Genomic DNA, 54,227 nt, shown 5'->3' with positions numbered 1-54,227 from the left:
CGCTGGTGGTGATGTCGCACGGGCGCGTGGTGGGCATCCTCACTTTTCGTGAGGTGATCCAGGCGGCCGTGAAGAACGGCGGCACGTTTGAAGGCGTTTCGGTCTACCGCGCGATGGACGCCGGCCCACTGATCTGCACGCTCGAGACCGAAATGGATGAAGTGCGCCGCATGATGCTGGACCGCCATGCGCGCTACCTGCCCGTCATCGACCGGCAGGAGCTGCAGGGCGTCATCAGCTTCTACGACGTGGCCAAGGCGGTGGTGGACAACCAGAAGTTTGAAAACCAGATGCTGAAGGCCTACATCCGCGACTGGCCCGAAGAAGACAGCAAGAACACCGAGCCGAATCTGCCCTGAGCGGCAGACCTCGCGGGCGCTTCGCGCCTGAAGCGGGGTAAGCCCCACGCCGCGCCAGCCCACCGCCGGCCACGGCGATAATTCGGGGCATGAGCGGTAATACCTTCGGCACCCTGTTTGCCGTCACCAATTTTGGCGAATCGCACGGGCCTGCGATCGGATGCGTGATCGACGGCTGCCCGCCCGGCATGGCCTTGTCTGAGGCGGACATCCAGCCCGAGCTGGATCGCCGCCGCCCCGGCACCAGCAAATTCGTCACCCAGCGCAACGAGGCGGACCAGGTCGAGATCTTGTCTGGCGTCTACCAGGGCCAGACCACCGGCACGCCGATCTGCCTGCTGATTCGCAACACCGACCAGCGCAGCAAGGACTATGGCGACATCACCCAGACCTTCCGCCCCGGTCACGCCGACTACACCTACTGGCGCAAGTTCGGCGTGCGCGACCCGCGCGGCGGCGGACGCTCTTCCGCGCGCCTGACCGCGCCCACCGTCGCCGCCGGCGCGGTGGCGCGCAAGTGGCTCCAGGAGCGCTACGGCACTACCTTTCGCGGCTGCATGACGCAGGTGGGCGAGCTGGCCATCGGCTTTGATGGCTGGGAGCATGTGGCCAACAACCCGTTTTTTGCCCCGGTGGCCGACGTCAGCGCGATCGAGGACTACATGAACGCGCTGCGCAAGGCGGGCGATTCGTGCGGCGCGCGGCTGCGCGTCACGGCCCAGCATGTGCCTGTCGGGCTGGGCGAGCCGATCTACGACCGGCTGGACGCCGACATCGCCAAGGCGATGATGGGGCTGAACGCCGTCAAGGGCGTGGAGATCGGCGACGGCTTTGCCAGCGTGGCGCACAAGGGCAGCATGCACGGCGACGCCATCCTGCCGGGCGGGCAGTTCGCCAGCAACCACGACGGTGGCGTGCTGGGCGGCATCAGTTCAGGGCAAGACCTGGAGGTGGCCGTGGCCATCAAGCCGACCAGTTCGATCCTGGTGCCCAGGCCTTCCATCAACACCGCCGGCGAGCCGGTCGAGGTGATCACCAAGGGGCGGCACGACCCGTGCGTTGGCATTCGCGCCACGCCGATCCTGGAGGCGCTGCTCGCGCTGGTGGTGATGGACCATGCACTGCGCCATCGCGCGCAGTGCGGCGACGTGGCGCACCCGGTTTGAGCATAAAAATGGCCTGCAGCGCTGGTGCCACAAGCGCTGGCAGCTATTGATTTAATAGTGTCCGCCGCGCCATGAATGCCGTCATGCCTACGCCTGGCGCTGCCGATACCGAACGCCGCCTCAAGGCAGACTGGGCCGAGTCGGCCGCCTACAACGCCTTTTACGGCGGGATGCGCACCACGCAGCTCACGGGCCTGGCACTGGCCTCGATTGTGGTGGCGCTGGCTTACCGCTACGTGCCCGACTGGCTGCTGCTCGCGTGGACGATCACAGTGCTGTGCGAGGCGCTGTGGCTCAAGCTGGTGCGCCGCCACTACGAAAAGCTGGGGCGCCGCCAGCGCGACGCCGCGCGCCAGCTGCGCTTCGCCCGGGCGCAAAGGCCACTCTGGCTGTTCAACGCCATGTTCTGGGGCCTGACGCCCCTGATGCTGTTTCACTACATGCCGACCGAGACGGCCTTGCTGGCCTGGTTGCCGGTGATCGCGGGCGGCTTGGGGCGCACGTCGTACCTCGCATCGCACCTGCACACCGCACGGATGTACCTGTCGGTGATCGCGGGGGCACTGACGCTCAGCGTGGGCGTGGGCCTGGTGAGCGAGCTGTACGTTCCGCTGGGCATGATTCGCTGGGCGATGCCCGTGGTGCTGGTCTTGTACCTGTTGCTTTTCGCCCGCCTGATCCGGGTGCACTATGCCCGCAACGCCGAGAGCATCGACGTGCTCTACCAGAACAAGCTGCTCATCCAGTCGCTGCAAGCGCAAACGCGCGCGGCCAAGGCGGCGGCTGAGTTTCGCACCAGCTTCCTGGCCGGCGCAGCGCACGATCTGAAGCAGCCGATCAGCGCCTTGGGCATCTACGCCGAATGGCTGGGCAGCGAGCCGCAGCTGGTGGACGAGCTGGCCCCCAAGATCCTGCAGGCCACCCAGGCCATCAACACCTTGTTCGACTCGATGTTTGATCTGGCCAAGCTCGACGTGCATCGCATCCAGCCCGATCTGCGCACCGTGCAGGTCAGGCATTTGCTGGAAGACCTGCACGTGCAATATCGGCCGTTGGCCGTGCAAAAGGGGCTGACGTTGCGGCTGCGCACGGTGGACGCGCAACTGGTGTCAGACCCGATCATCCTGCGCCGCATTCTGGGCAACCTGGTGTCCAACGCGATTCGCTACACCTCCAACGGCGGGGTGTTGCTGGCGGCCCGACAACGCGGCGACCACGTGCTGTTTGAAGTGTGGGACACGGGCATCGGCATCGCCGCTGACCAGCACGTCATCATCTTCGATGAGTTCTACAAGGTGCCTCAGCGCGGCACCAACGACGGTTTTGGTCTGGGTTTGGCGTTGGTGCGCCGCTTGGCAGAGTTGATGGACTACCCGCTCACGCTTCGTTCGCGCCTGGCGCGGGGCACCATGTTCCGGGTGCGTGTGCCGCTCACGCTGGGTGCGCGGCAAGGCGCAGACACCGCGGCTATTGCGTCAGCAGGCCGTGACGGCGCGCAAAGTGCAGCGTCTGCGTCCGCGACTTGACGCCAAGGCGGCGGAAAAGACGCCACAGGTGCACCTTGACGGTGTGCTCGCTGATGCCCAGCTGGTCGGCGATCTCGCGGTTGGAAAGCCCCTGATCCAGCATCACGATCAGCTGCTTCTGGCGCTTGGAAAGGCGGGCGTCAAAGCCCAGCTCGCCGGTGGTGTCGTCCAGATCGCCCAGCTGGCTGTCCACCACCATGATCGAGCGCAGCACCGAGGTCATCTCGCTCGCACCGGCGGATTTTTCGATGTACAGATCGGCGCCGGCCACGCGGCACCACTCTTCGGCGTCTTCCGCGGGCGAGGCTGAAATCACCACCAGCGGCACGTCGGGAAACTGCGCCTTCAGATATTTGACGCCAGACACCCCCACCGTGTCGGGCAGTTTCAGGTCGAGGCAGAAAAACTCGGGTTCTCCGCGCTCAGCCACCTCTCGCTCAATGCCAGAAAGCTGCGAAAGCTCTACCACTTCGACGCCGGGCCTGACGCGGCGCAGAAGCATCACGACCGCCTCACGCATCAAAGGGTGGTCGTCAATTACGTAAACAGTCAATCTCCGCGCTCCTGCACTCCCTTGTGACGGTTCTTTTATAGGGGTGAAATCGGGTTTAAATTTGGCGTCACGTGTCCATTATGTACCGTTGCACAGGCGAGGTTTCATACTCCGGGGTGGATGCTGAAAAGATATACAGGTGGGCAGTATCAAGTCGATTGAGATTCCACCAGTTGTTGCAGAGCCAGTCGCAAATCTGCGTCAACCAGGGCGTCAATCGGGGCTAGGTGAGCGGTCAACGTGGGCAGCGCGGCTTCACCTTCTTGCTGCAGCCTTTTGACGATCTGGCCCGCATCCCGCGGCGACGTGAAAGCCGTGCTCTGCAGCAAGACACGGCCGCTGGCGTCGGTCAGCTTGAAGTAGAACTGCCCGTCGGATTCACGGTACTGCTTGAACGTGGGTAGTGAGGCTTTTGCCGCCACCGGCACCTTTTGCGACGTGGCCTGGGCTGACAAGGTGCGCAGGCCGACGGCGTGGCGCAGCTCGCGCAGCATCGGCACAGCCAGCGCGCGCGCTTTCTCGGCGCCGCGCTGCAGCAAGGCTTCCACTTCTTCCGGGTGCGCCATCAGATAGGCGTAGCGCTCGCGCATCGGGCCAATTTCCTGCTCGATGCGCTCGTACAGCGCCTGCTTGGCGTCGCCCCAGGCAATGCCGTCGGCAAAGGCCTTGGCAAACTGGGCCGATTCGGCGTCGTCGGCGAAGGCGCGGTATATCTGGAACAAGGCGGAGCCGTCGGTCGGCTTGGCCTCGCCCGGCGCGCGCGAATCGGTCACGATGCTCATGATCTGCTTGCGCAGCTGCTCGCGCGGGCCAAACAGGGCAATCGTGTTGTCGTAGCTCTTGCTCATCTTGCGGCCGTCCAGGCCGGGCAGCAGCGCCACGTTGTCGTCCACCAGCGCCTCGGGCAGCACAAGGTGCTCGCCGTACAGGTGGTTGAAGCTGGAGGCGATGTCGCGCGCCATCTCGATGTGCTGGATCTGATCGCGCCCCACGGGTACCTGGTGGGCGCTGAACATCAGGATGTCCGCGGCCATCAGCACGGGGTACATGAACAGGCCCGCGCTGACGTCGGTATCCGGGTCCTGGCCAGCGGCGGCGTTCTTGTCCAGCATCGCCTTGTAGGCGTGCGCGCGGTTGAGCATGCCCTTGCCCGTCACGCAGGTCAGCATCCACATCAGCTCGGGGATTTCCGGGATGTCCGACTGGCGGTAGAACACCACGTGCTCTGGGTCTAGGCCGGAGGCCAGCCAACTGGCCGCGATCTCCAGCGTGCTGCGCTGGATGCGGGCCGGCTCATCGCACTTGATCAGCGCGTGGTAGTCCGCCAGGAAGTAAAAGCTTTGCACGCCGGGCGCACGGCTGGCACGCACCGCTGCGCGAATGGAGCCCACGTAGTTGCCCAGGTGGGGCGTGCCCGTGGTGGTGATGCCGGTCAGAACGCGGCGCGAGGAGGCTTGGCTCATGAGAAAAGACAGCTAGAAAAAATCAACGGAACAGGGCCGCCAGAGGTGAAAGCACCGCATCCAGCGCGCTGAAGGTCACGCTCATCAGGGGGCGCATCCACAGGTTGCTGATCACGCCTGCCACCACCAGGCCCATCACGATGAAAAAGCCCCAGGGCTCGATGCGGCTGTAGGCCATGGCGGCCTTGGGCGGCAGCAGCCCCGTGACGACGCGGCCGCCATCCAGCGGCGGCAGCGGGAAAAGGTTGAACACGAACATGATGACGTTCACCAGCACGCCCGCGCGGCACATGCCCGTAAAGAACGGCTCCTGCACGCCCACGCCTTGCAGCACCACAAAGCCTGCGCCCCACAGCAGGGCTTGCACCAGGTTGGAGGCGGGCCCGGCCAGCGCCACCAGAATCATGTCGCGCCGCGGGTTCTTCAGCCGCCCGAAGTTGACTGGGACAGGCTTGGCGTAGCCAAACAGGAACGCGCCCTGCGTGACGATGTACAGAAACAGCGGCATCGCGATGGTGCCGATCGGGTCGATGTGCTTGAACGGGTTCAGCGTGACCCGGCCGAGCATGGCGGCCGTGTTGTCGCCGAAGTGGCGGGCTACGTAGCCATGGGCCGCCTCGTGCACGGTGATGGCAAACAGCACCGGCAGGGCGTAGATGGCAATGGTTTGGATGATGTTGGCGATGTCCACCGCCTGATTGTCTCAGACGGGGTTTCGCCTTGCGCTCACAGCCCCAGCGATGCAGGGTCGCCGCGCCCCAGGCGCAGCACTTCGGGGGGCGAGGTGGTCAGGTCGATCACGGTGGTGGGTGCTGAGGGGCAGGCGCCCGCTTCGATCACCCCTGCCACCTGTTTTTCTAGCCGGTCGCGAATTTCCTCGGGGTCGTTCAGCGGGTCGGTCTCGCCCGGCAGGATCAGCGTGGTGGCCAGCAGCGGGCCTTCGTGCAACTCCAGCAAGTCCAGCAGCACGCCGTGCTCGGGCACGCGCAGGCCGATGGTCTTGCGCTGCGGGTGGCTGATGCGGCGCGGCACCTCCTTGCTGGCTTCCAGCACGAAGGTAAACGGCCCCGGCGTGCCCAGCTTGAGAAGGCGGTACTGCGCGTTGTCCACGCGCGCATAGCTGGCCAGCTCGCTCAGGTCGCGGCAGACCAGCGACAGCAACTGCTTGTCGTCCAGCCCGCGGATGCGGCGCAATGCGTCCACCGCGGCCTTGTCGTCCAGGTGGCAGACGAGCGCATAGCTGGAATCGGTAGGCACCGCCAGCACGCCGCCTTGTGCCAGCAAGGCGACCGCCTGCTTCAACAGGCGCGGTTGGGGGTTGTCGGGGTGTACGCTGAAAAACTGGGCCATGCGCCTATTGTGGTCGCAAACCGTACGGCAAGGCGGGCCGGGCCGTGCGGCCTGCGTCAGTGCACGCGATGGGCCAGGGCCGACCAGACCGTGCCCAGGTCGGCGGGCAGCGCGGGCAGGGTGCCCAGGTCCGTATAGCTTTCGTCCGGGCTGTGGAAGTCGCTGCCGCGCGAAGCCAGTAGATCAAATTCGCGCGCCATGTCGGCGTAGCGCACCGCCTCGGCAGCGCTGTGGCTGCCGGTGACCACTTCCACGCCACGCCCACCGTGCTGCTTGAATTCAGAGAACAGCGCGTATTCCTCGTTGGGCGTGAAGCGGTAGCGCGCAGGGTGCGCGATCACTGCCAGGCCGCCGCTTTGGGTGATCCAGCGTACCGCGTCGCCCAGGTTGGCCCAGCGGTGCTCGACATAGCCTGGTTTGCCTTCGGTCAGGAAGCGGCGAAAGACTTCAGATGTGTCGCGGCACACGCCGCTTTCCACCAGAAAGCGGGCAAAGTGCGTGCGCGACACCAGACGCGGGTTGCCCGCGTACTTCAGCGCGCCTTCGTAAGCCCCGGTGATGCCCACCTTGGCCAGCTGCGCGCCCATTTCCACCGCACGCGGGCCGCGGCCATCGCGCGTGTCGTTCAGGCCCGTGACGATGCGCGGGTCGGTGTGGTCAAACCCCAAGCCGACGATGTGCACCGTGGTGTCGATGAAGGTGACCGATATCTCCACCCCGGTGAGGTACTTCAGCCCCAGCGCCTGCGCCGCGTCGATGGCGCGTTGCTGGCCACCCACTTCGTCGTGGTCGGTCAGCGCCCACAGGTCCACCCCGTTGGCGTGGGCCCGCGCGGCCAGCGCTTCGGGGGTCAAGGTGCCGTCGGAGACGACGGAATGGCAGTGCAGGTCGGCGTTGATGGGGTGGGTCACCCGCCGATTCTACGGACGCACCCCCGCCGGCGCCTTCACCCTTGGGGTGGCGCGGGCGTCAGCGGCTGATCTGGCCACGGCCGCTGCGGGCCGCGCAGGCGCTCGAAAGCGCGCGCGAGCTGCAGCACGCCCAGGTCGTCAAAGCGCTGCCCGGCGATCTGGATGCCGATGGGCAGGCCGTCGTCGTCGTAGCCGCCGTTGAGCGAAATCGCGGGCTGCTCGCCCATGTTGAACGGCACGGTGAAGCCGATGTGTTCCAGCCCGCGCAGCGGGTCGTTGGTGGGCGAAGGCCAGTCACAGGGCGCCGGGCCGCAGGGCGCCGTGGGCGACAGCACGTAGTCCAGCCCCTGCATCGCCTGGTGCGTGGCCACGCGCACGGCGTGCGTCTGGGCGTAGGCGTTGAACACGTCGGCGCCCGACATGCCCTGCGCGCTTTCGGCCCAGGTGCGGATGCAGGGCAGCACGCTGGCGCGCGCGTCGTCGCTCAAGGCCTGCAAGTCGATCAGCGAGCGCATGCGCCAGAAGTGGTCCAGCCCGGCCAGCATCTCGGGCGTCATGAACGGGGCCATGGGCACGATGTGCGCGCCCTCGGCTTGCAGCACCTCGGCGGCGCTTTGCACCGCAGCGTGGATCGCGGGCGCGACCGGCAGGCCGCATCCCGCGTCCAGCAGCAAACCGATGCGCAGGCCGCGCAGGGGCTTCGCCTTTTTCCAGGTGGCCGTCCAGTCGATGGTTTGCGCGGGCAGGCTCATGCTGTCGCGGGCGTCGGGCGCGCTCAGCACCTGCATCAGCAAGGCGGCGTCGGCCACGGTGCGGGTGATGGGGCCGGCGGCGCGGCCCATGTAGGGCGGATCGATCGGCACGCGGCCCAGGCTGGGCTTGAAGCCGACCACGCCGCACCAGCCGGCGGGCAGGCGGATGGAGCCGCCGATGTCCGTGCCCAGGTGCAGCGGCCCGTAGCCCGCCGCCGCCGCCGCGCCCGCCCCGGCGCTGGAGCCGCCGGGCGTGCGCGACAGATCCCACGGGTTGCGCGCGATGCGATGGAAGGTGGACAGTCCGGAAGACAGCATGCCGTAGTCGGGCATGGTGGTTTTGGCGAAGAAGACGGCGCCCGCTTCCAGCACGCGGGCGGCGGGCGGCGCATCCGCCTTGGCGGGCACCAGCGGCACGGCGCGCGTGCCCAGCGGCGTGGGGTCGCCCTGGGTGGCGATGTTGTCCTTGATGGTGATGGGCACGCCGTCCAGCGCGCCGAGCGGGCGGCGTTTGAGCCAGCGCGCCTCCGACGCGCGGGCGTCGGTCAGCGCTTGGTCGGGGCGCAGGCGCCAGGTGGCGTCCAGCTCAGGCTCCCACCGCGCGACCTGCGTCAGCACGTCCCGCAGCACCTCGACGGGCGAGAAGGCGCCCTGGCGGTACCCTGCCAGCAGTTCTTGGGCGCTCAGCTGGTGCAGATGCTGGGTCATGGTCTGAAGCCTGTGGTGAATGTGAAAAGCGCGGATTCTTGGCTAAATCGGCCTCTGGCGCTGGTGCAGACTGCGCTGGCAGCTATCAAAAACATAGTCGGCCGCGCCCCGCGCCAGCGCCCGGCGTTACGCCCAGCTGAGCGCCGACAGGTCGTTGACGAACAGCGGCATGTCTTTCCACAGGCCCTGCACGCCCTTCTTGGCCACCGTCACCCACTGGGGCTGGTACAGCCAGGCCAGCACGGCGTCGTCGGCCAGCAGCTTTTGCGCGTCGCCCAGCAGTTGGTTGCGCTCGGCCACGTTCGGCGTGGTTTTGATCTTGGCGTACAGCGCGTTGAACTTCGGGTTCTGGTAGCCCCAGTAGTAGTCGGGCTTGGTGAAGTTGTCCAGGTCAAACGGCTCGACGTGGCTGATGATCGTCAGGTCGTAGTTGTGCGCGCCGCCGTAGGTGTTGGCCAGCCACTGCGCCCATTCCACGTTCTGCACCTTGGCGTTGATGCCCACCTTGGCCAACTGCGACACGATCACCTCGCCGCCCTGGCGCGCGTAGGGCGGGGGCGGCAGCACCAGGCTGAGCTCCAGCGGCGTGGCCACGCCCGCTTCTTTCAGCAGCGCGCGCGCCTTGTCGGGGTTGTAGGGGTTGATGCCCGTGGTGTCGATGTAGCCCGGCGCGCCCGGCACGTAGTGGCTGCCGATGGGCACGCCCAGCCCGTCGCCCGCGCCCGCGATGACGGCCTTGCGGTCGATGGCGGCGCTGATGGCGCGGCGCACGCGCACGTCGTTCAGGGGCTTTTTGGCGTTGTTGATGGCCAGCACGGTCTTGGCGCGCGAGCCCGCCACCACCGTCTGCAGGCGCGGGTTGGACTTGAACTGGTTCAGCCCGCGCGGCGTGACACGCACGAACGCATCCACGTCGCCCGACAGCACCGACGCCACCTGCGCCGCCGGGTCGCTGATGAAGCGGAACGTGGCGCGCTTGATCTTCAGCGCGCCCGGGGCGCGGTAGCTGGGCGACGCCTTCAGCGTGATGGACGAGCCCTTGGCCCAGCCGTCCAGCACGTAGGGGCCGGTGCCCACGGGCTTGGCGGCGTTGGTGTCGGCGCTCTTGGGCTCGACGATGATGGCCGTGCCCTGGCCCATCAGGAAGGGGAAGTCCGGGTCCGGTTCTTTGTTGACGATGACCAGCGTGTAATCGTCCACCGCGCGCACGCTTTCCATGGCGGCGAAGGTGCGCTTGTCTTTGTTGGTGCTTTTTTCGCCCGCGGCGCGGTCGAAGCTGAACTTGACCGCCTGCGCGTTGAATGGCTCGCCGTTGCTGAACTTGACGCCTTTGCGCAGGTAGAACGTGGTGGTGCGCAGGTCGGGCGAGACTTCCCAGCGCTCGGCCAGCAGCGGCGACACGCTGCCGTCGGCGTTGATCTTGGTCAGCGTCTCGAAGATGTTGTACAGCGTCACCTCGGCGATGGCCGACGCGGCGCCCGCGGTCGGGTCCAGGCCCGGCGGCTCCAGCGTCATGCCCAGCACGATGCTGTCTTTGCGCGACTGCGCCAGGGCGGGCAGCTGCAGGGTTGCAGCCAGGGCGGGCAAGGTCAGGGCGAATTCGCGGCGCTTGATCATCGTCGTGCTTCTCCGGTTGGGGCAGTGTCGCGCGCATGGTAGCGCAGGGTGGCGTTCTTCAGCACGACCGGGCGCGACGCCCATTTGCCGCACACGTCCGGCAGCCACGCAGCGGTACAACGCCTCAGAACGCGGGCGGGGGGACGAGCTCGGGCACCGACGCCAGCAGCGTGCGCGTGTAGGCGTGTTGCGGCGCGCTCAGCACCTGGCGCACCGGCCCGTGCTCGACCACCAGGCCGCCCTTCATCACCGCCACGTCGGCGCACAAGTGGCTGACCACGGCCAGGTCGTGGCTGATGAAGAGGAAGGTCACGCCGTGCGCGTCGCGCAGATCGGCCATCAGGTTCAGCACCTGGGCCTGCACGGATACGTCCAGCGCGCTCACGGCCTCGTCCGCCACGATCAGCTTGGGCCGGGTGATCAGCGCGCGGGCGATGGCGATGCGCTGGCGCTGCCCGCCCGAGAATTCGTGCGGGTACTTGTCCAGCGCGTCGGCGCCCAGGCCGACGGCGGCCAGCGCTTCGGCGGCGCGGTCGCGCTGCTGGCGGCGGCTGGCGCCTTCCAGCGCGGCGGCGGGCTCGGCCACGGTGCGCCACACCGCGCGGCGCGGGTCCAGCGAACCGTAGGGGTCTTGAAACACCATCTGAAAATCGCGCCGCGCGGCGCGCAGGTCGGCGGCGCTCAGGGCGTTCAAGTCGCGCCCCTCGAACAGCACTTGCCCGCTGGTGGGCCGCTCCAGCGCCATGGCCAGGCGCGCCAGCGTGCTCTTGCCCGATCCCGATTCGCCCACGATGCCCATGCTGCGCCCCGCCGTCACCTGCAGCGACACGCCCTTGAGCGCCTGCACCGTGCCGGGCGCGCGCAGCACCGATTCGCGCGGCAGCGGGTACGCCCGCGTGACATCGCGGATATCAAGCAAAAAAGGGCTCTGGCGCTGGCTGGTCATGCGCTGAAAGCTCCTGTTTGCATAGCATGTGGACTGCCGGCCAGCACCACGTCGGCGCGGCTGCAAAGAAAGCTGTGCGCTGGCGACAGCCGCACCTCAGGCGGCGGCCGCTGCGCGCAGCCGTCGGCGGTAAAGGCGCAGCGCCCGGCAAACGGGCAGCCTGGCGGCATCTGAAACAGGTTGGGCACGGTGCCCGCAATGGTCGGCAGGCGCTCGCTGCGGTGCGCCACCAGCCGCTGCGCCAGGCTGGGGCGGGCCGCCAGCAGCCCGCGCGTGTAGGGGTGCGCCGGGCGGGCGAACACCTCGGCCGCGGCGCCGCGCTCGACCACCTCGCCGCCGTACATCACCAGCATCTGGCGCACGTTCTGCGCGATCAGGCCCAGGTCGTGCGAAATCAGGATCAGCGCCATGCCGCGCTCGGCCACCAGTTCGGCAATCAGCGCCAGGATCTGCTTTTGCACCGTTACGTCGAGCGCGGTGGTGGGCTCGTCGGCGATCAGCACATCGGGCTCGCAGGCCAGCGCCATGGCGATCATGATGCGCTGGCGCTGCCCGCCCGAAAACTGGTGCGGGTAGCTGTCAAAGCGCTGCGCGGGCGCGGGAATGCCCACGCGTTCCAGCAGCGCCAGCGCCTTCTGGCGCGCTTCGGCGCGGCCCAGCCCGCGGTGCAGGCGCATCGGCTCCATGATCTGGTTGCCGATGGTGTGCACCGGGTTCAGCGCGGTCATCGGCTCCTGGAAGATCATGGCGATGCGGTCGCCGCGCAGGGCGCGCCAGTCGCGGTCGGCCAGGCCGATCAGCTCGCGCCCGGCCAGCTTCAGGCTGCCGCTGACGGCGGCGTTGTCGGGCGCTAGGCCCATCAGCGCCAGCGCCGTCATGGATTTGCCGCAGCCGCTTTCGCCAATCAGGCCCAGCGTGTCGCCCGGTTGCAGCGCAAAGCCCATGTCGCGCACGGCGGGCGTGGTGCCGTTGTGCGTGTGCAGGTCCACGCGCAGGTGAGAGGCTTCGAGCAGGGGTGTCATGGCAGCTTCAGCCTCGGCGATTCAGGCGCGGGTCCAGCACGTCGCGCAGGCCGTCGCCCAGCAGGTTCAGCCCCAGCACGGCCAGGGCAATGGCCAGGCCGGGCCACACGGCCAGCAGTGGCGCGTCGAACATCAGCGTTTGCGCCTCGGCCAGCATGCGGCCCCAGCTGGGCTGCGGCGGCTGGGTGCCCAGCCCCAGGTAAGACAGCGCGGCCTCGGCCAGAATCGCCACGGCAAAGCGGATGGTGGCCTGCACCACCAGCACGGCGCTGATGTTGGGCAGCACGTGCTCGAAAGTGATCGCCCAGGGGCCCTTGCCGCAGGCGCGCGCGGCCAGCACGTAGTCGCGGCTCCAGACCGCGTTGGCGGCGGCGCGGGTGATGCGCGCGAAGGTGGGAATGTTGTAGATGCCGATGGCGACGATGGCGTTGACGATGCCGGGCCCGTACACCGCCGTCAGCATGATGGCCGAAAGGATGGCTGGAAAGGCAAAGCCGAAGTCCGACACGCGCATGATGGTTTCTTCGACCCAGCCGCGCCGCGCCGCCGCCAGCAGGCCCAGCGCGGTGCCGATGACCAGGCCAATGCCCACGGCGATCACGCCCACCAGGATCGACGCGCGCGCGCCCACCAGCAGCAGCGAAACGATGTCGCGCCCATACGCATCGGTGCCCAGCCAGTGCGCGGTGCCGGGCGGCAGCAGCTTGGCGTCCATGTTCACGTCAAACACCGAGTAGGGCGTCCAGACGTACGACAGCGCCGCAGCGGCCAGCAGCAGCAAGGTGAGCAGCCCGCCGATCAAAAACCCAGGGTGGCGCCGCGCGCGCTGCCAGAAGCTGGGCGCGGCGCGCAGCGTGAGCGTGGTGGCGGGAAGGGCGGCGCTGCTCATGAAAATATGGAGGAAAAACGGATCTGGCGCTGGAGGGATAAGCGCGAGCAGCTATCAGTACGATAGCGTATGCCGTGTCCTAAGAGAGCTCGGCACCCATCGCGCCCGACTGTCGCCGTGGCCGTGGCTTGCTCCGGCCACAGGCGGCGTCCCCCTCGGGGGGGAGGCGCGAAGCGCCCCAGGGGGAAGCTCATATTTGGCTGGCCTTCACGCGCGGGTCGATCACGGCGTACAGCACGTCGACCACGAAGTTGACGATGACCACCATGGCGGCCAGCAGCAGCACGCAGTTGCGCACCACGATCACGTCGCGGTTGGCGATGCTTTGAAAGATCAGGCGACCCAGGCCAGGCAGGTAGAACACGTTCTCGACCACGATGGTGCCCGCCAGCAGCTCGGCAAACTGCAGCCCCATCACGGTGATGACCGGGATCATCGCGTTGCGCAGCACATGGCCCCACAGCGTGGCGCGCTGTGACAAGCCCTTGGCGCGCGCGGTGCGCACGAAGTCTTCGCGCAGCACCTCCAGCACGGCCGAGCGGGTAAAGCGCGCCAGGATGGCGGCCTGCACCACCGCCAGCGCCAGCGCGGGCAGCACCAGCGCCTTGAGGCCCGCCCACAGCCCGGCCCAGACGCCTTCGTCAAAGTACCAGCCGTCGAACCCGCCCGCGGCAAACCACTGCAGCTTGACGGAAAACAGCAGGATCAAAAGCATCGCAAACCAGAAGTTAGGAATGGCGATGCCGATCTGTGCCAAGGTCATCAGGCCCACGTCGCCTGCGCGGTTGTGGTTGGCCGCGGCGTACACGCCCGCCAGCAAGGCCATCACCGTGGTCAACAGCATGGCGAAGACGGCCAGCGGCACGGTGAGCGTCAGGCGTTCGGCAATCAGCTCGGTCACCGGCGTGCCGTAGGCATAGGACAAGCCCATGTCGCCGTGCAGCAGGCCGCGCATCCAATCGGCGTAGCGGGCGAGGGCAGGGCGGTCCAGGCCAAGCTCTTGCGCCTTGGCGGCCACGGCGGCCGGGTCGGCGTCGGGGCCCATCAGCACCTGCGCCGCGTTGCCGGGCAGCACTTCCAGCACGGCAAACACGATCACGCTGGTGGCCAGCAAGGTGGCGATCAGCGTGAGGGCACGTTTGAATAAGAAGTAGTTCATGCGGGAGGGCGGGCGACCGTGGCGGCATTATCAGCACAATCGGTAGCGGCATCGGCCAGGCGGTGCGCGCCGCGGCCCGCGGGCGTCGATAATCAAGGCCTTGCCCCCAGGAGTGCTGCCACCATGGCGCTGATGATCACCAGCGAGTGCATCAACTGCGACGTCTGCGAACCCGAATGCCCCAACGAAGCGATTTCGATGGGCGAAGAGATCTACGTCATCGATCCGGCCAAATGCACCGAATGCGTGGGCCACTTTGACGAGCCGCAGTGCGTGCAGGTGTGCCCGGTGGAATGCATTCCCGTCGATCCGTCGCACACGGAAAGCCAGGACGCGCTGTGGACCAAGTACCGGCGCCTGATGCTGGTCAAGGAGTGACAGGCGGCGCGCCCTAAGCGCCGAGGCGTGCGGCTGGCTGGCGTGCAGCGCTGCTTAGGACGCATCTGCCGAGCCGGGCGTCGTGCTGTCCGGCTCGTTTGATGGCGGCGCCTTGCGCGGGGGCTTGGGCCGTGGCGGCTTGCTGGTGTGAATGAGCTGGGTGGCCTTGGTCATGTCGCCCGCCGCCAGCGCTGAAGCCGCTTTGATGGATCGGTCAATGGCCTGCTCGATGCCGATCAGCTCGTCCTGCGGCGGGCGACGCAGCACCCAGCCCACAACTTCGTCCTTGCTGCCGGGGTGGCCAATGCCGATGCGCAGGCGCCAGTAGTCCGACGAACCCATTTGCGCGTGGATGTCGCGCAGGCCGTTGTGCCCCGCGTGGCCGCCGCCCTGCTTGAGCTTGGCCTCACCAGCGGGCAAGTCCAGCTCATCGTGCACGACCAGTATTTCTTCCGGCGCAATCTTGAAGAACCGCGCCAGCGCCGAGACGGATTTGCCGGACAGGTTCATGAACGTCTGGGGCTCCAACAGCCAAACGGTGTGGCCGTCGATGCTGGTGCGCGCCACCAGGCCGTGGTAGCCCCGCTCGGGCACCAGCCGCGCGCCCAAGGCGTGGGCGAGGTTGTCAATCCACCAGAAGCCCGCGTTGTGCCGCGTGGCCTCGTACTCAGGGCCTGGGTTGCCCAGGCCGACGAACAGCTTGATCATGGGGTGATTATCCGCAGGGCTTGCGCACCGCAGGGGCGGCGGCGCATTGTGAAGTGCTGGGGCAGACCAGTGACGCTTGCCAAGGTGCAAAACAAAACGGCCCGCACGAAGCGGGCCGTTGAGCTGGGGCGGTGAGCGCAGCGCGCGCCGCCCGTTGGCTGGAACTTACTTCTTCTCGCCTTCGCTGGGGGCGGCAGGCGCTTCAGCGGCCGGGGCGGCTTCGGCTTCTGCTTCAACCGCGGGCATCACCACAGACACGAGCACCATATCTTCGGCGCTGTGGCCGTGCAGCACGGCTTCAACGCCTTTGGGCAGCGCGATGTCCTTCAGCGTCAGGGTCTGGCCTTTTTCCAGCTTGGACAGGTCTACTTCGATGGCCTCGGGCAGGTCGGCCGGCAGGCAGGACACTTGCAGTTCGGTCAGGATGTGGTTGACCAGGGCCTTGTCGGTCTTCACGGCGTTGGATTCTTCCTCGCCTGTGAAGCGCAGCGGCACTTTCATCTGGATCTTCTGCTTGGCCGACACGCGTTGGAAGTCGATGTGCAGAACTTGTTGCTTGAACGGGTGGATTTGCAGGTCACGCAGCAGCACCTTGCTGGACTTGCCGTCCAGTTCCATATCGAGCACGGAAGCGTGGAACGCCTCTTTCTTGAGGGCTTGCCACAGCGCGTTGTGGTCCAGTTCAATCAGTTGAGGCTCACCCTCACCGCCGTAAACAATGCCGGGCACCTTGCCAGCATTGCGCAGACGGCGGCTCGCACCCGTACCTTGCTTGGCGCGCTCAAAAGCGACGAATTTCATTTGCTTAACTCCTGGTGGAGCCGACCGCGACCAGTGCGACTCCGATTAAAAAACCGCGCGGCCCGTGAATGGGCGGCGCGGCACTTGCCGTTCCTTAGAACAGGTTTTCCTGATCCTGGAACAAGCCCATCACCGACTCTCCACGGGCAATGCGCTGAATCGTCTGGGCGAACAGCGGGGCCACGGAAAGCTGGCGAATCTTGGGGCATTGCGACGCAGCGTCGCTCAGCGGAATGGTGTTGGTCACCACGACTTCGTCCAGGGCCGATCCCTTGGCGATGCGTTCGATGGCGGGGCCAGAGAAAATGGGGTGCGTGCAGTAGGCGTACACCTTCTTCGCGCCACGTTCCTTCAGCACTTCTGCGGCTTTGACCAGCGTGCCGGCGGTGTCGATCATGTCGTCCATGATCACGCAGTTGCGGCCTTCGATATCGCCGATCACGTGCATCACTTCCGACACGTTGGCCTTGGGGCGGCGCTTGTCGATGATGGCCAGGTCGCAGCCCAGCTGCTTGGCCAGCGCGCGCGCCCGCACCACGCCACCGACATCGGGGCTGACGACCAGCAGGTCGTCGTAATTCTTCTGGCGCAAATCGCCCAGCAGCACGGGCGAAGCGTAGATGTTGTCGACCGGGATGTCAAAGAAGCCCTGAATCTGGTCGGCGTGCAGATCCATCGTCAGCACGCTGTTCACGCCGACGGTCTGCAGCAGATTGGCCACCACTTTGGCGGAGATCGGCACCCGCGTGGAGCGCGGGCGGCGATCCTGACGGGCATAGCCGAAATACGGAACGACTGCGCAGATGCGTTCGACCGACGCACGCTTGAGCGCATCGACCATGATCAGCAATTCCATCAGGTTTTCGTTCGTGGGCGCGCAGGTGGACTGCACCACGAACACATCGCGCGCACGAACGTTCTGCTTCAGCTCGACGGTGACTTCGCCATCCGAAAAGCGGCCGACATCCGCTGCGCCCAGCCCGATTCCCAGGTTGCTGGCAATTTCCGCCGCCAGTGCCGGGTTCGCATTGCCCGTGAAAACCAGAAAGTCAGAGTGGGAATGGGGCTGCATGAGCTTTCCGGCTGGTAGCTGAAGCGATGTGGCAGAAACTGTGCCGGTATCGCGCTGCGGCTGGCGCTAGCCGCGCGCGCTGGCATATACGGTTTGGCAGGGGAGGAAGGACTCGAACCCTCGCATGCCGGAATCAAAATCCGGTGCCTTAACCAACTTGGCGACTCCCCTACGCAGGTTGCTGCTTCCAAAATACCGAAGCAACCGCCTTCAATTGTCGCTAGAAGCCCACCCGACAAGCGGATGACACTTCATACTGCTGCACACACGAACCTGCCATTCCGGTGGAACTTCGATCGCCAGGCTATGCGCCTGAACAGACCCCGGAACCACCGCAAAGACCGCGCTGCCTGAACCCGTCATTTTGCCCGAAAGACCGTACCGCTTTAACAGCGCTACCGCTTCGGCAACCTGCGGACAAAGCCGCTCGGCAACGGGTTGCAGGTCATTGCGGCCAAAGCCGTAAGCATCTGCAGCAAAGCCAGAGATTGTAGCAGGCTTTGAATCGCGATCCAGATCGCCCGCGCGAAAAATTTCTGCGGTGTTCAATCCCTGAGGCGGTTTTACCACGACGACCTGCGCTCCCGGGAGTGTCAAAGGCGTGATGCGCTCGCCCACGCCCTCTACCCAGGCGTTGTGCCCTCGCAAAAAGAAGGGTACGTCCGCGCCGAGCGTCAGCCCCAGCTGCGCCAGCGCCGAGACAGACAGCTGCAAGTCCCACAGCCGGTTGAGCGCCAGCAGCGCGCTGGCCGCGTCGGACGATCCGCCACCCATGCCCGCTTGGGCAGGAATGCGTTTGTGCACCTGGATGTGCGCGCCGGTCGTGCAGCCCGTGGCGCTCTGCAAGGCGCGCGCGGCTCGGAGGATGAGATCGTCCGCAGGCAGCGCGGTGGTGAGGTCTTCGCGCGACAGGGCACCGCCTTCGCGCCTTTCAAAGTGCAGCGTGTCGCACCAGTCGATCAGCATGAAAGCCGATTGCAGCAGGTGATAGCCGTCGTCGCGGCGGCCGGTGATGTGCAGAAAAAGGTTCAGCTTGGCCGGCGCCGGCACGTCCCACAAGGCGCGCATGCTTCAGCGGTCCAGCACGATGCGCAGCTCGGCCGTCGGCAGCGGCATCTCGCGCCGCGCGTTCAGGCGGCCGGAGGGCAGTTGCGTCAGATCCGCCTGCCAGCCTTCCACCGGCTCTGGCTGCCCACGCAGCCAGGCGAAGAGCGCGCGCACGGGAATGGGTGCGCCGGTCAACTCAGCCGCCATGGCTTCTGCCGAGGCGAACTGCCGGGTTTGATCGCCTTGCCGAAGCATGGCCTGGCCCGGTTGCCATTCAAGCACCGCCAGGATGTTGCCAAGCGGCGATGTCAGGCTCAGCTCGCCCGCGTCCGCGTGGCCCGTGAGACGAAAGCCGGCTGAGAAAGACTGCGGCGGCTCGGATGCGACAGAGAGCGCCAGGCGCCCGCTCCATTCATTGGTTTCAGTGTCAAAACTGCCTCTGGCGCCCGTGCTACTTGCGCAGCCAGCTATCAAAAGCGTAGCTGCCAGCGCGCCCAGGCTGCGTCGGGATAGACCTGCAGGACTCTCTGGCCGACCGAAACCGCTCAACGATGTGCGTGCACCTTGCCCAGTCAAGGCGTCACCCGAAAGCGCTTCAAGGTGTTGAGCAGCGTGTCGTTTTCTGGGTTCAGGCGCAGGCCATCGCGCCAGGCCTTGCGCGCGCCTTCGCGGTCGCCCAGCGTCCACAGCACTTCGCCCAGGTGGGCGGCGATCTCGGCGTCTGGCCGCGACTTGTAGGCGCCTTCCAGCAGGCGCCTGGCCTCCTGGTGGCGGCCCATCTTGAATTCGACCCAGCCCAGGCTGTCCTGGATGTAGCCGTCGTCCGGCACCAGTTGCACGGCTTTCTCGATCAGCTGCTTGGCCTCGGGCAGGCGCACACCGCGATCGGCCAGCGAATAGCCCAGCGCGTTGTAGGCGTTGGCGGCCTCGGGGTTGACCTGAATCAGCTGGCGCAGCAGGCGTTCCATCTCGTCCACTTTGCCAACGCGCTCGGCGGCCATGGCTGTGTCGTACAGCAGGCCTTCGTCGTCCGGATCTCTGGCGAGTTCATCGGCCAGCAACTGGTAGGCGGCCTCGGGTTGCTTGTGGTCGCGCAGCAGCTGCGATTCGGCCTGGATCTTCAGGCGGGCGTCGTCGGGGCCGCGCTCGGGCACCGACTGGATGGCGCGGCGTGCCGCGTCCATCTGGCCCTGGCGCGCCAGCATGTCGGCGCGGCGTGCCTGAACGGCCAGCGTCTGTTCGGGCGACTCGATGGCGTCGAGCAGCTTGGTGGCGCGCGCGTAGTCGCCGCGTTGGTCGGCGATGCGCGCCAGCATCATGCGGGCCTGATCGCGCCCCACGCGCCGGTCCACCCCGGTTTCACTGGCGGGGCGATTGGTCAAGTCGAGGTAGCGTTGCAGAGCGGTTTCCGCCTGCGGGTACTGCCGCTCGTCGGCGAACAGGGCGCCTTGCACCAGCCACGGGTCGGGCTCGTTGGGCGACTGTTGCGTCAGCCCTTGCAGCAGGGTGTGCGCCTCGGCGTTGCGGCCCAGCTCCACCAGCGCGCGGGCGTAGCCAATGCTCACCTCGGGTTTGGCGCCTGGGCTGGCCAGATAGCGCTGGATCAGCGATTCGGCCTTGGGCTCGCCTGCCGTCAACAGTTGCAATGCCAGCAACGCGGGCCATTCGGACTGGGCCCCTGCGTTCTGCCCCAGCGAGGCGGCTGACAAAGCACCGGTCTTGTCGCCTGCCTGCAGGCGCATGCGGCCGATGGTCGTCCAGGCCGAGGGCGCCAGCGCCGGGTCTTTCAACGAGTCGGCCAGGGCGCGTTCAACCACCGCGGCGGCCTCGGCCTTGTCTGGCACGCGCTGGTACATCGCCGGAATGGCGGTGAGGAAGGTCACGCGGTCTTCCGCGGGCAGGGTGGTGATGAAGCGGCGCACGGCGTCTTCGGTGTCCGCCACGCGGCCCATGACGATCAGCACCTGCAATTCGTACTGGCCCGCCGCCACTGATTTGGGATAGGCCTGGCGCCAGGCGCGCATGGCCTCCAGCGCGGCGGGGCCCGAGCGCGACTGGATCGCGAGCTCTGCCGCGCGCTTGTACAGCGCCTCGTCGCCCGTGCGGCGGGCCGCGTCCAGCATCAGCGAAACGGCGCTTTGGGCGTCGCCGCGCTGGAACGACATTTCGCTGAGCAGCAGCTCGTACATCAGCCGGGCCGTCATGGCCGACTGCGCAGGGGGCTTGGATGAGGAAGAGGCCGCGTCTGCGGGGGCCGACGCCGGGGCTTGCGGGGGCGCTGGGGGTGTCTGCGAGAGGGCCGCGCCGCCCACACTGGCCAAGGCCCACACAGCCAGAACACGCGTGAAATGCATCATCAACTCATAATAATCCATGCCATTGAAGTGTGTGGACGCGCATGCCTGAGTTGCCCGAAGTCGAAGTAACCCGCCAGACCATGGCCGACCGTGTCGTGGGCGGCCGCGTGCTGGATGTGCGCATGGGGCTGCCGCTGCGCTGGCCCTTGGGCATCGAGCCAAGTGAACTGGTGGGCCGCACGGCGCAGGACGTGGGCCGGCGCGGCAAATACCTGTTGCTGCACCTGGATGAGGGGCTCTTGCTGCTGCACCTGGGCATGTCGGGCAGCCTGAGCGTGCGTGAAAACCCGCCCGCGCCTGGCGCGCACGACCATTTCGACCTGACCACCACCCGGGGCGTGCTGCGCTTGCACGATCCGCGCCGCTTTGGCGCCGTGCTGTGGTCGCCCAGTCTGGATGCCGACCCTGCGCGCAAACTGCTCGCCAAGCTGGGGGCAGAGCCGCTGGGCGACCATTTCACGGCCGATGCCTTCTACGCGGCGCTGCAGCGGCGCAGCACCCCCATCAAGCAGGTGCTGATGGCGGGCGAAGTGGTGGTGGGCGTGGGCAACATTTATGCCTCGGAAGTGCTTTTCAAGGCGGGTATTCGCCCCACCACCCGGGCCAACAAGCTGTCACGCCCGCGTGCCAACAGCTTGCACGCCGCCATTCGCAGCGTGCTGCACCGTGCCGTGGAACGCGGGGGCACGACGTTTCGCAACTTCTCCAACGCGCTGGGCGAGACGGGCCACTTTCAGGTGGAGGCGGCGGTCTACGCGCGCGAAGGCTTGCCCTGCCGCGTGTGCGGCACGCCCATCCGGCAGGTGCGCATGGGGCAGCGGTCTACGTTCTACTGCCCCACGTGCCAGAAGCCGTGAATTGGCCAACCGGATGGCCGCTGGCGTGAAAACCTTGCTAGGGCCGCGCAAGTGCGCGGTGTAATATTCCCCGTTAACTTGCGGGGCGGCCACAGTGACGGGTTTCAACGAACACTTTGACAGGCACGGCGCTTGGCGCCGGGAAATGGGCCTGCGCGTCAAAGTGCTTGGCGACTGGCTGCGCGAGCAGGACTTGCTGGACGACGGCGCCGAAGAGCGCCTGCTGAGCCTCAGCGAGCGGCTGCAGACCGACAAGGTCATGGTTGCCTTCGTGGCCGAGTTCTCGCGCGGCAAGTCTGAGCTGATCAACGCGGTTTTCTTCGCCGCCTACGGCCGCCGCATCATGCCCGCCAGCGCCGGCCGCACCACCATGTGCCCCACCGAGCTGGGTTACGACCCGGCCCTGCCACCCTGCCTGCGCCTGCTGCCCATTGAAACCCGGCTTGAATCGAAGGCGCTGCTGGAATGGCGCCTGGTGCCCGAGCAGTGGACCCGCGTTGATCTGGACGTGGACAACCCCGACCAACTGGCCGGCGCCATGGAAAAGGTGTCGGAAGTGCGCTACGTCTCGCAAGACGAGGCGCGCGCATTGGGCTTCTGGCACGACGAACAGCCTGAAGACAACCCGCCGGTCAATGCCCAGGGGCTTGTCGAGGTGCCCCGCTGGCGCCACGCTCTGATCAACATGGCCCACCCCTTGCTGAAGCAGGGCTTGGTGGTGCTGGACACGCCGGGGCTGAACGCCATTGGCGCCGAACCTGAGCTGACCGTCAGCCTGATTCCCCAGGCCCAGGCCGTGGTGTTCGTGCTGGGCGCTGATACCGGTGTGACGCGCTCGGACATGTCGATCTGGCGTGAGCACCTGGCCACGCTGCAGTCGTCGTCGGCCACGCGTTTTGTGGTGTTGAACAAGATCGACACCTTATGGGACGAGCTGAGCACGCCCGCACAGATCCGCGCCCAGGTCGAGCGCCAGCGCCAGGAAACCGCCCGCACCCTGGATCTGCCGGTGGAGCAGGTGCTGGCGCTGTCGGCGCAAAAAGGGCTGCTGGCCAAGGTGCGCGGCGACGGCATGCTGCTCAGCGAAAGCCATCTGCCCGATTTTGAGCGCCTGCTGGGCGCCCAGGTGCTGGGCGCGCGCCAGGCGATGCTGATCTCGGCCATCGACAACGTGGTGGGCCAGCTGAACGAGCAGGCCGCCCGAACCATGAGCGTGCGCCGGCGCGAATTGACTGAACAACTGTCCGAACTGAAAGGCCTGCGCGGCAAGAACCAGACCGTGATCCGCCAGATGCGCCTGCGCGTCGAGCGGGAGAAGGCCGAGTTCGACGGCAGCGCCGCCAGTGTGCTGACCGTGCGCTCGGCGCACATGAAGCTGCTGCGCGAGGTGTTCAAGCTGCTGGGCAGCGCCTCCATCAAACAGTCGCTGGCAGAGCTCAGCGTCATGCTGCGCGAGCCGGGGCTGAAGCTGGGCGTGAAAAAGGCTTACGCCACAGGCTTTGACAACCTGCGCGGCGTCCTCGGGCAGATCCAGTCGCTGGAGACCGAGATCCACAACATGCTGACCGCGTCGTTCCGGCAACTGAACACCGAGCACGGCTTTTCGCTGCAAGCCACGCCGCCGCCCGATACCCAGCGCTTCCTCGACGATCTGGCGGCGGTTGAACGCAGTCACCTGCAGTACCTGGGCGTTGGCAACATGGTTCAGCTGGCGCGCAAGGAGTTTTCCGAGAAGCTCCTGCGCGCGCTGGTGTCGCGCGTGCGGTCCATCTTTGAAACCGCCCTCGGCGAGCTGGAGCTGTGGAACAAATCCCTGTCCAGCCAGCTGGATTCGCAACTGCGCGAGCGGCGCAAGGCTTTTGGCCGCCGCATCGAAGCCATTCGCCGCATCCAAGACGCTGCGGGCGGGCTGGACGGGCGCATTGACGAGATCAACGCGCTGGACGCCCATTGGCAGCAGGTGCAGGCGCGCCTGGATGCGCTGACGCGCGAGCTGACCGCGCACAGCGCGCTGGCCGAGCAGGGCGCCGCGCAGCCCGAGCCGGCCGAGGCCTGACCCGCCGCGTGCCCACCACCGAAACGGGCCTGGCCGACCGCGTGATCGGCTGGCAGCGCAGCGCCGGGCGCCATCACCTGCCGTGGCAGGGCACACGCGATCCGTACCGCGTGTGGCTGTCCGAAATCATGCTGCAGCAAACGCAGGTGAGCACCGTGCTCGACTACTACCCGCGCTTTCTGCAGCGCTTCCCCGACGTGCAAAGCCTGGCGGCGGCCCCGATGGACGACGTGCTGGGCCTGTGGAGCGGGCTGGGCTACTACTCGCGCGCGCGCAATCTGCATCGTTGCGCACAGGCCGTGGTTGATGAACACGGCGGCGTTTTTCCCCCATCGGCCGAGGCGCTGGCCGCGTTGCCCGGCATCGGCCGATCCACGGCGGCGGCCATCGCGGCCTTTTGCTATGGCGAGCGCGCCGCCATCCTGGACGGCAACGTCAAGCGCGTGCTGACCCGCGCCTGGGGCTTTGACCAGGATTTGAGCGTGGCGGCCAACGAACGTGCGCTGTGGCAGAGGGCCGAATCGGCGCTGCCGACGCGCGAATTGGCCATCGCCATGCCCGCCTACACGCAGGGCCTGATGGACCTGGGCGCCACGGTTTGCACCCGCTCGCGCCCCGCGTGCGCCGGGTGCCCGCTGGGCGACATCTGCGTGGCCCGGCGCGAGGGCGCGCCGGAGCGCTACCCGGTCAAGACACGGCGCGTGCGCCGCAGCCATCAAAACCTGTGGTTGCTACATTTACAGGAGCTGCCAGCGCAGGTGTGGCTTGCGCCACGGCCTTCTGAGGGAATATGGGCTGCCCTGCATTGCCTGCCCACGTTCGACAGCCGAGAAGCGCTGATGGCCGCGCTGCCCGAGGCGCTGCGCGGCGATGCGTTTGAGCACACACCCGTGCGCCATGTGCTGACGCACCGCGATCTGGATCTGCACTTCGTCTCGGTCAATGTGGGCGCCGCGCCAGCCGATTGGCCGGGTGATGGGGCCCCGGGCGCCTGGTACGCGCCGGCGCAGTGGGCGGCGCTGGGCCTGCCCGCGCCGGTGCGCCGCTTTCTGGCCGACACGCCCGCGCAGCAGGCGCCGCTGTTCAGTGGTGATCCAGCTCGCGGTGGCGGCGCAGGCTGAACCAGTCCGGGCCGAACAGGGCCGCCAGCTTTTCCACCAGATACACCGATCGGTGCTGCCCGCCGGTGCAGCCGATGGCCACCGTGACGTAGCTGCGGTGGTCGCGCGCCATGGCGGGCAGCCACTGGCGCACAAAGGCGGCGATGTCGTGCAGCATGCGTTGCGCCTCGGGCTGCGCGTCCAGGAAGTCGATGACCGGCTGGTCGCGCCCCGTCAGCGCGCGCAGGGCGGGCTCGTAATGCGGGTTGGGCAGCATGCGCACGTCAAACACGTAGTCGGCATCCAACGTGATGCCGCGCTTGAAGGCGAACGATTCGAACACCAGCGTGAGCAGGGCCGACGGCGCGGCGATCAACTCTTTCACGTAGGCGATCAGCTGCGCCGCGCGCAGGAAGCTGGAATCGATCACGTGCGAGCGATCGCGCAGGTCGGCCAGCACATCGCGTTCGCGGGCGATAGCTTGCAGCAGCGTCTGCGGGTCGCCCGCCTCGCCCGCCAGCGACAGCGGATGGCGCCGCCGCGTTTCAGAAAAGCGCCGCACCAGGGTTTGGTCGTTGGCGTCCAGAAACAGCAGGCGCAGGTGGATGCCCTTGTCCGTCAGCCCGTGCAGCAGCAGGGGCAACTGCGGCAGCGACTGGCCGCTGCGCACATCCATGGCAATGGCCAGCTTGCGGTCATTCCGGTCGGTTTCGAGGGCGAGCAGCGGCTCGAGCAGCTCGGGCGGCAGGTTGTCCACGCAGTAATAGCCCGCGTCTTCCAGGGCGTGCAGCGCAATCGATTTGCCAGAACCCGACATGCCGGTGATGACCACCAGCTCCTTGATGCTGCTCATGCGCGCGACTTTCGGCCGCGCGGCGCGGCGGGGCTGGAGGAACTGGAGGAGGGCGAAGCGGCCGCAGGCGCGGCGTCGGCCGGCGCGTCCAGCATCTCTTGCGCATGCGCCAGCGAGGTTTCAGACAGGCGCTCGCCGCCCAGCATGCGCGCCACTTCGGCGGTGCGGGCTTGCCCGGCGATGGGTGCGACGTGGCTGGTTGTGCCTTTGGCGGCCGATTGTTTGCGCACCAGCAGATGGTGGTCGGCGCACGCGGCCACCTGCGGCAGGTGGGTCACGCACAGCACCTGGCGGTCGCGCCCCAGGCGTTGCAGCAGCCGGCCCACGGTGGTGGCGACGGCACCGCCCACGCCGGAATCGACCTCGTCGAACACCAGCGTGCCGGCGCTGCCCAGCTCGCTGGTGGTGACCGCAATGGCCAGCGCCAGGCGAGACAATTCACCGCCAGATGCTACACGATCGATAGCGCGTGGCGCTGATCCAGCGTGCGCTGAGACCAGAAACTGCACCGATTCCAGGCCGTGCGCCGCAGGCCGCGCCAGGCGATCCAGCGCCACAGCGAACACGCCGCCCTGCATGCCCAGCGTTTGCATTGCCGCCGTCACGGCCGCCGCCAGCCGCGGCGCGGCTTTGGCGCGCAGGCGCGACACGGTTTGCGCTGCCGCTTCATAGGCGGCGCGGGTTTGGGCAACCTGGCTTTCAAGCTGCTGCAAGTCGCCGGACGCCTCCAGCGCGGCCAGTTCCTGCCGCCACGCTTTCAGCAGCGCGGGCAACTCCTCAGGCGGGCGACTGTAGCGCCGCGCCAGGCTGAGCCACAGGCTGACACGCTCGTCCAACGCCGCCAGGTTTTGCGGATCGGCCTCGGCGCGCCGCAGGTAGGCGTGCAGGCTGTGCGCCGCGTCTTGCGCCTGGGCGATGCTGGCTTCAAGCACATCGGCCACGGCTTGAAACTCTGGCTCGATCGCCTGCAGCGCCTGCAACTGGTTCAGCGCGCGGGTCAGGCTGGAAAGGGCTGCACCGTCGTCGTCGCCCTCCAGCGCGCTGGCGGCGGCCTCGGCGCCGTCGATCAATGTTTGCGCGTTCGACAGGCGGGTGTGGCGCTGGTTCAGCTCTTCCCATTCGTCGTCGGCCGGGGCCAGCTTGTCCAGCTCGCCGATCTGCCAAAGAAGGCGTTCGCGCTCGCGCGACAGGTTGGCCTGGTCGCCTTGCGCCTTGGCCAGCGCGCTTTGCGCCTGCTGCCACGCATCCCACGCGGCCTGTGTGGGGCGCAGGTCGGCACCGGCGTAGCCGTCGAGCAGGGCGCGCACGGCGGCGGGGCGCGTCAGGCTTTGCCAGGCGTGCTGGCCGTGGATGTCCACCAGCCACTCGCCCAGCTCGCGCAGCTGGCCCAAGGTGGCGGACGATCCGTTGATCCACGCGCGGCTCTTGCCCGCCGCATCAATCGTGCGGCGCAGCAGCAGCGCTTCGCCGTCGTGGTCAAAACCCTGCTCGACCAGCCACGGCGCGGCGGCGTCGGGCGTGTCGAACTCGGCAGCCAGATCGCACCGCGCCTGGCCTTCGCGCACCCAAAGGGCATCGCCCCGGCCGCCCAGCACGAGCTGCAGCGCGTCAATCAAGATGGATTTGCCTGCGCCGGTCTCGCCGGTCAACGCGGTGAAGCCTGCTTCAAGATCCAGCTCCAGCGCTTCGACGATCACGAAGTCGCGCAGGCTAAGGTGCCGCAATGCCATGGCGTCAGACCCCGCCTTCGTTCCAGTGCAGCTTTTCGCGCAGCGTGTCGAAATAGCTCCAGCCCTTGGGGTGCAGAAAACGCACGCGCGAATCCGAGCGCCGCACCACGATGCGGTCGCCGTGCTGCAGTGAGGTGACGGACTGCATGTCAAAACTGGCGCTGGCGTCTCGGCCCGAGACGATTTCGATGGCGATCTCCACCGGGTCGGCCAGCACGATGGGCCGGTTGGACAGCGTGTGCGGCGCAATCGGCACCAGCGTCCACGCGGGTACCAGCGGGTGCAACAGCGGCCCGCCCGCCGACAGGGCGTAGGCGGTTGATCCGGTGGGCGTGGCCACGATGATGCCGTCGGCGCGGTGGTTGGCGACGAAATGGCCATCCACCTCCACCCGCAACTCCACCATGCTGGCCGCAGCGCCGCGGTTGACCACCACGTCGTTCATGGCAAAGGCCTCAAACACCGATTCGCCTTCGCGAAACAGCGTGCCGTGCATCAGGCTGCGGTGGTCTTCCTCATACGCGCCGTGCAGCATGGGCGGCAATACGTCACGGAATTCACCCAGCGGAATGTCGGTAATGAAGCCCAGGCGCCCCTGGTTGATGCCGATCAGCGGGGTGCCGTGGCGCGCCAGCTGGCGCCCGATGCCCAGCATGGTGCCGTCGCCGCCCACGACCACGGCCAGATCGCATTCGGCGCCGATGGTGGCCACGTCCATGATGGGGTAGCTGTCCAGCCCGGTGCTGCGCGCGGTGCGCTCGGGCAGCACCACTTCACAGCCTTGGCTTTGGAGGAATTCGGCGATCTCGGCGACCACCTCGCGGGTTGATTCCACCGTGGCGCCGGGGGCCGAATCCTGGTATTTGCCGACCAGCGCGACACGGGGAAACTGAAGACTCATTGTCAAATTACATCATAATGAATTTGATGTTGGATGACCGTGCACGCCTGCTGCTGAAGACCCTGATCGAGCGCTACATCGCCGACGGTCAGCCAGTGGGCTCGCGCACGCTCTCAGGCGCGTCGGGGTTGGAGCTTTCGCCCGCCACCATCCGCAACGTGATGGCCGATCTGGAAGATCTGGGTCTGATCGTCAGCCCCCACACCTCGGCGGGGCGCGTGCCCACGCCGCGCGGCTACCGCCTGTTTGTCGACACCATGCTCACCGCGCAACCGGGCCCGCTGGACGCGCCCGCGCTGCCGCCAGACCAGCCACAAAAAGTCATCGCCAGCGCGGCGCAGTTGCTGTCCAACCTGTCCAGCTTTGTCGGCGTGGTCATGACGCAGCGGCGCACCTCGGTGTTCAGGCACATCGAATTTTTGCGGCTGTCGGAGCGGCGGCTGTTGCTCATCATCGTCACGCCCGATGGCGATGTGCAAAACCGCGTGCTGTTCACCGAAACCGACTACACCGGCACCGAGCTGCAGGAAGCGGCCAACTACCTGAACGCCAACTTTTCAGGCATGGCCATCGAACAGGTGCGCGCCCGGCTGCGCCAGGAAGTGGACAGCCTGCGCGGCGAGATCGGCACCTTGATGCACGCCGCCGTGGCCGCCGGGTCTGAAGCGATGACGCAGGCGCAGGATCAGGTGGTCATCTCGGGCGAGCGCAACCTGCTGGCAGTGAGCGACTTCGCCTCTGACATGAACCAGCTGCGCCGCGCTTTCGATCTGTTCGAGCAAAAAGCGCAGCTGATCCGGCTGCTGGATGTGTCCAGCGAGGCCGAAGGTGTGCGTATCTACATCGGCGGCGAAAGCCAGACCGTGCCCGTGGAAGAGCTGTCGGTGGTCAGCGCGCCCTATGAGGTTGACGGCAAGGTGGTGGGCACGCTAGGCGTTGTCGGCCCCACGCGCATGCCTTACGACCGCATGATCCAGATCGTGGACATCACCTCGCGCCTGGTCAGCAATGCGCTCAGCCAGGGCAAGCCACAGGGCAGCGCCTAGAATAGCGCCCGGCTGGGGGCGTTAGCTCAGTTGGTTAGAGCAGAGGACTCATAATCCTTTGGTCGTAGGTTCAAGTCCTACACGCCCTACCACCCCACCCATCCGATCGCTCGCCGCAACTGTTTGCGGCAGTCTCCCTTACGGCAGGCACCCTCTACATATAGATAGACCGGTGCTGCCGCGCGCCCGGGCCTTCACGCAAAGTCCAGCGCCGGGGCGTGGTTCAGGAAGTAATCCAGCGCAGCGTCCCCGTCCAGGCCGGCGAGGGTGGGGATCACTAAGTCCTCACCAGCCACATCCATATCGGCGTACCCCATTTGCCAGGCGCTGAAGCGGCGCTCAGCCAGTTCGATGCTGCCCTGGGTGTGCAATTTGAAGCGCGTGTGACGGGTGTCGCGCGCCAGTGCGGCGGCCAGCTTTTGCACGGCGTCTGGCGGGCCTTCCACGTACTGCACGAAGCACTCGCCATCAAACGCCAATACACCGGTGATGCCCGCGCTCGCATTCAGCGCCCGTGCCTGCTTGACGATGGCGGGCACTGAGGAGGCGTCTGCGTCGTCCGGCAAGCAGCTGGTGTAAAGAAAATAGTCGATCAGCAATTAGGCGCTCCTGTAGAAACGACAGGGTAGTGCACTTGAACGCGCGTCACTATGTCGCGCGACACAGATGAGGGCGGACTAATGCCAGCGCGCCCACGGGCTGACGTGTGAGCGAGCCACGCGACACGACGAATTTGGAACAAAATGGTGGAAGTTGGTGACAATCGCCAATTTGCTGCTATACTCCTTAGCTTCGCGCGGCTGTAGCTCAGTTGGATAGAGTACTTGGCTACGAACCAAGGGGTCGTGGGTTCGAATCCTGCCAGCCGCGCCATCTATCCGACAAAGCCCCGCAAACCATGTTTGCGGGGCTTTTGTTTTTGGGGTCCTTGGATACCCGTCCGTCTTGAAGAAGGATGCGCCAATGTTCACCGGCATCGTCACCGCCATGGGCAAGGTTGCCGAAGTGCAGCCGCTGGGCGCCACGCCCGCGCACGGGCTGCGCCTGCATCTGCAAACGCCCGCGGGTTACCTGGACGACGTGGCGCTGGGCGACAGCATCGCGCTGAACGGCGCCTGCATGACGGCCGTTGAAATCGACGCGCCCGCCGCCCGCTTTGCCATCGACATCTCTGCCGAATCGCTGGCGCGCACGGCCGGGCTGGATCGGCCCGGCCCCGTCAACCTTGAAAAAGCCCTGCGCGCGCACGACCGCCTGGGTGGGCACATCGTGTCGGGCCACGTGGATGGCGTGGGCGTGGTGACGCACTTCGCGCCCGTGGGCGAAAGCTGGGAGCTGCGCATCCGCGCCCCGCGCGAGCTGGGCCGCTACCTGGCGTACAAGGGCTCGATCACGGTCAACGGCGTCAGCCTGACGGTCAACAGCGTGGCCGACCGGGCCGAGGGCTGCGAGTTCAGCATCAACCTGATTCCGCACACCGTGCAGAACACCGCGCTGCATGTGCTGGCGCCTGGCGTGTCGGTCAACCTGGAGATTGACCTGATCGCCCGTTATGTAGAAAGAATGCTCACAGCGCCCGCTGCGCCTGCGCAGGAAGCTATTAAATCCGTAGCTTGATGGCGCCCGTGGCCAGAGCCGTGCCGCACAGCACCACGGCGCCGCAGCCCAGCATCCAGGGCGTGACCGACTCGCCCAGCAGCGTGGCGCCGTAAATCAGGGCGAACACCGGCACCGCGAAGGTGACGGTCAGCGCGCGCGCCGGGCCCAGGTGCTCGATCAGCCTGAAATACAGCACATACGCGACGCTGGTGCACAGCACGCCAAGAATGACCAATGAACCCCAGGCCTTGGCGCTGGGCATGTGTGCGGGCCAGGTTAAAGCGGCGGGCACGGCCAGCCCCAGTGCCGCGCCCATCAGGCTGCCGGTGGCGGTCATCAGCGGTGGCAGGCCGCTCAAAAAGCGCTGGGTGAAGCTGGCCGCTACGGCGTAGCACAGCGTTGCACCCAGACAGGCCAGCACCGCCAGCGCGGCCCAGGTGGCGCTGGCGCCGCCCTTCATGGCGACCTTGTCCCAGGCGAGCAGCGCCACGCCGACAAAGCCCAGCACCAGGCCCACCGAGCGCGATGCGCCCGGCCGGTGCCCCAGCCACGCCCAGGCCACCAGCGCGCCGAACAGCGGCACGGTGGCGTTCAGGATGGCCGACACGCCGGTGGTGATGTGCAGCAGCGCGAACGCGTACAGCGCAAACGGAATGCCCGAATTGAGCAGTCCGCACACGAACACCGGCCGCCAGTGCCGCCGCAGCGACGGCCCCAGGCCGCGCGCCAGCATCAGCGGCAGCAGCGCCAGGGCGGCGATGGCCACGCGCAGCGCGGCGGTGGGCAGGGGGCCAAATTCCACGGCCGCCTGCCGCATGAACAGAAAAGACGCGCCCCACACCGCCGCCAGAAAGATGAATTCGGCGCCTAGCCCGGGCGTCAGAGGCCGGTCGGCGGCGGTGGGGTGAAGCTGGGCGGCGCTGCTCATGGTCAACCGATGAGTATCCACTGCCACCGTTGGCAAACCGCGCGGCCATTGATGAAATCTGTGGTGCGCATTGATGCGGCCAGCGTGGTGCGCCCCTGCCGCCCCTGCTGCGCCTGCAACGCTGATTCAGCATGTTTTTGGCCGCCAGCGCAGGCCGGGCCATCGCCGGCAGCTATCAATTTAGAAGTATTCGGCCTGCCTACAATGGCGGCCATGCAAGTCACACCCGCCATCTTCAAGGCCTACGACATCCGGGGCACCACGCCCACCACTTTGACCGAGCCTCTGGCCGAGGCGCTGGGCCTGGCCTTTGGCACGCAGGCGCTGGCCGCGGGCGAGCGCGCCGTGGCCGTGGGCCGCGACGGGCGCCTGTCCGGCCCTGCGCTCAGCGCTGCGCTGGTGCGCGGGCTGGTGGCGGCGGGCGTGGAGGTGATCGACATCGGCATGGTCACCACGCCCATGCTGTACTTTGCCGCGCACACGCTGTGCCGCAGCGGCATTCAGGTCACGGGCAGCCACAACCCGCGCGACGACAACGGCTTCAAGATGGTGCTGGCGGGCCGCGCCATCTATGGCGACGAGATCCAGGCGCTGCGCCAGATGATCGAGGCCGAAACCTGGCAGCGCCGCCCCGGCGGCAGCGTGCGCCAGCACGATGTGCAGCCCGCCTACGTGGCGCGCATCGTGGGCGATATTCAGTTGGCAAGGCCAATGAAAATCGTGGTTGACTGCGGCAACGGCGTGGCCGGGGCCAGCGCGCCGGGCATCTTCCGCGCGCTGGGCTGCGAGGTGACCGAGCTGTTCACCGAGGTGGACGGCCGCTTTCCCAACCACCACCCCGACCCCAGCAAGCCCGACAACCTGCGCGACGTGATCCAGGCGCTCAAAACCACCGACGCCGAGCTGGGCCTGGCCTTCGACGGCGACGGCGACCGCTTGGGCATCGTCACCAAAGACGGCCAGACCATCTACCCCGACCGGCAGATGATGCTGTTCGCGCAGGACGTGCTCAGCCGCGCGCCCGGCGGCACCATCGTGTACGACGTGAAATGCTCGCAGCGCCTGGCGCCCGCCATTCAGGCCGCGGGCGGCGTGCCGCTGATGTTCAAGACCGGGCATTCGCTGGTCAAGGCGCGCATGAAAGAAGTCGACGCGCCCCTGGGCGGCGAGATGAGCGGCCACATCTTCTTCAAAGAGCGCTGGTACGGCTTTGACGACGGCACCTACGCCGGCGCCCGCCTGCTGGAGATTTTGAGCCGCCAGCCCGACCCCAGCGCCGTGCTGAACGCGCTGCCCACCAGCCACAGCACGCCCGAGCTGAACGTGGCCTGCGCCGAAGGCGAGCCGCACCGCCTGGCGGCCGAGCTGCAGGCGCTGGCGCCGTCGGTGTTCAGCGCGCCGGCCGAAGTCAATGTGATCGACGGCGTGCGCGTGGACTGGCCCGACGGCTTTGGCCTGGTGCGCGCCAGCAACACCACGCCCGTGCTGGTGCTGCGCTTTGAAGGCCACACGCCCGAGGCGCTGGCGCGCATCGAAGCCGACATGCTGGCGCTGCTGCGCCGCGTGAAGCCCGATGCGCAACTGGGCCATGCCGCGCATTGACTGGCGGTGGCGCGGTGAATTCATGGCCTTTTCGCCCGCCAGCGCTGGTCCAGTCAGCGCCAGCAGCTATGGATTCATGAGCAAAACTGTGCCTGAGCTGTGCGCCAACGCTGCTGCGACGGGCGCCAATCTGCGGCAGGCACTTCGCGTGGCGGGCGAGCAAATCGTCTGGCAAGGCGCCTGCCGCCGCCCCGCGTGAAAGGCCCAGGCCGATGATCCGCGCCCTCTACAGCCTGGCCATCTGGCTGGCCCAACCGCTGCTGCGCCGCAAGCTGAGCCGCCGTGGCGTGGCCGAACCAGGCTATCTGGAAGCGGTGCCTGAACGCTTTGGCCACTACACCACGCCGCGCCCCCATGCCAACGCTGCAGCGGGCCAGCCGCTGGTCTGGCTGCACGCGGTGTCGCTGGGTGAAACGCGCGCGGCGGCGATTTTGCTGAAGGCGCTGCGCGCACAACTGCCCGGCATGCGTCTGCTGCTGACGCACGGCACCGCCACCGGCCGGGCCGAGGGGCGCACGCTGCTGCAGCCGGGCGACGTGCAGGTCTGGCAGCCGTGGGACAGCCTGCGCGCCGCGCGGCGCTTTCTGCGGCATTTCCGCCCCGACGTGGGCGTGCTGATGGAAACTGAAATCTGGCCCAACCTGACGGCCGAATGCGCCGCGCAAGTCGTGCCGCTGGCGCTGGCCAACGCGCGCCTGTCGCCCCGGTCGCTGCAAGGCGCGCAGCGCGCAAGCTGGCTGATGCGCCCGGCCTACGCCGCGCTGTCCGCCGTCTGGGCGCAGACCGAAGGCGATGCAGACCGCCTGCGCGCCGCCGGGGCGCAGAATGTGTCGGTGCTGGGCAACTTGAAATTTGACGCCACGCCCAACCCTGCGCAGCAGGCGCAGGCGGCGCGGTGGCGCGCTGCGCTGGCCGGGCGCCCCGTGGTCATGCTGGCCAGTTCGCGCGAGGGCGAAGAGGCGCAGTTTTTGAAGCAGATTCGCCCTCCAGCGCTCGAGCAAACTGCGCCGGCAGCTATCAAAAATGAAGTGATTCGCGAGCCGCTGTGGCTGATCGTGCCGCGCCACCCGCAGCGTTTTGGCGACGTAGCGGCGATGGCCGAGGCCGAAGGCCTGCGCGTGGCACGCCGCAGCCAGTGGGTCGACGCGCCGGCGCCAGATGCGGCGCAGGCCGACGTGTGGCTAGGGGACAGCCTTGGCGAGATGAGCCTGTACTACAGCCTGGCCGATGTCGCGCTGCTGGGCGGCAGTTTCGAGCCGCTGGGGGGCCAAAACCTGATCGAGGCCGCCGCCTGCGGCTGCCCGGTGCTGATGGGGCCGCACACCTTCAACTTCGCGCAGGCGGCCGAATGGGCCGAGGCGCAGGGCGCCGCGCGGCGCGTGGCCGACATGGCGGCGGCGCTGGCCACGGCGCGTGCGTTGCTGGCTGACGAAGCGGGCCGCCGGGCGATGCAAACGGCGGGATTCGAGTTTGCTGCGGCCCACCGGGGTGCGGCCGCGCGCACGGCTAAGGCCGTCGTGCGCTTGCTGACGGCGCGCGACGTGCCTGCTGGGCAGCAGGCCCGCGCAGCGAGGGGCGGGTGACGCAATGACCACCGAAGCCGACCCCGCACTGGCCGCGGCCATCGACCAGGTGCGCCCCTGGCTGCAAAGCGCCGGGCGCATCGCCATGCTGACCGGCGCGGGTGTCAGCGCGGAATCGGGCGTGCCCACCTTCCGCGATGCGCAGACCGGCCTGTGGGCGCACGATCGGCCGGAAGACTTGGCCACCGAAGAAGGCTATCGCGCCAACCCGCAGCGCGTGTGGGACTGGTACCAGATGCGCCGCGAGATGGTGCGCGCGGTGCGGCCCAACGCGGGGCATATCGCCGTGGCTGAGTTCCAGGCCCGCCATCCAGAGCGCCTCACGGTCATCACCCAGAACGTGGACGGGCTGCACGAAGCCGCTGGCAGCCCGGGCGTGCTGGCGCTGCACGGCAACCTGTTTGCCGACGCCTGGCTGGACGGCTGCGCGCTGGCGCGCCGCCCCGCCGATGCCTGCCCCGTCAGTTGGGCCGAGCCCGGCCACCCGCCGCGCTGTGCCCAGTGCGGCAGCCTGGTGCGCCCGGCCGTGGTGTGGTTTGGCGAGGGCCTGCCCGTTGATACGCTGGCCGCCGCGCAGGCAGCCGCCCACGCGTGTGAGGTGATGCTGGTGGTGGGCACATCCGGCCAGGTGTGGCCAGCGGCCGGGCTGGCAGGCAGTGCGCGGCGCGCGGGCGCCAAGGTGATCGTGGTGAACCCCGAAGCCACCGCGCTGGACGACGAGGCCGATGCGCTGCTGCGCGGCCCTTCGGCCACCGTGTTGCCGCGCCTGCTGGATTTCTGACCCTTGCCCTTGCCGTCCGCCAGCATTGGCGGTCGCCTGGCGTTAAAGCAGACCGAACGCCCCCAGCACCGCGCCTGCGCCAATCAGCCACAGCAGGTGCAGCCGGGTGCGCCAGACGATCAGCGCCGACGCGGCCGTCAGCAGCCACAGCCGCCAGTCGCGCGCGGGCTGGTCGTTGACCGCCGTCAGCAGCCAGCCGGTGGCGATCAGCAGCGCCACCACCACGGGCGCCATGCCCGCCTTGAAGGCGCGCACCACCCGCCATTCGCGGTGCTGGTGCGCCCAGCGCGTGGCGCTGAAAGTCAGCACGCTGGAAGGCAGCAGGATGCCGCCCATCGCCACCAGCAGGCCCAGGAAACCCAGCGCGTACGCCTTCACACCGTGGGCCGCGCCGCCTGCGGCGTTCAGCCCCACGTTCCAACCCATCAGCCCGACGAAAAGCACATTGGGCCCCGGCGCGGCCTGCGCGATGGCGATGGACGAGGTGAATTGCTCGTCCATCAGCCAATGCTGCTGCGTGACGAGGTAGCGGTGCATGTCTGGCGCGGTGGTGATGGCGCCACCAACGGCCATCAGCGACAGCGACAGGAAGTGGCCGAACAGCGCCAGCCAGTCGGCGGGGGTCAAGGTGATGGCGCTCATGGCTGCGGCGCCTGCCCGGAATCGGCGTCGGTCAGGCTGGCGGGGTTGTTGTTGGCTGCGGTGCCTGCGGGCGGCGCGGCGGTGTCGGCGGCCGCGGCAGGTAGCGCGTCGGCGGCCACCTCGGCAAGCGCTGCACCGGCGGCCCCTTTGGCCGGTACGTCGGGGGGCACCGCTGCCCGTGCGCGGGCGCTTGCCGCTTCATGCGCGCGCCGCGCGCGACCCAGGCAATGCCAGGCCCACGCCCAGCCCGCGCCGCCCAAGCCCAGCAGCACCGCCAGCAGCGGCCAGCGCAGCCACGCGATGGCGACGAAGGCGGTCACGGCCAGCGCGATGCAGGCGGGCAGGCCCATGGCGTTGCTGCGCAGCGCCCCGGCCAGCTTGATGCCCGTGGCAATAACCAGCCCCGCCGCTACCGCGCCCATGCCGCGCAGGGCGCGCTGGGCCACATCGTGATCGGCCACGCTGGCAAAACCGATGGCCAGCGACAGCACCACCAGCGAGGGCAGCAGCAGCATGCCCGCCAGCGCGGTGGCCGCGCCGGACAGGCCAAAGTAGCGGTCGCCGATCATCATCGACAGGTTGACCACGTTGGGGCCGGGCATGATTTGCGCCACGGCCCAGTCTTCGACGAACTGCTCGCGCGTCATCCAGCGCTTTTTCTCGACCAGCTCACGCTGCACCACGGCCAGCACGCCGCCAAAGCCTTGCAATGCCAGCCAGGTGAACGACCAGAACAGGTCGCTGCGCGAGCGCGGGGCGTTCAGCGGCGCGGGCGGCTCAGCCGCGGTAGCGCGTTGGGCAGCAGGAGGGTTGGTCGGCACGCTGGTACTTCAAAAAATGTAGCTGCTGGCGCTGGTGCAGCGGGCGCTGAGGGCTCATTGGGCTTGAAAAACCGGCGTGCGCGGATGGTCGGGTTTTCGTTGCAGCCGCGCGGGGCACAGGCCAAGCCTGCCGGTCCGTTCTGCGCGGCAGGCGCACTACAGCACTTCCAGGATGCGCTCCAGCGGCCGGCCCAGGCGTGCGCCCTTGGGCGTCACGACGATGGGCCGGTTGATCAGCACCGGCGTGGCCAGCATCGCATCCAGCAGCTGATCGTCGGTCAGTGCGGGGTTGTCCAGCCCTTGCTCAAGGTACTCGGGCTGCTTGGTGCGCAGCAGGGCGCGCAGCGGCTCGCCCGTGGCCTGGGCGATGCGGCGCAGCTCGTCGCGGCTGGGCGGGTTCTTCAGGTATTCGACGATGGTCGGCTCCACCCCTCGCTCGCGCAGCAATTCCAGCGCGTGGCGCGACGTGCTGCAGCGGGGGTTGTGGTACAGGGTGGCGTGGGTCATGGTGCGTTGGGTAGGCTGGCCGGGGCGTGGCGCTGGCTGTGCGCGTCAGGCGGGCTTTTTGTCGCGCGGCACGCGGCCCATCAAATAGAACTCGGGGTTGGGCTGCATGCCGCTGAAGCTGGCGATGCGGTTGGACAGCCCGAAGAACGCGGTGATGGCGGCAATGTCCCAGATGTCTTCATCGTCAAAGCCGTGCGCGTGCAGCGGCGCGAAGTCGTCGTCGCAGATCTCGTGCGAGCGCTCGCACACCTTCATCGCAAAGTCCAGCATGGCGCGCTGGCGCGGGGTGATGTCGGTGGCCTTGCGGTAGTTGATGGCCACCTGGTCGGCCACCTGCGGTTTTTTCTCGTAGATGCGCAGCAGCGCGCCGTGCGCCACCACGCAATACAGGCACTGGTTGGCCGCGCTGGTGGTGGTCACGATCATCTCGCGGTCGCCCTTGCTCAGATTGCTGGTGCGGCCTGTGCTTTCCGGCTCCATCAGCGCGTCGTGGTAGGCGAAGAAGGCGCGCCACTCGGCCGGGCGGCGCGCCAGCCCCAGGAACACGTTGGGCACGAAACCGGCCTTTTCCTGCACCTCCAGCACCTTGGCCTTGATGTCGTCGGGCAGCGTGTTGAGGTCGGCTAGGGGGTAGCGGGCGGGCATGGCGATGTGTCTCCTGTTGTTCGGCGCGGGCTTGATTCGCGCGTGTGCGAGGGTTGTACCACTTTGTTTGCCTGGCGTTTTGCGGCGGCGCGCAGGCCGATAATGCGGCGCTTGTCTGTCTCTCGAAGGATTGCCCTGTGAAGCTGCGTTCCACCCTGGTTTTCTCTTGCCTGGCCGCTGCGGCCGTCGCCATGCCCGCGTTCGCGCAAAGCGCGCCCGCCAAGCTGCCCAGCGGCCTGGTTTACGAATCGCTGAAAGACGGCAACGGCGCCAGCCCCGCCGCTACCGACGTGGTGCGCGTGCACTACCGTGGCACGCTGGCCGATGGCGGCAAGGAGTTCGACAGCTCTTACAAGCGCGGCGAGCCGGCCGAGTTTCCGCTGAACCGCGTCATCCCCTGCTGGACGGAAGGCCTGCAGAAGATGAAGGTGGGCGGCAAAGCCAAGCTAACCTGCCCGCCCGCCATCGCCTACGGCAGCCGCGGCGCAGCCGGCGTGATTCCGCCCAATGCCACGCTGAACTTCGAGGTGGAGCTGCTGGGCATCAAGGGTAAGTGAAGGCCTCGCACGATCACTCTGCTCGATAGCTATGAATTAAATAGCTTGCAGCGCACGTTGGAAGCGCGCTGGAGGCCTATTCAATCAAGAAATAACGGCGGCGATGGGTAGATGCCCATCGCCGGCGTTGAACTTGCGGGCGACCGTACCGTCGCTACCGCATGGGGGCACCCAGCCCCATGCCATGTGCTCAGCTCATTCCTTGATGGTGGTGCGCACCAGCGCAGCGCTGGCGGCGATCTCGGTTTCGCTGAACGGCACCTTCAGCCATTGCTGGTCGCTGAAGCGGCGCGTGTAGTCCCCGTAGTGCGGCGAGGCGGGGTCGTCCGACAGTGAGAACGTCAGGAACGTGTGCGCATCCACGCGGCCTTGCGGGAAGGTGACCACCTGCATGTAGGAGTTGCCGTGCGGTTGCCCGTCCATGGCGTAGCCTGCGGGGGACAGCGGCGCCTGCGGGCACACGTACGTGAAGTAACCCACATCGCCGCAGCCACCGAACAGCGGCAGCCGGTCAGCGCCGCGTGTCACGTACAGCAGATCCCCGCGCATGGCGTCCAGCGCGAAGCCGTTGGCCTTGATCTTGGCGATGGCGGTGTCGAACGCTTGGCCCACTTCGGCGGCTGCGGCGCTGTTCAGGTCGCGCGGCGTGTTCAGTGGATCGGCGGGGTCAAAGGGCACTTGGTAGAGCTTGGCGGCGGGCACTTTCAGCGCGGACAGTGCAGACCAGAACTCATCCCACAGGTGCGAACCGCGGGACACCTTGGTGCCGCGCCCGTCCCACCCGCTCAGCGCTGCGCACCCGGCGGCGCGCTCGCTGCCTGTTGGCGCCTGGGCTGCGCTACACAGCAGGGCGATGACCTGATCCTTGAGATAAGCGCTTTGCACCCGGCTGTCCAGCACCATCTGCCGCACGATCTCGCTGGTGGCGGTGTTGCCTGGATAACCATCGGTGCCTGCCAGCCGCTGAAGCGCCATGGTGTGGCCCAGCCGCGTGCGCAGCGATTGTGGCGTGCCGGTGGGGCCCACGATCGAGGGGTAGCCCGTCATCGGTTGCGTGGGGTTGGTCAGCCAGTAGCTGTCGTTCATGTTGGCCACGTAATCGGCGCGCAACAAGCTGGGTAGGCGCGATGGGCCGATGGTGCCGGCCTGCACGGAATCCGCATCGCGCTGCCAGTCGCACGCGCTGCGCGAGCCGTCCAGCACGGGTACTCCGGGCAGGGCGACGGCTGCGGCAGCACTGAATGGCGTGCTGCAGCCCGTCAGTAGAGTCGGCGGAGCATTGGGTACGGTGCCAATGTCGGCATACCAGGCCTGCGCGTTGCCACGGCCCACCGCAACGGTGTTAACCCAGGGAATGGCCGCTTCTTCGCGTTGAATCTGGACAAGCTCGGTTAGCGACTTGGCCTGCGCCCAGCGCATCCAGTTCTTGAGAGTGCGGAAGTTGTCCGCGTTGATGTCGCGCAGGGCGATGGCGCTTTGCGCCGTCCAGCCCATGGCGGGGTGCAGGTTGGACAAGTTGACGATAGGGCCATACGGCGATTGGTAAAGCGTGCGCTTGACTTGGCTAATGGCGCCGTCGGTGCCGCGAACGTCCACCGAAACCTCATGCGACTGCAATGGTGTTGACTTCCCGTCCAGCATGTAACGCGTGGGGTCGGTTGGGTCGAGCGTCAACATGAAGAAGCCAAAGCGCCGCGCGGTGGACACGGTGTGGCTCCAGGCGATGTCGTTGTTGAAGCCAATCTGAGTCAAGGGGATGCCCAGGAAGGACACACCGCTGACATTCACCTCTCCGTCGATGGTCAGTTGCGCTTGGTAAAACCGGTCCGGCCCTTTCCAGTACCAGTGTGGGTTGCCGAACATCAGCGGGCTGTCGGTCCCCGTGCCCTGCGTGCCGAAGCCGTACATGTTGCTGCCCACGCCATTGGGGCCGCCCACTTGCAGGGCAGGGATGCTCATGGTGCCAGGGGCAATGGCGGAGGGCGAGGACGGTTGGACGGGCGAAGCCTCCGCCCCCATCTTGGCCTTGGGCTGCGGTGGTACTGCATTCGCGATCGCAGGCAGAAAGTTGCTGTAACCCGCAGCCAAGTTGGCGGAGTACACGCGACGCCACAAGTCCTGCACGGTGATGGCCTTGACCCAGGGCTCCCCACTGCAGGCGGCGTTGGCTTTGCTCTCGCCTGATTTGACTTCAGCAACATACCGGTTGTAGCCAGCCGCATAACCTTCCATCATGCGCAGCAGCTTGTCTGGCTGGGCAGACATCATGCGGGCTACCGCTTCGTCGGTCAGTACGTGCTTGAAGTAAAAGTCCGAATCGATGTTGCGCGGCATCGCCAACGTGCTGTTGTAGACCGCCGGCGCCTGGCCACCGAAATAACGAGAGCGTTCGCCACGGTAAGTCAGCATCGAATCTGCGATTGTGCACAGCACGTCCTGTGCTTGCGCATAGCCAGACCCATAACCCAGCGATCCCCAATTGGCGGCCTTGATGTGGGGAATGCCCATCTCGGTGCGCCGGATCTCGGCACTGTATTTAGCCGACGGAACAGGCGGGCTATCGTCGTCACCTGAGCCCCCGCACGCGGCAAGCGCAGCCAGCGAGGCACCGGCGATCAAGGTGAGGCGGGCCCGGTAGGAACCGCGCGCAAAGCGACAAATGGTCATGGCAGCGAGTCTCCTGATTCTTATCTGTTGAATAATGCCCGGCGTGGCGCCGGCTGGGCCAGATTGGCGACTGCGCCTAGGTGGTACACCGGGCAGTTTCATGATGTCACAGCGTTGGCGCATCCTGCAACCCCGCATGGTTTGCCGATGCGTCGGTGCCCTTCAGGCTTTGGCTGCGCGTGTATCGTCAAGGCCTGGGCTGCAGGACCGTCCCGTTTTCTTTCACAAGAGTCAGGAGCAATCACCCGTGAACAAGATTTATCCATCGGCCGACGAGGCGCTCAAAGGCGTGGTCAAAGACGGCCAGATGCTGGCCGTGGGCGGCTTTGGCCTGTGCGGCATTCCTGAGGCCTTGATCGAAGCGCTGCGCGATTCCGGCGTGAAAGATCTGACCTGCGTGTCCAACAACGCCGGTGTCGACGGCTTTGGCCTGGGCAAACTGCTGGAAACGCGCCAGATCAAGAAAATGATCGCCAGCTACGTGGGCGAAAACAAAGAGTTCGAGCGCCAGTACCTGGCCGGCGAGCTAGAGCTGGAATTCACCCCGCAGGGCACGCTGGCTGAAAAGCTGCGCGCTGGCGGCGCGGGCATTCCCGCCTTCTTCACCAAGACCGGCGTGGGCACCGTGGTGGCCGAAGGCAAAGAGCTGCGCGAATTCGACGGCCACACCTACGTGATGGAGCGTTCGCTGGTGCCCGACGTGGCCCTGGTCAAGGCCGAGGTGGCCGACAAAAGCGGCAACCTGCGCTTTCACCTGACCGCGCGCAACTTCAACCCTGCGGCAGCGACGGCCGGCAAGGTTTGCATCGTCGAAGTGGAAAAGATCGTGGAAGTGGGCGAGATCGCGCCGGACGACGTGCACCTGCCGGGCATTTACGTGCACCGCATCGTGCTGAACGCCAACCCCGAAAAGCGCATCGAAAAGCGCACCACCCGCCCCGCGTAAGGAGAACACCATGGCTTGGACCCAAGATCAAATGGCCGCGCGCGCGGCGCAAGAGCTGCAGGACGGCTTCTACGTCAACCTGGGCATTGGCATTCCCACCCTGGTGGCCAACCACACGGGCGACAAGGAAGTCTGGCTGCAGTCAGAAAACGGCATGCTGGGCATCGGCCCGTTCCCGACCGAGAGCGAAGTGGATGCCGACCTGATCAACGCCGGCAAGCAAACGGTGACGACCATCGCCGGCTCGTCCATCTTCGGCAGCGACCAGTCCTTCGCCATGATCCGTGGCGGCAAGATCAACCTGTCCATCCTGGGCGCCATGCAGGTGTCGGAAGGCGGCGACCTGGCCAACTGGATGATCCCCGGCAAGATGGTCAAGGGCATGGGCGGTGCCATGGATCTGGTTGCCGGCGTGGAGCGCGTGATCGTGCTGATGGAGCACGTGGCCAAGAAGAAAGACGGCTCGGTCGATCTGAAGATCCTGCCCCAATGCACGCTGCCGCTGACGGGCGTGAAAGTGGTGGACCGCGTCATCACCGACCTGGGCGTGTTCGATGTGACCGACAAGGGCCTGAAAGTGGTGGAACTGGCCGATGGCGTCAGCTTCGATGAAGCCCAAAGCCAAACTGGCGTGACGCTGATCCAGTAAGCCGCACCGTTTCACAGTAACGGCGAAGCTGTTACACCAGAGCGCCTCGCTGCAGGCGCTCTTTTTTTTGGGGTGCCCGCGCGCCGGGCGGCCGAAATAACCAGCCAAAGAAAAAGGCCGCACGGTGATAGAACCATGCGGCCTTTACTTTGGTGCGACTGCCGCAACCGCACTCAGGCCGCAAAGCCGCGCCAATCCTTGCCTTCACAGGGGTAGCATTGAAATGTGCCCCCAAATGTGCCCCCATCGTCGCAAGGATGCCCCCCATGAAGCTGTCAGACGCCAAACTTCGCAGCCTGAGCCAACCTGGCAAGCACTTCGACGGGGCAGGGCTGTACTTGGAGCTGACTGCCGCGGGCGGACGCTATTGGCGGCTGAAATACCGCTACGCCGGCAAAGAAAATCGTCTGGCGTTGGGCGTTTACCCCGCCGTGGGCCTCAAGGACGCGCGCGAACGGGCCACAGAGGCTCGCAAGCTGCTGGCCGCTGGCACAGACCCCGGTGCGGAGCGAAAAGCCGCCAAGGCGCAGGCCGCGCACGACGCGGCGAACACCCTGCAGACGGTTGCAGCCGAATGGATGCACCATCAGGCTGGGCGATGGGGTGGGGGCACGGCAGAAAGCATCCGCCGCTCGCTAGAGATGCACGTATTCCCCCGGCTGGGCACGCGCCCACTTGCCAGCATTCGCCCGAGTGATGTGCAGACGGTGGTGAAGGCCGTAGAGGCAACCGGGGCGGGCGACACAGCCAGCCGCGTGCTGCAGCGCGTGAAGGCGATCTTTCGATGGGCCGTCACCCATGAGCGCATCGAATCCAACCCCATGCTTGACCTGGTGCCCGGCGAGCTGCTCAAGCCCCGCGACGTCACCAACCGCGCCGCCCTGCCTGAGCGCGAGTTGCCCGATTTCCTGCGCAAGCTGGGCACCTACGAAGGCGACCCCACGGTCAAGCACGCGCTGCAACTGCTGGTGCTGACTGCGGCCCGGCCTGGTGAGGTGCGCGGCGCCCGCTGGGCTGAATTCGACCTGGCCGGCGCGCAGTGGGTGATACCCGCTGAGCGGATGAAGATGGGCGCCGAACACCGCGTGCCCTTGTCGCGCCAGGCCGTGGCCGTGCTGCAGGCGCAGCAACCGCTTTCGGGCCATCGCGATCTGGTGTTCCCCAGCCCGCACTATCCGGGCAAGCCCATCAGTGAAAACACCTTCAATAGCGCCCTGGCGCGCATGGGCTACAAGGGCATGGCCACGGCGCACGGCTTTCGGGCCGTATTCAGCACCATCGCCAATGAGGCGGACTGGAATGGCGACGTGATCGAGCGGCAACTTGCCCACATCGAGCGCAACAAGGTGCGGGCCGCGTACCACCGCAGCACGTACAACGCTGAGCGCGTGCGCCTGATGCAGTGGTGGGCTGATCTGCTGGACCAGCGGCGCGACGGCGCTGGTAAGGCAAGGGTTCGCCAGGCCAGCGCTTGACGCCTTCGCGCCGGCCCCGCACAATCGTGCCAACCCCTCACGGGGCCGGTGCGTAAGAACACCTTTTCGCAAAGCGGCTAAACCGCCCCGACAGCGCGGTTTTGTCACGTCTGGATTCTGGCTGTGTGCCCCGCAGGGCGCGCTGGCCACAGTTTTGGGCGGGATGGGGCTTACCGTAAGGCTGCCCGCACTTCTTTGCGAGTGTTCTTAACATCCCGTCCACCCGCTGCGCGTAGGAACGCAGCGAGTGGGTTTCAAGTCTCGCAAAGGAGAACTGACCCATGGCGAACACCGCCGCATCCCGCCCCGCTGCCGACGCGGGCACCCTGGCCTTTCCTGGCCGCACCCTTGACCCCATTCCCGCCGATCGGCTGACCGCCGTGCTGGGTGCCTTCAACGCCAGCAACCTGGCAAGCAGCTACATCGAGCGCGGCAACTTCACCGCCGCGCGACGCAAGCTGGTGCAGGCGTTGAACGCCGTCAACCAACTTCAATCCGGCTTGTCATCCGCAGGCGTTGAGGCGAAAGGCGGTGCGGCATGAGCGCAAACAACCGCCCGGCGCTGAACGCGCACCAATACCAGCGGGTGCTGGAAAGCATTGCCAATCAGGCGGACATCATTGCGCACCTGGCCATGCAAAGCGCAGAGCGCCTGAGCGAAACCGACGAAGACATGCTGCTGTTCGGCTTGGCCGGTCTGGCGCGGCAAATTGGCGCGCTGGCCGATGAAGCATCGGGCGGCCAGATTCGTGGCGGCATCCTGGAATGGCAATGCGGCTACCCGTTTTTTGAAAGCAACGGAGGTGCGTCATGAGCGGCAATCAAGTGAATCTATCGGGCTGGCGCCACGAGAACTGGACGATGGTGGGCGGCCAGCCGCCTGTCGTGCTGAACCCCGCTGCCAGCGTGCACAGCTGCATCGCATGGGGCTGGGGCGAGGCGCAGGAACTGCTTGATCTGCTGCACGCAGCCTACGACGCCAATTCGTCGAATGCGGGCTTGATTGAGGTTGGCCTATCGCGGGCCACGGTGTTGAGCAAGATGCTGGAGCACCTGGCGGAGCGGACGGCGGGGAAAGCTGTCGCTGCGACACCAGCGGGGGGCGAAGAGGATGCACCATGAAGCACGAGAAATTCATCTTCCCGCTATGAACAGCAAGGAGAGCATCATGGCAACCTCAAGACGCAGCAGGGCCCCGCGCGCGGCTTCAATCGACGCAGTGGTGAAGTGGCCTGTAGGTGTTCTGCCCGCGCGCATCGACATCATGGAAGCGCGCAGCGATACCGGCGTGCGCGCCGCCATTCTGACGGCCTGGGACCGCACCGGGCGTGAACACCGGATGACGGCTCGGGCCGATGGCGATCTGTGGGATTTGTTCTTTGAGCCTCTGCGGCCGCGCGGCGCACAGCCCAAGCATGGCCGCAATGTGGCATGCGCGCTGGCGTGGCGCCTGTATATGGCGGGCGAACAGGGCGACAGGCGCGCGGTGGAGGCGCGTGCACGTGCCAGTGTTCTCCAGTTGTGGACGAGCAGGGGCTGGCGAGGTATGGGCGGCTCGGGACGCAAAGGGGATCCAACGCCCGCTGGAGACGAGTCCAGCGCTAACCGATTAATACGACTTGGCGCAAAGCAACTCGCCGGACTCTCCGTCCTGATTATTCGCACTGACGAGGGCGACGTAGTGGGGGCGGCCATTGCTGCGCCGCCGGATGCCTTCCGGCGCGACCCTAAGGGCGCCTTAGTGGCTGTTGACGGCGTTGGTTGGCTCTGGCGGCCTGAGATGGGCGACACAGCCGAACACGGACTGATAGCGGCAGAAATCACACTCGACCCGCCCTAGCGCACTGCGCCTTCTCAGTCAAGGCAAACAATTCTGCGGACATTGTTTGCCTAGTGATCCGGTGCCCCGGTGGGCAGCATTGAGCCTTCTTTTAAGGAGGTTTGCATGAATCCATCGAATTCCGGCGCACCAGCGCAGCGCGAGAGCTTTCTACGCCTGCCTGCCGTTGAGCAACAAACCGGGCTCAAGAAGTCCGCTATCTACGCCGGCGCCAAGGTCGGTCGATTTCCGCAGCCTGTGCGCCTGTCGCGCCGCTGCGTGGTCTGGCGCGACTCAGAGATTCAGCAATGGATTGCCGAGCGCGTGGCCGCCAGTCAAGCGCCAAACGCTACCAATTCGGGAGCAATGCTCAAATGACCGACACCAAAGAGAAAGCCGCCGGGGTGGTGCAAACACCCGCAGCGGCCAATAACGTAATCAGACTCGAAAACGGCCGCAGTGTATTGCACTTGCCGGCCCGTCGCAAGCCTGCGGCGCCTGCGGCTGCGCCGGCACCCGTGGCACGAATCGACCCCGACGGCCCCGAGCGGCTGCTGGCCAATGCGTGGGCACTGTTGCCGATCCGGGCCAAGGGGGCGCCGCTGACACGCTTCATGCTGCACCGCTACGACACGCAGGCTCAGCGCACCTACTTTGCTGAGCTGCTGCCCGATCTGAGCATGCGCATCGTAGAGGCCGGCTCAGGCCAGGTGGTCTGCGTTTCCGCGCCGCTGGCGCCCACGGGCACGCGAGGGCCGAAACCATGAGCACGGGCATCTTGGACGCGATGCGCATGGCGGCGCTGACGCCTGTCAAAGACTTGCACCTGGTGCCCGATGGCCGCCTGGTGCGCTACCGCGTTGAAGGCGACAAGCCGGGCAGCGTGAACGGCTGGGTGGTATTGCACGACGGCCCTGTGCCGTCAGGCGCTTTCGGCAGTTGGCGCACCGGCGCCACCCACACCTGGCGAGGCAACACCGACCGCCGCCTGACACCGGCTGAGCGCGATGCACTGCGCCGTCATCAGGCCGCCGCGCAACAGGCGCGCGCGGCAGAGTTGAAAGCGGTGCAAACGGCTGCGGCTACGCGGGCAGAGCGGCTTTGGCAGCGCGCGCGGCCTGCGACCGACGTGCATGCCTATCTGCGCGCCAAGCGCGTGCGGGCCATCGGCCTGCGCCAGCTGCGCGACATGCTGCTGATCCCCGCGCGCGACACGGCTGGCCGCATCGGCACGCTGCAATTCATCGGGCCGGACGGCGCCAAACGGTTTCTGACCGGTGGGCGTATTCAGGGCTGCTACTACGCCATGGGCCGGCCGGCGGATTGCCTGCTGCTGGCCGAAGGGTATGCCACGGCAGCTACTATTTTTGAAGCAACTGGCCGGGCTGTGGCGGTGTGCTTTAACTGCGGCAACCTGCTGCCGGTGGCGCGGGCGCTGCGGGCCAAGTTCCCTGCGTTGCGCCTGGTGATCTGTGCCGACAACGACGCCGGCACGCCGGGCAACCCTGGGCTGACCCACGCCCGCGCCGCAGCGCGCGCCGTGGGCGGTGAAGTGGTGGCGCCTGACTTTGCGGGGGTGCCTGCATGAGCGCGCTGCCTACCGACTTCAACGACCTGGCCGCCGCCCAAGGCCTGGCTGCGGTGAGCGAGCAACTGGAGCCCGTCATCCAAGGCGTGGCCGATTGGCCGGCGCCCATCCTGACGGCAGCAGAACCGGCGCCGCTGACTGCTGACCTGCTGCCCGCCTGGTTGGGCCGGTACGTGGGCGCCTTGGCTGAGGCCACTCAGACGCCAGCCACCATGAGCGCGCTTTTCGCGCTGAGCGTGGTATCTGCCTGTGTGCAGCGCCGCTACGTGGTGGCGCCCCTGGGCGCGGATGCGGGCTATACCGAGCCGGCCACGTTCTGGAGCCTGAGCGTGGCCGCCAGCGGTTCGCGCAAGTCCGCCATCGTGGATGCCCTGGCCAGGCCGCTGGCAGCGTGGGAGAAGCGGGCCGGTGATCGAATGCGGCGCGCGATCAGCGTGCACAACTCACGGCAGACAGTGATCGAGGCAACGATTGCCCGCCTCAAGACTCAGGCGGGCAAGACCGACGACCCCAACGAACGAGAGCGCTTGCGTCAGCAAATCGAGAACGAAGAGCATGCCAAGGCCGACCGGATGTTTCCGCCCCGAGTGTTCATCGGCGACACGACGGTGGAGCGCCTTCAATCCGTGTTGGTGGAGCAGGGCTCGCGCATGGCGGTGTTGTCAGATGAGGGGGGCTTGTTCAACACCATCAGCGGCAGCTATGGCGGCGGCGCCGGGCCGGCGCTGGACGTGCTGTTGCAGGGTCACAGCGGCGGTTCTGTGAGGGTAGAGCGCGGCGGGCGCCACGCCTATATCGACCGCGCTGCCCTGACCTTGGGCCTGATGTTGCAGCCCGACCTTTTGAACGACGCTGCAGGTAGCAACCGATTCAGGGCCAGCGGCCTGATGGCGCGCTTTGCCTACGCCCTGCCCGGCCAGGTGGTGGGCGGACGCAACGTGCGCGCCTACAAGCCAGTGCCTGCCGATCTGCGCACGGAATACGAGCGCGAGGTTGACGCGCTGCTGGGCGACCCAATGGAGGGGCCGCACCTGCCGCCGCACCAGTTGCCGCTGGCGGACGATGCGCGCGAGGCATGGCTGGACTATGCGCAAGAGATTGAGAACGCGCTGGGGCCCGACGGCGAGCTGGCCGCCATTGCCGATTGGGGCGCCAAGCTGGCGGGCATGGCCGCGCGCATCGCGCTGCTGTTCGAGCTGGTGACCAGTGGGCCATGCGCTGAGCTGGTGTGCCTGGACAGCACCCAGCGTGCCATCGCGCTGTGCCGCCTGCTGGTGCCGCATGCCAAGGCTGCGTTCCGTCTGTTGGCTGCGGATGAGGCTGACCGCGATGCCGATGCGGTGCTGGCTTGGGTGGTGCGATCTGGTGTGCGCGGCGAGTTCAAGCAAGCCGATGCGCACTTCGCAATGCGCAGCCGCTTCACGAAGAAGGAGCGCTTGGTGGCTGCACTGCAGCGCCTGCAAGCCAATGGCTGCGTTCGGCATGAGCTGCGCAAGAACGAAAAGGCGCGCCCTTCTGCGGTGTGGCACGTCAATCCACGGCTGTTCCTTCAGTGATCCACGTTTCTCCATAGAGAGGAATAAATGAAATTCTCTTTCTTTATATATAGATACGCATGCAAGCGCCTAGACCGCGTGAATAACGTGAAAAACGTGAGTGACGCTGATGCCGCTTCGTTGCTCACGTTAATCACGTTTCTCACCCTACCAGCGCGTGTACATGTGCATGAACCGCTGATCCGGAGGATGGATGTCGGCGCGCTGGCTATGACCTGTCGAAAAGTTCGCGGGTCCTTCCTGGCACTTCTCGGTGCGGGTAATTCGCGCCGCGACCTCGGACTAGGTACGGGACTTCCCAAGGGGGTTAAGTGAAGATGGACAAGGCGACACAAGCTGAATTCGCATCATTCGTCGGCATCAGCGAGGCAAGGGCCAGCCAATTGGCCAGTGATGGGGTACTGATAGCGGGTGGCACGCTGCGCGACTGGACGCGCGCCTACTGCGAGCGGCTGCGAGGCCAGGCGGCCGGCCGTGCCAGTGACAACGACCCCATGCTGACCGACGAGCGCGCACGGTTGGTGAGGGCAAAGCGCGAGCAGGCAGAAATCCAGCTGGCCGAGCAGCGCGGCGAAGTCATCCGGGTTGACGCGGTCCGCACCCAGCTGGCCAACCGCTTGGCGGCCACCCGCGACGGCTTACTGCAGATTCCGGCGCGGGTATCGGCGGTGTTGGCTGCCGAGACCAGCTCGGAAGTGGTTTTCACCACGCTCAGCGACGAGCTATGCAAAGCGCTGGAAGGGCTGACGGGCTCACTCGAATCGAACACCGCCCTCGGTCAAGGAGCTTCTGCGTCATGACGTTCCTGCTTCATTCCGTGTGGGCGAGTCAGCCCGCCGCACTGGACCCGGTGGACGTGCTTCGGGAAGTGCACATGTCCATGGAGCGCGGCACCGTGCCCCCTGAGCAAACCCGTAAGCAGTTCGTGCGCGGGCTTGACAGGTACTTTGCCGGCTCCGGCGACCTGGCGACGTGTCTGGGCCTGCGTGCGCGCCAGGGGCGATGCAATGAAGAGCCGCGGCGGCGCGTGGCCCAGCAAGCGCGTGCCGCGTTGATTCACGAGGCGATGGTTACGCACGGTGGCAGTGTGAGCTGCGCCAGCGCTGAGTGGCTCAGTCGCGCCCTGCGTGGCATGGCACCTGTCCCGGCGCAGTTGGAGGCGCATGTTGTCAAGCTGCGGCAGCTCAAGGGCGTCAAAGTCGCCTTGAGCAGCCGGCAACTGTTCCGCATCGCCAAGGAGCACGCCAGCGCGCGCTGAAATCGTCGCGCCGTTGTTTGTCACTGGGGTTCACGGCGGCAAAGTGGCGCCATGAACCACTACCTTCATACCGACCCCGCACTGCTGCCAAGCCAGCAGATGCGAGCCAGGCTCCTACCGGGGCTGCTGCTGGAGCTTCAAGGCGGCGGCGTGTCCCGGCTGGTTCGCCTGTCTCCGCATGAAGCCCTGGGCCTGGCCCGTGACCTTTTGAACGACGCGCGCGCGAGCATCGAGGCGCGTGAGCGCTGGCGCGAGGAGCACGGCCATGTCTGATCTGTTGACCCGCGCCGTGATGTTTGGCCGCGCAGACGGCGCTGACATTCCTTGCACCATCGCCACGACCGCGCCAGTAGGCCGCGGCGGTGAGTTCGAAGTGCTCAGTTGCGCACCTGAAGATGTTGATCTGTCCCGCGCACCGCTGCCGCTGCTGATCGGACACGACCAAAGCCGACTGGCCGTTGGCCTGATTGATGGCATTCGATGCACGGGCGACAAAGTCACCGGCCTGGCGCGGTTTGGCACCAGCGCGGAAGCGCAGGCCATTCGGGCCGACGTAGAAGCGGGGATTCACCGATCCCTGAGCGTCGGCTATGAGCGCACCGGCATCCGCGCAACCGACCCGGAAAGTGGTGCCACCGAATACCGCTGGCGCCCCGTTGAGGCCTCGATTGTCTCCGTTCCTGCCGACGCATCGGCAGGCTTCTATCGCAACCATTCCGCAGAGAACGACATGACCACCACAGCAACCAAGACCCCAGCCGCCCCGGCACCCGTGCCCGCACAAACCCCGGCGCCAGCCGATCCAATTCAAACTTGGAAGCCTGAGCAGCGAGCGGAGCAAATCCTTGAGCTTTGCACCCGACATGGCATGGCCGATAAGGCGTTGAACATCATTCAGCGTTCGGCCAGCGTTGAGGCCGCCAAGGACATGATCATGAACGAGCTCGCCATGCGCGACCTGCTCACCGGCGGACACCACAATACCCGCGCTGAACGTCCTGCGGCGAACGACCGTGAGCTGATCTTGAACACGCTGGCCAGCCGCATGGGCGGCACGGCCACCGGCCCAACGCTGGGGCGCGCAAGCCTGATCGACCTTGCGGAGCGCGCATTGACAGCTGGAGGCCAGCGCATCGCGCCCGGCGAGCATCGCGACACGATTTTTCAGCGGGCCTTCGGCGCAGGCACCACCAGCGACTTTCCGCAGCTGCTCAACACCGCTGCGGCGCGCGTACTGGCGCAGGCCATGGAAGACCAGCAATCACCGATCAAGGCCATCGCGCGCAAGGTCAACCGCCCGGACTTCCGTATTCTCAATTCGGTTCGGGCCGACAGCGCGCCCGATCTGCTCAAAGTCAATGAACACGGCGAATACAAATACGGCTCGCTTGCTGAGGCCAGCAACGGCTGGGGCGTGGCCACTTTCGGGCGCATCCTGGCACTGACGCGCCAGGCCATCATCAACGACGATCTGGGCGCCTTTGCAGCCGCTATCTCAGGCTTCGCGGCCTCAGCGGCCCGACTTGAGGCCGACCGGCTTGCGTCGATGCTGCTGACGCCTGGCACCGTCGATGGCGCTCCGGTGTTCGACGCCACGCGCGGCACCAGCGTAGATAAGGTGCTGACCGCTGAGGGGCTTGCCGCCGCCGTGCTTGCGCTGCGCGGCCAGCGCGGCCTGCATGGTGGTCTGCTCGCGCAGCAGCCTGGCACGCTGATTGTCCCTGCAGCGCTTGAGCTCAAGGCGCTGCAGCTGGTGACCAGCCTGTCGCCCGCTCGCACCGACGACGTACAGCCATTTTCTGGCCTGACGGTGGCCGTTGAGCCGCGTTTGGACGCCGCCAGCGCCACTGCGTGGTATCTGGTGGCGCGCAACCAGTCTGCGCTGGAATACGGCTACCTGGAAGGCGCTGAAGGTGTCCAGATGGTGGAGCGCGGCGGTTTCGAGGTTGACGGCGTCGAATACCGTGCGCGCCTTGACTTCGGATGCGGATGGGCGGCACCTATCGGGTGGGTGAAGTCCACCGGCACCGCCGCGTGACCTAAGACTGAACGAGCGGCGCCCGCATGGGCGTTGCAGGGATAACTTGGCGAGTGCCCTTAACGAACCCCAAGAGGCGACAGCAACACCGCAGCGCCAGTGCCCATGGAGGCTTCCTTCTGGCCCCGTTGTGTAGCGTGGTTGCCCGAAAAGCCCGGTTCGCCGGGCTTTTCGTTTTTGAGGGATGGAATTCCGCGATGGATTGGCCAGGGGGCGTCCGCTATGGCGGTGTGGATGTGCCCCCACTTTGGGAAAAGATGCCCCCAAATGTGCCCCCACTTTGCCCCGGATGCATGCGCACTTATCCGGACGCATCCGGCCTAAAATTGCCGCTTTCCCCTAGGAAGGCAAAAAAAATCCGCACGCTCTAGGAGCTATGCGGATTTATGAGTGGTGCCGACTGCCGGAATCGAACTGGCGACCTACGCGTTACGAGTGCGTTGCTCTACCAACTGAGCTAAGTCGGCGAAATCAAGAACCCGAGAGTATATACCAGGCCGGGGCATCGCCAGCGCGCGCGCGGGGCCTTCGTGGCCAAGGCGGGCGGTGCACTCTAGACTGGGGGTTTGATTGCACCAACGAGGAGTCGCCCCGATGCTCAAACCCGACCATGTTTCTGACGCCGCTGCCCTGTTGGACGCTGGCGCGGCGCCATCGCGCCGGCGGGCGATGCAGCTGGCCCTGGGGGCGGGCTACGCGGCGGCGGCCTTGCCTGTCGTGGCGCAGACTGCGGTCAAGACGTCGGCCGAAGGGCTGACGGCGGGCGAAGTGGCCATCGACGTGGCAGGCTTTCAGATGCCTGCCTACCGCGCGCAGCCTGCGGGCAAGACCGGCTTGCCGGTGGTGCTGGTCTTGTCAGAGATCTTTGGCGTGCACGAATACATCGCCGACACGGCGCGGCGACTGGCGCACCTGGGTTATCTGGCGATAGCGCCAGAGCTGTTTATTCGCCAGGGTGATGCCAAGCGCTACACCGAGATCGGCAAGCTGGTCAGCGAAGTGATTGCCAAAGTGCCCGATGCGCAAGTGCTGGCCGACCTGGACGCCACCGTGGCCTGGGCCGCTGCGCACGGCGGCGATACCCGCAAGCTGGGGGTGACGGGCTTTTGCTGGGGCGGGCGTCAGACCTGGCTGTACTGCGCGCACAACCCCAGGGTGAAGGCGGGGGTGGCGTGGTACGGGCGCCTGGTGGGCGAGCCGACGGCGCTGGCGCCGCGCAACCCTGTCGATGTGGCGGGG

57 protein-coding genes and 4 tRNA genes (2 of these 61 running past the window's edge) are annotated in these 54,227 nt (G+C 66.7%); 32 read left to right on the top strand and 29 right to left on the bottom strand.

Annotation, left to right across the window (positions count from 1 at the left end):
* The 3 genes from C6570_RS15170 to C6570_RS15160 all read left to right on the top strand — a co-directional run.
* Nucleotides 1-359: the 3' portion of a CBS domain-containing protein gene (locus C6570_RS15170; protein ID WP_106704738.1), read on the top strand. 109 nt of this gene lie to the left of the window's left edge; 359 of the gene's 468 nt are visible here — the last part of the coding sequence; its start codon lies beyond the left edge, outside the window; it ends in the stop codon at nt 357-359.
* Between the two features lie 89 nt (nt 360-448).
* Nucleotides 449-1,525 (top strand): chorismate synthase, encoded by a 1,077-nt coding sequence (gene aroC / locus C6570_RS15165; RefSeq protein WP_106703961.1) that lies wholly within the window; start codon nt 449-451, stop codon nt 1,523-1,525.
* Nucleotides 1,526-1,608: 83 nt separating this feature from the next.
* The gene (locus C6570_RS15160; protein ID WP_164675550.1) at nt 1,609-3,051 is read left to right on the top strand and encodes a sensor histidine kinase; all 1,443 of its coding nucleotides are present in this window, start codon (nt 1,609-1,611) and stop codon (nt 3,049-3,051) included.
* On the opposite strand, the gene C6570_RS15155 is transcribed toward C6570_RS15160, so the two are convergent.
* From C6570_RS15155 to C6570_RS15105, 11 genes are all read right to left on the bottom strand, one after another.
* Nucleotides 2,993-3,604 (bottom strand): response regulator transcription factor, encoded by a 612-nt coding sequence (locus tag C6570_RS15155; RefSeq protein WP_106703959.1) that lies wholly within the window; start codon nt 3,602-3,604, stop codon nt 2,993-2,995. The two genes, C6570_RS15160 and C6570_RS15155, sit on opposite strands and share 59 nt — an antisense overlap.
* Before the next feature lie 149 nt (nt 3,605-3,753).
* A complete protein-coding gene (locus C6570_RS15150; protein ID WP_106703958.1) occupies nt 3,754-5,067 on the bottom strand; it encodes a tryptophan--tRNA ligase in 1,314 nt (437 codons plus the stop codon).
* 22 nt (nt 5,068-5,089) lie between these two features.
* Nucleotides 5,090-5,758: a site-2 protease family protein gene (locus tag C6570_RS15145; protein ID WP_106703957.1), complete on the bottom strand. Its 669-nt coding sequence runs from the start codon at nt 5,756-5,758 to the stop codon at nt 5,090-5,092.
* A gap of 35 nt (nt 5,759-5,793) precedes the next feature.
* Nucleotides 5,794-6,417 carry an L-threonylcarbamoyladenylate synthase gene (locus C6570_RS15140; protein ID WP_106703956.1) on the bottom strand — a complete coding sequence of 208 codons (624 nt, stop codon included), beginning with the start codon at nt 6,415-6,417 and terminating at the stop codon, nt 5,794-5,796.
* 56 nt (nt 6,418-6,473) lie between these two features.
* Nucleotides 6,474-7,328: a 3',5'-nucleoside bisphosphate phosphatase gene (locus tag C6570_RS15135; protein ID WP_106703955.1), complete on the bottom strand. Its 855-nt coding sequence runs from the start codon at nt 7,326-7,328 to the stop codon at nt 6,474-6,476.
* Between the two features lie 35 nt (nt 7,329-7,363).
* Nucleotides 7,364-8,788 carry an amidase gene (locus tag C6570_RS15130; RefSeq protein ID WP_106703954.1) on the bottom strand — a complete coding sequence of 475 codons (1,425 nt, stop codon included), beginning with the start codon at nt 8,786-8,788 and terminating at the stop codon, nt 7,364-7,366.
* A 126-nt stretch (nt 8,789-8,914) separates the two neighbouring features.
* Entirely contained in the window at nt 8,915-10,405 is a 1,491-nt protein-coding gene (locus C6570_RS15125) for an ABC transporter substrate-binding protein (protein WP_106703953.1), read from the bottom strand.
* A gap of 124 nt (nt 10,406-10,529) precedes the next feature.
* Nucleotides 10,530-11,351 carry an ATP-binding cassette domain-containing protein gene (locus tag C6570_RS15120; RefSeq protein WP_106703952.1) on the bottom strand — a complete coding sequence of 274 codons (822 nt, stop codon included), beginning with the start codon at nt 11,349-11,351 and terminating at the stop codon, nt 10,530-10,532.
* Nucleotides 11,348-12,373, bottom strand: a complete 1,026-nt coding sequence (locus tag C6570_RS15115; RefSeq protein ID WP_106703951.1) for an ABC transporter ATP-binding protein — start codon at nt 12,371-12,373, stop codon at nt 11,348-11,350. Before C6570_RS15115 ends, C6570_RS15120 begins: the two co-directional genes overlap by 4 nt.
* A 7-nt stretch (nt 12,374-12,380) precedes the next feature.
* Nucleotides 12,381-13,262 carry an ABC transporter permease gene (locus tag C6570_RS15110; protein ID WP_106703950.1) on the bottom strand — a complete coding sequence of 294 codons (882 nt, stop codon included), beginning with the start codon at nt 13,260-13,262 and terminating at the stop codon, nt 12,381-12,383.
* Between the two features lie 190 nt (nt 13,263-13,452).
* The gene (locus tag C6570_RS15105; RefSeq protein ID WP_106703949.1) at nt 13,453-14,421 is read right to left on the bottom strand and encodes an ABC transporter permease; all 969 of its coding nucleotides are present in this window, start codon (nt 14,419-14,421) and stop codon (nt 13,453-13,455) included.
* A 123-nt stretch (nt 14,422-14,544) separates the two neighbouring features.
* On the opposite strand from C6570_RS15105, the gene C6570_RS15100 reads away from it, so the two are divergent.
* Entirely contained in the window at nt 14,545-14,799 is a 255-nt protein-coding gene (locus C6570_RS15100; RefSeq protein ID WP_106703948.1) for a YfhL family 4Fe-4S dicluster ferredoxin, read from the top strand.
* 54 nt (nt 14,800-14,853) lie between these two features.
* Here C6570_RS15100 and pth read toward each other — a convergent pair whose 3' ends face one another.
* From pth to C6570_RS15065, 7 genes are all read right to left on the bottom strand, one after another.
* A complete protein-coding gene (gene pth, locus C6570_RS15095; protein WP_106703947.1) occupies nt 14,854-15,507 on the bottom strand; it encodes an aminoacyl-tRNA hydrolase in 654 nt (217 codons plus the stop codon).
* Between the two features lie 165 nt (nt 15,508-15,672).
* A complete protein-coding gene (locus tag C6570_RS15090) occupies nt 15,673-16,308 on the bottom strand; it encodes a 50S ribosomal protein L25/general stress protein Ctc (RefSeq protein WP_106703946.1) in 636 nt (211 codons plus the stop codon).
* A 94-nt stretch (nt 16,309-16,402) separates the two neighbouring features.
* Nucleotides 16,403-17,380: a ribose-phosphate pyrophosphokinase gene (locus C6570_RS15085; protein ID WP_106703945.1), complete on the bottom strand. Its 978-nt coding sequence runs from the start codon at nt 17,378-17,380 to the stop codon at nt 16,403-16,405.
* Nucleotides 17,381-17,474: 94 nt separating this feature from the next.
* Nucleotides 17,475-17,551 (bottom strand) — tRNA-Gln (locus C6570_RS15080).
* A 39-nt stretch (nt 17,552-17,590) separates the two neighbouring features.
* A complete protein-coding gene (gene ispE, locus C6570_RS15075) occupies nt 17,591-18,448 on the bottom strand; it encodes a 4-(cytidine 5'-diphospho)-2-C-methyl-D-erythritol kinase (RefSeq protein WP_106703944.1) in 858 nt (285 codons plus the stop codon).
* Between the two features lie 3 nt (nt 18,449-18,451).
* Nucleotides 18,452-19,114, bottom strand: a complete 663-nt coding sequence (locus C6570_RS15070; protein ID WP_245896216.1) for an outer membrane lipoprotein LolB — start codon at nt 19,112-19,114, stop codon at nt 18,452-18,454.
* Entirely contained in the window at nt 19,000-20,781 is a 1,782-nt protein-coding gene (locus tag C6570_RS15065) for a tetratricopeptide repeat protein (protein WP_245896215.1), read from the bottom strand. Before C6570_RS15065 ends, C6570_RS15070 begins: the two co-directional genes overlap by 115 nt.
* Before the next feature lie 44 nt (nt 20,782-20,825).
* Here C6570_RS15065 and mutM point away from each other — a divergent pair, with 44 nt between their 5' ends.
* From mutM to mutY, 3 genes are all read left to right on the top strand, one after another.
* Entirely contained in the window at nt 20,826-21,641 is an 816-nt protein-coding gene (mutM, locus tag C6570_RS15060) for a bifunctional DNA-formamidopyrimidine glycosylase/DNA-(apurinic or apyrimidinic site) lyase (protein WP_106703941.1), read from the top strand.
* A 145-nt stretch (nt 21,642-21,786) separates the two neighbouring features.
* Nucleotides 21,787-23,697 carry a dynamin family protein gene (locus tag C6570_RS15055; protein WP_106703940.1) on the top strand — a complete coding sequence of 637 codons (1,911 nt, stop codon included), beginning with the start codon at nt 21,787-21,789 and terminating at the stop codon, nt 23,695-23,697.
* Nucleotides 23,698-23,705: 8 nt separating this feature from the next.
* Entirely contained in the window at nt 23,706-24,818 is a 1,113-nt protein-coding gene (gene mutY / locus C6570_RS15050) for an A/G-specific adenine glycosylase (protein WP_245896214.1), read from the top strand.
* Here mutY and rapZ read toward each other — a convergent pair.
* The 3 genes from rapZ to C6570_RS15035 are packed head-to-tail and all read right to left on the bottom strand — an operon-like array spanning nt 24,781 to nt 28,281.
* Entirely contained in the window at nt 24,781-25,650 is an 870-nt protein-coding gene (gene rapZ / locus C6570_RS15045; protein ID WP_106703939.1) for an RNase adapter RapZ, read from the bottom strand. The two genes, mutY and rapZ, sit on opposite strands and share 38 nt — an antisense overlap.
* Nucleotides 25,647-27,380 (bottom strand): DNA repair protein RecN, encoded by a 1,734-nt coding sequence (recN, locus tag C6570_RS15040; RefSeq protein ID WP_106703938.1) that lies wholly within the window; start codon nt 27,378-27,380, stop codon nt 25,647-25,649. Before recN ends, rapZ begins: the two co-directional genes overlap by 4 nt.
* A 4-nt stretch (nt 27,381-27,384) precedes the next feature.
* Nucleotides 27,385-28,281: an NAD kinase gene (locus C6570_RS15035; protein WP_106703937.1), complete on the bottom strand. Its 897-nt coding sequence runs from the start codon at nt 28,279-28,281 to the stop codon at nt 27,385-27,387.
* Between the two features lie 26 nt (nt 28,282-28,307).
* Here C6570_RS15035 and hrcA point away from each other — a divergent pair, with 26 nt between their 5' ends.
* Together hrcA and C6570_RS15025 are read left to right on the top strand one after the other, a co-directional pair.
* Nucleotides 28,308-29,327, top strand: a complete 1,020-nt coding sequence (gene hrcA, locus C6570_RS15030) for a heat-inducible transcriptional repressor HrcA (protein ID WP_106704736.1) — start codon at nt 28,308-28,310, stop codon at nt 29,325-29,327.
* Nucleotides 29,328-29,342: 15 nt separating this feature from the next.
* Nucleotides 29,343-29,419 (top strand) — tRNA-Ile (locus tag C6570_RS15025).
* 102 nt (nt 29,420-29,521) lie between these two features.
* Here the strand turns inward: C6570_RS15025 and C6570_RS15020 are convergent.
* Nucleotides 29,522-29,926, bottom strand: coding sequence for a BLUF domain-containing protein (locus C6570_RS15020; RefSeq protein WP_106703936.1), 405 nt, complete (start codon nt 29,924-29,926; stop codon nt 29,522-29,524).
* A 197-nt stretch (nt 29,927-30,123) separates the two neighbouring features.
* Here C6570_RS15020 and C6570_RS15015 point away from each other — a divergent pair.
* Nucleotides 30,124-30,200 (top strand) — tRNA-Arg (locus C6570_RS15015).
* Between the two features lie 90 nt (nt 30,201-30,290).
* Entirely contained in the window at nt 30,291-30,944 is a 654-nt protein-coding gene (locus C6570_RS15010; RefSeq protein WP_106703935.1) for a riboflavin synthase, read from the top strand.
* Here the strand turns inward: C6570_RS15010 and C6570_RS15005 are convergent.
* The gene (locus C6570_RS15005) at nt 30,928-31,854 is read right to left on the bottom strand and encodes a DMT family transporter (RefSeq protein WP_106703934.1); all 927 of its coding nucleotides are present in this window, start codon (nt 31,852-31,854) and stop codon (nt 30,928-30,930) included. The two genes, C6570_RS15010 and C6570_RS15005, sit on opposite strands and share 17 nt — an antisense overlap.
* Nucleotides 31,855-32,067: 213 nt before the next feature.
* Between C6570_RS15005 and C6570_RS15000 the strand changes: the two genes are divergently transcribed.
* The 4 genes from C6570_RS15000 (at nt 32,068) to C6570_RS14985 (ending at nt 35,820) form a co-directional block, all read left to right on the top strand.
* Complete coding sequence (locus tag C6570_RS15000) at nt 32,068-33,456, top strand: phosphomannomutase/phosphoglucomutase (RefSeq protein ID WP_106704735.1); 1,389 nt, start codon at nt 32,068-32,070, stop codon at nt 33,454-33,456.
* A gap of 76 nt (nt 33,457-33,532) precedes the next feature.
* Nucleotides 33,533-33,655 carry a hypothetical protein gene (locus C6570_RS18510; protein WP_281260837.1) on the top strand — a complete coding sequence of 41 codons (123 nt, stop codon included), beginning with the start codon at nt 33,533-33,535 and terminating at the stop codon, nt 33,653-33,655.
* Between the two features lie 13 nt (nt 33,656-33,668).
* The gene (locus tag C6570_RS14990) at nt 33,669-35,039 is read left to right on the top strand and encodes a 3-deoxy-D-manno-octulosonic acid transferase (RefSeq protein WP_106703932.1); all 1,371 of its coding nucleotides are present in this window, start codon (nt 33,669-33,671) and stop codon (nt 35,037-35,039) included.
* 4 nt (nt 35,040-35,043) lie between these two features.
* Nucleotides 35,044-35,820, top strand: coding sequence for an SIR2 family NAD-dependent protein deacylase (locus C6570_RS14985; protein ID WP_106703931.1), 777 nt, complete (start codon nt 35,044-35,046; stop codon nt 35,818-35,820).
* A 42-nt stretch (nt 35,821-35,862) separates the two neighbouring features.
* Here the strand turns inward: C6570_RS14985 and C6570_RS14980 are convergent, their stop codons facing one another.
* The 4 genes from C6570_RS14980 to C6570_RS14965 form a co-directional block, all read right to left on the bottom strand.
* Entirely contained in the window at nt 35,863-36,462 is a 600-nt protein-coding gene (locus C6570_RS14980) for a chromate transporter (RefSeq protein WP_106703930.1), read from the bottom strand.
* Nucleotides 36,459-37,283, bottom strand: coding sequence for a chromate transporter (locus C6570_RS18600; protein ID WP_106703929.1), 825 nt, complete (start codon nt 37,281-37,283; stop codon nt 36,459-36,461). The genes C6570_RS14980 and C6570_RS18600 overlap by 4 nt, the downstream gene beginning before the upstream one ends.
* A 156-nt stretch (nt 37,284-37,439) precedes the next feature.
* Complete coding sequence (gene arsC, locus C6570_RS14970) at nt 37,440-37,790, bottom strand: arsenate reductase (glutaredoxin) (RefSeq protein WP_106703928.1); 351 nt, start codon at nt 37,788-37,790, stop codon at nt 37,440-37,442.
* Between the two features lie 45 nt (nt 37,791-37,835).
* On the bottom strand, nt 37,836-38,435 hold the full coding sequence (locus tag C6570_RS14965) for a peroxidase-related enzyme (protein ID WP_106703927.1): 600 nt from the start codon (nt 38,433-38,435) through the stop codon (nt 37,836-37,838).
* A 191-nt stretch (nt 38,436-38,626) separates the two neighbouring features.
* Between C6570_RS14965 and C6570_RS14960 the strand changes: the two genes are divergently transcribed.
* Complete coding sequence (locus C6570_RS14960; RefSeq protein WP_106704734.1) at nt 38,627-38,992, top strand: FKBP-type peptidyl-prolyl cis-trans isomerase; 366 nt, start codon at nt 38,627-38,629, stop codon at nt 38,990-38,992.
* Between the two features lie 195 nt (nt 38,993-39,187).
* Here C6570_RS14960 and C6570_RS14955 read toward each other — a convergent pair whose 3' ends face one another.
* Nucleotides 39,188-41,659 (bottom strand): penicillin acylase family protein, encoded by a 2,472-nt coding sequence (locus C6570_RS14955; protein ID WP_106703926.1) that lies wholly within the window; start codon nt 41,657-41,659, stop codon nt 39,188-39,190.
* Nucleotides 41,660-41,906: 247 nt separating this feature from the next.
* Here C6570_RS14955 and C6570_RS14950 point away from each other — a divergent pair, with 247 nt between their 5' ends.
* From C6570_RS14950 to C6570_RS14885, 15 genes are all read left to right on the top strand, one after another.
* The gene (locus tag C6570_RS14950) at nt 41,907-42,605 is read left to right on the top strand and encodes a CoA transferase subunit A (RefSeq protein WP_106703925.1); all 699 of its coding nucleotides are present in this window, start codon (nt 41,907-41,909) and stop codon (nt 42,603-42,605) included.
* A gap of 10 nt (nt 42,606-42,615) precedes the next feature.
* Nucleotides 42,616-43,254, top strand: a complete 639-nt coding sequence (locus C6570_RS14945) for a 3-oxoacid CoA-transferase subunit B (RefSeq protein ID WP_106703924.1) — start codon at nt 42,616-42,618, stop codon at nt 43,252-43,254.
* A gap of 266 nt (nt 43,255-43,520) precedes the next feature.
* Nucleotides 43,521-44,729 (top strand): tyrosine-type recombinase/integrase, encoded by a 1,209-nt coding sequence (locus C6570_RS14940; RefSeq protein WP_106703923.1) that lies wholly within the window; start codon nt 43,521-43,523, stop codon nt 44,727-44,729.
* Nucleotides 44,730-45,010: 281 nt separating this feature from the next.
* Entirely contained in the window at nt 45,011-45,271 is a 261-nt protein-coding gene (locus C6570_RS14935; RefSeq protein ID WP_106703922.1) for a hypothetical protein, read from the top strand.
* Entirely contained in the window at nt 45,268-45,543 is a 276-nt protein-coding gene (locus C6570_RS14930; RefSeq protein ID WP_106703921.1) for a hypothetical protein, read from the top strand. Before C6570_RS14935 ends, C6570_RS14930 begins: the two co-directional genes overlap by 4 nt.
* Nucleotides 45,540-45,851 carry a hypothetical protein gene (locus tag C6570_RS14925; RefSeq protein WP_106703920.1) on the top strand — a complete coding sequence of 104 codons (312 nt, stop codon included), beginning with the start codon at nt 45,540-45,542 and terminating at the stop codon, nt 45,849-45,851. The genes C6570_RS14930 and C6570_RS14925 overlap by 4 nt, the downstream gene beginning before the upstream one ends.
* Nucleotides 45,852-45,876: 25 nt before the next feature.
* Complete coding sequence (locus C6570_RS14920; protein WP_106703919.1) at nt 45,877-46,569, top strand: hypothetical protein; 693 nt, start codon at nt 45,877-45,879, stop codon at nt 46,567-46,569.
* Nucleotides 46,570-46,674: 105 nt separating this feature from the next.
* Nucleotides 46,675-46,926 carry a helix-turn-helix transcriptional regulator gene (locus tag C6570_RS14915; protein WP_106703918.1) on the top strand — a complete coding sequence of 84 codons (252 nt, stop codon included), beginning with the start codon at nt 46,675-46,677 and terminating at the stop codon, nt 46,924-46,926.
* Nucleotides 46,923-47,315, top strand: a complete 393-nt coding sequence (locus C6570_RS14910) for a hypothetical protein (RefSeq protein WP_106703917.1) — start codon at nt 46,923-46,925, stop codon at nt 47,313-47,315. Before C6570_RS14915 ends, C6570_RS14910 begins: the two co-directional genes overlap by 4 nt.
* On the top strand, nt 47,312-48,136 hold the full coding sequence (locus tag C6570_RS14905) for a toprim domain-containing protein (RefSeq protein ID WP_106703916.1): 825 nt from the start codon (nt 47,312-47,314) through the stop codon (nt 48,134-48,136). Before C6570_RS14910 ends, C6570_RS14905 begins: the two co-directional genes overlap by 4 nt.
* Nucleotides 48,133-49,692, top strand: a complete 1,560-nt coding sequence (locus C6570_RS14900; protein WP_106703915.1) for a YfjI family protein — start codon at nt 48,133-48,135, stop codon at nt 49,690-49,692. Before C6570_RS14905 ends, C6570_RS14900 begins: the two co-directional genes overlap by 4 nt.
* A 311-nt stretch (nt 49,693-50,003) precedes the next feature.
* Nucleotides 50,004-50,492 (top strand): hypothetical protein, encoded by a 489-nt coding sequence (locus C6570_RS14895; protein WP_123812277.1) that lies wholly within the window; start codon nt 50,004-50,006, stop codon nt 50,490-50,492.
* Nucleotides 50,489-50,950, top strand: coding sequence for a hypothetical protein (locus C6570_RS14890; RefSeq protein WP_106703913.1), 462 nt, complete (start codon nt 50,489-50,491; stop codon nt 50,948-50,950). The genes C6570_RS14895 and C6570_RS14890 overlap by 4 nt, the downstream gene beginning before the upstream one ends.
* A 51-nt stretch (nt 50,951-51,001) precedes the next feature.
* Complete coding sequence (locus C6570_RS18020; RefSeq protein WP_123812276.1) at nt 51,002-51,223, top strand: hypothetical protein; 222 nt, start codon at nt 51,002-51,004, stop codon at nt 51,221-51,223.
* Entirely contained in the window at nt 51,216-52,988 is a 1,773-nt protein-coding gene (locus tag C6570_RS14885) for a phage major capsid protein (protein WP_106703912.1), read from the top strand. The genes C6570_RS18020 and C6570_RS14885 overlap by 8 nt, the downstream gene beginning before the upstream one ends.
* A 391-nt stretch (nt 52,989-53,379) precedes the next feature.
* Here C6570_RS14885 and C6570_RS14880 read toward each other — a convergent pair.
* Nucleotides 53,380-53,455, bottom strand: a tRNA-Thr gene (locus C6570_RS14880).
* A gap of 127 nt (nt 53,456-53,582) precedes the next feature.
* On the opposite strand from C6570_RS14880, the gene C6570_RS14875 reads away from it, so the two are divergent.
* Nucleotides 53,583-54,227, top strand: the 5' portion of a protein-coding gene (locus C6570_RS14875) for a dienelactone hydrolase family protein (RefSeq protein WP_106703911.1). It continues 258 nt past the right edge of the window; 645 of the gene's 903 nt are visible here — the first part of the coding sequence; it begins with the start codon at nt 53,583-53,585; its stop codon lies off the right edge, out of view.

It is taken from the genome of Ottowia oryzae, from assembly GCF_003008535.1.
Taxonomy (GTDB): domain Bacteria; phylum Pseudomonadota; class Gammaproteobacteria; order Burkholderiales; family Burkholderiaceae_C; genus Ottowia; species Ottowia oryzae.
This window is presented reverse-complemented; position numbering and strand designations above follow the sequence as displayed.

Excerpts from the sequence above, each read along its gene's own strand:
- aroC (WP_106703961.1), top strand. The coding sequence starts at position 449 with ATGAGCGGTAATACCTTCGGCACCCTGTTTGCCGTCACCAATTTTGGC.
- C6570_RS15160 (WP_164675550.1), top strand. The coding sequence starts at position 1,609 with ATGCCTACGCCTGGCGCTGCCGATACCGAACGCCGCCTCAAGGCAGAC.
- C6570_RS15150 (WP_106703958.1), bottom strand. The coding sequence starts at position 5,067 with ATGAGCCAAGCCTCCTCGCGCCGCGTTCTGACCGGCATCACCACCACG.
- C6570_RS15140 (WP_106703956.1), bottom strand. The coding sequence starts at position 6,417 with ATGGCCCAGTTTTTCAGCGTACACCCCGACAACCCCCAACCGCGCCTG.
- C6570_RS15130 (WP_106703954.1), bottom strand. The coding sequence starts at position 8,788 with ATGACCCAGCATCTGCACCAGCTGAGCGCCCAAGAACTGCTGGCAGGG.
- C6570_RS15125 (WP_106703953.1), bottom strand. The coding sequence starts at position 10,405 with ATGATCAAGCGCCGCGAATTCGCCCTGACCTTGCCCGCCCTGGCTGCA.
- C6570_RS15120 (WP_106703952.1), bottom strand. The coding sequence starts at position 11,351 with ATGACCAGCCAGCGCCAGAGCCCTTTTTTGCTTGATATCCGCGATGTC.
- C6570_RS15115 (WP_106703951.1), bottom strand. The coding sequence starts at position 12,373 with ATGACACCCCTGCTCGAAGCCTCTCACCTGCGCGTGGACCTGCACACG.
- C6570_RS15110 (WP_106703950.1), bottom strand. The coding sequence starts at position 13,262 with ATGAGCAGCGCCGCCCTTCCCGCCACCACGCTCACGCTGCGCGCCGCG.
- C6570_RS15105 (WP_106703949.1), bottom strand. The coding sequence starts at position 14,421 with ATGAACTACTTCTTATTCAAACGTGCCCTCACGCTGATCGCCACCTTG.
- C6570_RS15100 (WP_106703948.1), top strand. The coding sequence starts at position 14,545 with ATGGCGCTGATGATCACCAGCGAGTGCATCAACTGCGACGTCTGCGAA.
- pth (WP_106703947.1), bottom strand. The coding sequence starts at position 15,507 with ATGATCAAGCTGTTCGTCGGCCTGGGCAACCCAGGCCCTGAGTACGAG.
- C6570_RS15090 (WP_106703946.1), bottom strand. The coding sequence starts at position 16,308 with ATGAAATTCGTCGCTTTTGAGCGCGCCAAGCAAGGTACGGGTGCGAGC.
- C6570_RS15085 (WP_106703945.1), bottom strand. The coding sequence starts at position 17,380 with ATGCAGCCCCATTCCCACTCTGACTTTCTGGTTTTCACGGGCAATGCG.
- ispE (WP_106703944.1), bottom strand. The coding sequence starts at position 18,448 with ATGCGCGCCTTGTGGGACGTGCCGGCGCCGGCCAAGCTGAACCTTTTT.
- C6570_RS15065 (WP_245896215.1), bottom strand. The coding sequence starts at position 20,781 with ATGCATTTCACGCGTGTTCTGGCTGTGTGGGCCTTGGCCAGTGTGGGC.
- mutM (WP_106703941.1), top strand. The coding sequence starts at position 20,826 with ATGCCTGAGTTGCCCGAAGTCGAAGTAACCCGCCAGACCATGGCCGAC.
- C6570_RS15055 (WP_106703940.1), top strand. The coding sequence starts at position 21,787 with ATGGGCCTGCGCGTCAAAGTGCTTGGCGACTGGCTGCGCGAGCAGGAC.
- rapZ (WP_106703939.1), bottom strand. The coding sequence starts at position 25,650 with ATGAGCAGCATCAAGGAGCTGGTGGTCATCACCGGCATGTCGGGTTCT.
- recN (WP_106703938.1), bottom strand. The coding sequence starts at position 27,380 with ATGGCATTGCGGCACCTTAGCCTGCGCGACTTCGTGATCGTCGAAGCG.
- C6570_RS15035 (WP_106703937.1), bottom strand. The coding sequence starts at position 28,281 with ATGAGTCTTCAGTTTCCCCGTGTCGCGCTGGTCGGCAAATACCAGGAT.
- hrcA (WP_106704736.1), top strand. The coding sequence starts at position 28,308 with ATGTTGGATGACCGTGCACGCCTGCTGCTGAAGACCCTGATCGAGCGC.
- C6570_RS15010 (WP_106703935.1), top strand. The coding sequence starts at position 30,291 with ATGTTCACCGGCATCGTCACCGCCATGGGCAAGGTTGCCGAAGTGCAG.
- C6570_RS15005 (WP_106703934.1), bottom strand. The coding sequence starts at position 31,854 with ATGAGCAGCGCCGCCCAGCTTCACCCCACCGCCGCCGACCGGCCTCTG.
- C6570_RS15000 (WP_106704735.1), top strand. The coding sequence starts at position 32,068 with ATGCAAGTCACACCCGCCATCTTCAAGGCCTACGACATCCGGGGCACC.
- C6570_RS18510 (WP_281260837.1), top strand. The coding sequence starts at position 33,533 with ATGAGCAAAACTGTGCCTGAGCTGTGCGCCAACGCTGCTGCGACGGGC.
- C6570_RS14990 (WP_106703932.1), top strand. The coding sequence starts at position 33,669 with ATGATCCGCGCCCTCTACAGCCTGGCCATCTGGCTGGCCCAACCGCTG.
- C6570_RS14985 (WP_106703931.1), top strand. The coding sequence starts at position 35,044 with ATGACCACCGAAGCCGACCCCGCACTGGCCGCGGCCATCGACCAGGTG.
- C6570_RS14980 (WP_106703930.1), bottom strand. The coding sequence starts at position 36,462 with ATGAGCGCCATCACCTTGACCCCCGCCGACTGGCTGGCGCTGTTCGGC.
- arsC (WP_106703928.1), bottom strand. The coding sequence starts at position 37,790 with ATGACCCACGCCACCCTGTACCACAACCCCCGCTGCAGCACGTCGCGC.
- C6570_RS14965 (WP_106703927.1), bottom strand. The coding sequence starts at position 38,435 with ATGCCCGCCCGCTACCCCCTAGCCGACCTCAACACGCTGCCCGACGAC.
- C6570_RS14960 (WP_106704734.1), top strand. The coding sequence starts at position 38,627 with ATGCCCGCGTTCGCGCAAAGCGCGCCCGCCAAGCTGCCCAGCGGCCTG.
- C6570_RS14955 (WP_106703926.1), bottom strand. The coding sequence starts at position 41,659 with ATGACCATTTGTCGCTTTGCGCGCGGTTCCTACCGGGCCCGCCTCACC.
- C6570_RS14945 (WP_106703924.1), top strand. The coding sequence starts at position 42,616 with ATGGCTTGGACCCAAGATCAAATGGCCGCGCGCGCGGCGCAAGAGCTG.
- C6570_RS14940 (WP_106703923.1), top strand. The coding sequence starts at position 43,521 with ATGAAGCTGTCAGACGCCAAACTTCGCAGCCTGAGCCAACCTGGCAAG.
- C6570_RS14935 (WP_106703922.1), top strand. The coding sequence starts at position 45,011 with ATGGCGAACACCGCCGCATCCCGCCCCGCTGCCGACGCGGGCACCCTG.
- C6570_RS14930 (WP_106703921.1), top strand. The coding sequence starts at position 45,268 with ATGAGCGCAAACAACCGCCCGGCGCTGAACGCGCACCAATACCAGCGG.
- C6570_RS14925 (WP_106703920.1), top strand. The coding sequence starts at position 45,540 with ATGAGCGGCAATCAAGTGAATCTATCGGGCTGGCGCCACGAGAACTGG.
- C6570_RS14920 (WP_106703919.1), top strand. The coding sequence starts at position 45,877 with ATGAACAGCAAGGAGAGCATCATGGCAACCTCAAGACGCAGCAGGGCC.
- C6570_RS14915 (WP_106703918.1), top strand. The coding sequence starts at position 46,675 with ATGAATCCATCGAATTCCGGCGCACCAGCGCAGCGCGAGAGCTTTCTA.
- C6570_RS14910 (WP_106703917.1), top strand. The coding sequence starts at position 46,923 with ATGACCGACACCAAAGAGAAAGCCGCCGGGGTGGTGCAAACACCCGCA.
- C6570_RS14905 (WP_106703916.1), top strand. The coding sequence starts at position 47,312 with ATGAGCACGGGCATCTTGGACGCGATGCGCATGGCGGCGCTGACGCCT.
- C6570_RS14900 (WP_106703915.1), top strand. The coding sequence starts at position 48,133 with ATGAGCGCGCTGCCTACCGACTTCAACGACCTGGCCGCCGCCCAAGGC.
- C6570_RS14890 (WP_106703913.1), top strand. The coding sequence starts at position 50,489 with ATGACGTTCCTGCTTCATTCCGTGTGGGCGAGTCAGCCCGCCGCACTG.
- C6570_RS18020 (WP_123812276.1), top strand. The coding sequence starts at position 51,002 with ATGAACCACTACCTTCATACCGACCCCGCACTGCTGCCAAGCCAGCAG.
- C6570_RS14885 (WP_106703912.1), top strand. The coding sequence starts at position 51,216 with ATGTCTGATCTGTTGACCCGCGCCGTGATGTTTGGCCGCGCAGACGGC.